Genomic DNA, 56,601 nt, shown 5'->3' with positions numbered 1-56,601 from the left:
GAACGCGTCGCTTCAGTCGTCGGTACCGTGGTTGCCGGTGCAGCGGTCGTCGGTAGTTCAGTCGTCACCTTTTCAGTCGTCACCTTTTCAGTTGCCGGTTTCTCAGTGGTCGGTGGTTCGGTCGTCGGTTTCTCTGTCGTCATGACTTCTGTCGTTACTCGTTCAGTGGCCGGCAGGTCTGTTGTGACCGGTATATTAGGCGTATCTGTAACAGAGGCTGCAGGTACCGGGGTACCTGCAGCTTCTGTTTTGACTTCTGAAGAAGTGATCTGTTTAGTTGTTTCGCCGTCGTTGACTTGAAGTTCATTGCCGATTTCGGTCACTGAATCAGGTTTCTGGAAGTCCTGACCATCTATCGGACTGACTTCTGTCATTACAGCTTTAAAGAGTGATTGTGGTAATGCCTGTTCCACATGTCCTACGAATGAGTTCTCGCCGTATTGTGCGATTTTAGTGAAGCCCATCCAGACGGTCATCGTGTACTGCGGTGAATAACCGGATATCCAGACATCTTTTGCCGCAGAGCTCGGCAGATTATATTTCTGATAAACTTCATCGCCGTAAGTCGCTGTCCCTGTTTTGCCGGCGAAGTTGACACCAGCAGGGGCCATACCAGGAGCAGTACCGTCTGCTGTAAAGACATCTTTCAGGATATCGGTGATCATGTAAGCGGTATAATCTTCCATCGCTTTTCTGGTCGTATGACTGAATGTGATGGTCTGGTCATCTTGTGTCACGACTTTGCGAATCGCATGTGCCTCGTTGTAGACGCCATTGTTACCGAAGGCAGAGAAGGCTGCAGCCATTTGTGTCGTTGAGAATTCTGAAGCGCCGCCACCGAGTGCTTCAGCAGGGCCGAGATCCGGATTGTCATAGTTTAAGTTCACTTTTTTCGCAAAGTTGGCAGGAGCATCGTAGCCGAGCTGAGACTGCGAAGTCTGGAACATTTTCAGCGCTGGAATGTTGTAACTTTTTCTCAGTGCTTCACGCATGGTCACATTACCGTGACTGAGCGTATCATAGTTACGGAATTCGCTGCCGTTGATATCCAGCACGCTTTCATCCTGTATCTGAGTGCTCGTCGGATATTTCAGACCTTCGATCACTGGGCCGTAATCAAGGATAGGCTTAATGATTGAACCTACTGCATGGGGATCAGTCGCCAGGTTACGGTCGACAACGTCCTGATAGCCGCGGCCGCCAGAGATGGCAACCAGTCCACCCGTTTTGGTATCCAGGATAGTAGCGGCAGCCTGCTGGTCTTTATTTTTGTAGACGGCCAGGTTGTCTACATTGTTCTGCAGGGTTTTCTGGACATTGGCATCCATATTGGTGTAGATGCTTAAGCCGCTGGTCAGGATATCACTGAGTGATTGACCTTTAAATTCCTTGTTGCTTTTAATTTCCTGCTTGATGATGTTGACATAGGAAGCGTAGACCGGGTCATTCTGATCGATGTTCTGACGCTCAGCCGCGGTACGGGGAACCAGATTGGCATGCAGATCCTGTGCCTGCGCCTCTTTCATCTGTTCCTGTGTGATGCGGTTATGACGGTTCATCAGATAGAGGACGGTGTCTTTCCGTTTTTCAGCTGCCTCGGGGTGATCGTAAATATTATACATATTAGGGATCTGCGGCAGTCCTGCCAGATAAGCAGACTCAGCAAGCGTCAGGTCTTTCAGGTCTTTGTTGAAGTAATATTTGGCTGCTGTTTTAACACCATAAATACCGTCTGAATAATAGATTTTATTCATGTACATCTCGAAGATCTGGTTCTTGTCGTACTCCTGCTCTAATCTGTAGGACAGATAGGCTTCCTGCGCTTTCCGTTCAATTGATTTCTTATCGGTCAGGAATGAACGTTTCACGACCTGCTGGGTTAAAGTGGAGGCACCCTGTGAGCCGAAGCCGCCTGTGATATTTTTAAGGACGGCACCTGTCAGACGTTTGAAGTCAATTGCACCGTGTTCATAGAAACGGTTATCCTCTGTCGCAAGGACAGCATTTCTCATCTGGTCCGGGATGTCGGCAAATTTAACCTCTTCTCTGCGCTGCCCCATATAGAGCACAGTGGCGAGCTGGTTGTTCTTGTCATAGATTTTGGTGGGTAACTGATCACGTAAGTTTGCCTCATTAAATGAAGGTGCTTTCCACGCGTAATAAAGGAACAGGCCGATAGCGAGTACCATTACAGCGGCGAAAGCAATGACAAGTCCTCCGAGAATCTGAAGGATTGTTTTCTTTACGTTGCGTTTCTTGGATTTAGTTGTTGCCATTATTTTTCCTCACTCTCATCTGATAAAGATAAAGCGGCGAGATAGTCAAGTCTCGGCCTGAAACCGTTTGGTACTAATATACCATCGTTTCGGATTTCTGTTAATGTCATTGATTTGCGTCCGCCCGCCATCATCCGTTGCCAGTAGTGATAGAAGGGGACGAAAGGCAGCAGGTAGACTTCATTTAAGACGGCGAAATGAATCAGCAGAAAGCAGATCCCCCCCTGTTCGATTACCGCCCGCATATGCTCGACTTGATGGGCGTGAATGTTGACGAGCGGGAAGCTGGTCTTATTCTGTGTTTCCTTTGCTTCAAAGTCCAGATACTTTCCTTTATAGATACCATTATAATCGGTAGTAGAAGGTGTCTTGAAGTAAGCTTCAGTGATCACGGCTTTACTACGTTTTGGATAATCCACTTTAACAATCTGCACAGGCGTCGGACGCTTATGAATCACTGCCAGATGTTCAGTCAGATAGTATTGATTGGAGGCATCGATGGCCTCCTCGAAAACCATGCCGCGCCTGCCATAGTTTATCTTACGCTTTTCACGTCCTGTTGTAACTAAGTCTTTAGACGGATGTTTTTTTCCGTTCGGATAATTTACCATTTTGTAACTTCCTGATTTTTTAGTATGATGGGATTACAGCTAATTTTACCATATTTCTGAAGGGACGTGCCCTGAATTGCAAGATTATATTAAACCACTGAATGAGGATTTAGTAAAGATAGAAACATTTTTCAATGCCGCTAAAAATGGCAAGGAATATAATTTCGTTCTGGATATCCAGCCGTTCACAGAGCGTGTGGACCGGCATCTAGCTCAGCTTGATGACATTAAGGAGGCTATTCTGAAGCTACCGTTAATGAATGAGCTGAAACTGCAGCTGCTCGTTCTGCATCTGAGGGAGCTGTCGGTTGACTGCTTTTTTGATAAGACAAGTAAAAAAGTCTTCCTGGATAAGTTTAAGGCCGTGCAGCATGATCTTCACTATTTAGAGCGCAAACTATGAAATCCCTGTATGTGACAGGCTATAAGCCTTTTGAGCTTCAGATATTCAAGAACAATCAGCCTGAAGTGAGATTTATTAAGCTCTATCTCCAGGAACGCATCAGACAATATGCCGAAGAGGGGCTGGAATGGGTCATTATCAGCGGCATGCTCGGCACAGAGCTCTGGGCAGGGGAAGTGGCGATCAGGCTGAAGAAGAACTATCAGCTGAAACTGGCGGTCATCACACCTTTTCTCGAGCACACAGCAAAATGGAATGAAGAGAACCAGCTCTACTATGACCGGATCATCAGTCAGGCCGATTTTGTGACGTCTGTTTATCAGCAGGCCTATGCGGGCGGCTATATGTTCAGGGAAGCGACACAGTTCATACTGGAGAATACTGAAGGAACACTGCTCTTCTATGATGAGGAGCATGAGGGCAGCCCGAAATACTTCAAACGTCAGCTGATTGATTTTAGTAATGAGAGTGACTATAATATGGATATCATTTCTATGGACGATCTATCGGTCTTTATCAACGACTACCAAAGCGAGAAATGGGGAGGATGACAGGATGGAAGATATGACGCTGAAGTACTCGGCAAAAGATATTTACGAGAAAGAATTTGAACGGGCGATGGTTCGGGGGTTCAAGCCTGAAGATGTCGACGGTTTTCTGGATGATATCATATCCGACTATCAGAAGATGGAGGACATGAATCATCAGCTGCTGAAGCTGACAGATGAAAATAAGAAGCTGAAAAAAGAGATAGAAGATTTAAGGATACGGGTCGCGACAGGCAGAGGCGATTCCGGCTCCCAGAACTACGATCTGCTGAAAAGAATCTCAAATCTTGAAAAAGCGGTCTTTGGTAAGTAGTCTTGCCGGCCTAACTGTGATATAATGCATTAAGTTAAAAGATATCTCGGATAATCGCTATAGCAATATAGAGGAAAGTCCATGCTCACACATGCCTGAGATGGCTGTAGTGATCGTGCCTGGTGAAACAATAAGCCAGGGCATTTATTTGACGGCAGTGAAACGGCCTAAGTCCTCTGGATATGGCCCGAGTAATTTGAAAGTGCCACAGTGACGTAGCTTGTCCGGAAACGGAGAAGGTGGAACGCGGTAAACCCCTCGAGTGAGCAATCCAAATTTGGTAGGAGCACTTTTCTAGCGGAAATGAACGTATAGAAGAGGTAGAGTAATCTACAGACAGATGATTATCACCGGCGTACGAGAGTAACTAGACTCGATTGCAGTACTAAGGAACAGAACATGGCTTACAGAGATATCTTTCTAGTGCAGTCCTCCTGTGAAGGAGGGCTTTTTTTATGGCTTATGGTAGAATTAAATGGAGATATTTTAATTTATAAATTTAAAATAATATGATTATGTAAACTTAAAATAAAGGAGATTGTTATGTATCAACTATTAGCTACTTCACCGATGGGGCTGGAAGCAGTCGTCGCGAAAGAGGTCAATGAGCTTGGCTATGAAACAACAACTGAAAACGGACGTGTTCTTTATGAAGGGGATGCCCGGGCAATTGTACGTTCTAACCTCTGGCTCAGAACAGCAGACCGTGTCAAGATTGTGGTTGGCAGATTTTACGCAACGACGTTTGATCAGCTCTTCGAACAGACGAAAGCACTGCCATGGGAGGATATCATCGGGCCGCAGGGATCATTCCCGGTGTCAGGCAAAAGTCTGAAGTCCAAGCTGTTCAGTGTGCCGGACTGTCAGGCCATCGTCAAGAAAGCAATCGTCGAACGTCTGAAGAAAGCATATGATATCAAAGGATGGATTGATGAGAGCGGGGCGCTCTATAAAGTGGAGGTTGCTATCCTGAAAGATGAAGTCCTGCTGACGATCGACACATCGGGTGCGGGTCTGCATAAACGAGGATATCGTCTCGCTCAAGGGGCTGCCCCGATGAAGGAGACGCTGGCTGCCGCACTGGTCAGATTATCAAACTGGACAGGGGATACGCCTTTTATTGACCCTTTCTGCGGTTCTGGTACCATAGCGATTGAAGCGGCGATGATCGCACAGAATATTGCGCCGGGCTTCAACCGTGAGTTTGCCAGTGAGGAATGGGACATCATTCCTGAAGAGATGTATGAGGAAGAACGTATCAAAGCAGACAACGAGGCGCTCTACGACAAAGAGATTGATATCACAGCGAGCGATATCGACCCTGAGATGATTCAGATCTCAAAGAACAATGCGACTGAAGTCGGCTTCGGGGAGCTGATCAAGTTCAAACAGATGAATGTCCATGACCTGACCCTGCATGCCGAGAAAGGTGCTATCGTCGGTAACCCGCCTTACGGTGAACGGATCGGTGAACGCGGTGAAGTGGAAGCGATGTACACCTATTTAGGTGATCTGATAAAAGCGAATCCTAAATGGTCGCTCTATATTATGACCAGCTACAAAGAATTTGAGGTCCTGGTCGGTAAGAAAGCGACTAAGCGACGGAAACTTTTCAATGGCTATCTGGAGTGTACGTATTATCAGTACTGGGGCGAGAGATAATGGAATTCAGCGTCCTGGATCAGGTGCCTCTATCACGTGGTGACAGTCCGGAGGAAGCACTTGTGAAATCCATAGCGCTCGTCAAATGGACAGAGCAGCTGGGCTATAAGCGCTACTTTGTGGCGGAGCATCACCATACGAGAGGTCTGATCAGCAACAGCCCGGATATTATGATGACGAGACTTCTGAGCGTCACTGAGTCAATTGTAGTGGGTTCAGGCGGCATCCTCCTGCCGCAGTATAGCCCGTATAATATCGCTGAAAGGATACAGCTAATAGAGGCGATGTTTCCGGGCCGTGTCAACTTAGGTGTCGGCAACTCGCCGGGTGGCACGGAGCTGACGCGTCTCGCCCTGACTGATGGGGCTGACAGTAAACACCGTGACTATACAAGAATGCTGACGGATTTGATCGGCTTCATGCATAACAGCTTACCTAAAGACCATCGTTTCCGCAGTGTGAAGGCCGGGCCACGGATCAGTCATCAGCCACCGGTCTATATACTGGGACTCACGGTGAACGGGGCGAGGCGGGCAGCGAAATTAGGTATCGGCTTTGTCTTCGGTGCCTTTATCAATCCGAAGCATATGGACGAGGCCCTGACCACCTATTATGATGAGTTTCAACCATCAGCTGTCCTGCAGAAGCCGCATGCAATTATCTGCCTTTTCATCATCTGCTGTGAGACGAGGGCAGAGGCAGAGCAGCATGCAAAAATACTGGACCACTGGCTGTTAAATGTCACTCTCGGACGGGATACCACCGTGCCGACCTCAGCAGAAGTAGCCGAGAAGATCTACAGCGAGAAAGAGCGGGTGATTATTCAGGCAAACCGCAGACGTTGTATAATCGGCAATACGGTTGATGTGAAGGAAGCACTCCGTCAATTGCCGAGAGCTGATGAAATCATGGTCATCTGTAATATTCATGATTTTGAGGCCAAGAAAAAAATTTATAAGCTGATCAAGGAATTGTGAGATACATCCGTATCTCATTTTTTTGTCTTTTTAATTAATATAACTATGTTATGTAAACTTTAAATAATATTTTATGGATACTTTTCATTTAAGGCAAAAGAAAAACTCCCCGCAGGGAGTTTGGGTTACCAGAGTTTACCTTCACCGAAGCCTTTAGCGCCTGGCGGTGGATCAATAAACATCTGACTGACTGGAATAGTATATGCAATTAAGATTAACGCGATTGTAACGACCAGCAGGAACTTCCAGTTCTCAACCAGTTTAGTCGTTGGTAAATGTTCATCCATCGCTGTTGAGATAGGGTAAGGTTCATGTCCTTTTGGCGCGAAGAATGCCAGTCTGATAAAGATGATGACGACTAAGATAATGGAGACGAAAAGAATGGTACCGCCGATTGCCTGAATGATCTGGTAAGGAATCCACTCAGCAGCGACTTTTGAACCGCCGTACTCTGAATAAGTTGAGCGACGTGGTGCCCCAAATAATCCGATGAAGTGCATCGCACCAGACATGATGGACATACCGAGTGCCCACATATAGCCTTGAATCAATGCAAGCTTATTCAGCTGTTTTGTTAAGACACGACCCGTACAGTGCGGAATCAGCCAGTACATCGTGCCGAAGAATGTCAGGATGACGGCAGTCGCCACTGTTAAATGGAAGTGACCGGTAATCCAGATGGTATTATGAACGACCTGGTCCATCTGTGCTGAAGCGTTGACTAAACCTCCGGCACCGCCTGGAATAAAGGCAGCCATTCCGATGAAAGGCAGGACGAAACGTGCGTCGTTCCAAGGTAATGTTTTCAGCCAGCCGAGCAGTCCTTTTGCACCGGTTCTACGGCCGTATGTCTCAAAGGTTGCGAAGAGACTGAAGGCAGTCATAAGTGACGGAATGACAACCATGAATGTTAAAACCACTTGAACATATTTCCATGTCGCTTCGATACCCGGTTCCACTAACTGGTGGTGGATACCGACCGGAATCGAGAAGAACAGGAAGAGCATGAAAGCAAAACGAGCCAGGTTATCAGAGAATGCTTTCGTGCCGATAATTTTCGGCACGACTGCATACCAGGACATGTAAGCAGGTAACAACCAGAAATAGACAAGTGCGTGACCGAAATACCAGAAGAGCGTCCGGCTCAGTGTGACGTCGATCCGTTCTACGAGACCGAGTGACCAAGGAATCATCTGCAGAAGAACAGTGAGTGCGACACCGATAGAGCAGACAATCCACATGACGTTGTTGATGGTCGCCATATAACTGATTAAAGGTGTTTTCTGACCTTTATGCTCTTTTCTGTAACGGAAGTAGCCCATCATCTGACCGGCTGCCGAAATCCAGGAGCCGACAATCACTAGTGCCATACCGACATAGAAGATCACGTGCGCTTGCAGCGGAGCATAGAATGTATAGAGAACAGTCGCTTTGTTAAGCAGGACCATCGTCGCTGCCATCGCTGTTCCGATCAGCATCACCCAGAAGCCGGTCCAGCCTAAACGGCGTGCTAGAGGCGAGAAGGTACCGGTTGTTCTTGAGATAGCTGAAATCTGAAAGCCCATGATGAAGAACGTGGTCAGAACAAGTGCCAGGATAATACCATGAACGGTCAGGATCTGATAGTAACCGATGCCTGCCGGTAATTCCAATGTACCGGAACGGACAAGCGTCTGAACAAGACCGGCAAGACCGCCGATAATCAAGCAGACGATAGCGACATACATATGCGCCATAACCAACTTGGCATCTTTTGGATCCAGACGTTTGTTATCTTCTTTTTCGTTGACCTCAAATACCTGATGCTTGCGGTAGTGATGATGCTCGCTCGCATCACTTCTATAGATTACTTCGCTCATTTTTTATCAACCACCTTAATGTTGGATTTCATATCAGCGTGGCCCATTCCGCAATATTCATTACAAAGAAGGAGATATTCACCTTTTTTATCAAATGTCTTTGTGAATGTACTGATATGGCCGGGCACCACCATGAAGTTCACGTTTGTGTGTGCAATTTCAAAACCGTGGTTAACGTCTTTGGAAGTTGCGATGATTTTCACTTTAGCCCCTTTAGGAATTTCTACATTACCCGGATTATAGTTGAATGCTGAAACGACAAAGACCAGTTCATAATCCCAGTCTTTGCCTTCCACCTTATGTAATCCTGGATTTTTGAATGTTTCGTGTTTGTCTACAAGCTCCGGATCGACATATTCGCCGCCACTTGCAGCTGGCTCGTGACCTAAATGGATGGCCTGGACTAATATAATAACGAGGAATAAAACAAGTGACCCCATCCCGAGCCCTAACCAGATTTTCTCTAACTTATGCACAATAACCCCTCCTTAAATACGTTCGATGAATAGAATAAAGATTGAAAACCATAACATTACAAAGATAGCACCTAATGTTAAAACTGAGATCATTGTCCCGCGCAGATCCAGATCATCGTGTGAATCGTATTCAGGTGCCAGTTCCTGCTGCTCCGCTTGAATCTGATCTTTATCTTTAGCCATGTCCTTCCGTCCTTTCTAATTAACTTTTCTTTCTTTATAATAATAAAGAAGGCCAATTAATAATGTGATAAATATCACACTTCGCAAAATTTGTTATATTGTTCACAAAAGGGGATTACTATGAATAAAAAAGACCAGATCGATCAGCTATATAAACTAAAGAAAGAAGTAGAGAAATCGGATCATACACTGCTTGTCGGACAGATCAATGAAGTCATCAAGAAAGTCTATGAGGACAAACGGATCATCAGTTTCATCGGACATTTCTCGTCAGGCAAGTCTTCTCTGATCAATCATCTGTTAGGGGAAGATATTCTGCCGAGCTCTCCGGTACCGACGACCAGTAACTCAGCGCAGATTACGATTGCTGAGCAGGAAGAAATCATCGTCAATCTTGAGAAGCGGGAATATGCTGTCGTAACTGATTATGACGCAGTCAAGAAAATCAATACCGAGAATCAGCGGATTGAATCAGTCGAAGTCAGGAAAACCAGTCAAGACCTGCCGCTTGGACTGACACTGCAGGACACGCCCGGTATTGATGCCACTTTCAGTAACCATGAAGCGAATACGATGAAGTATCTCCTCACGAGTGATGTCATCGTCTACACAGTTGAATATAATCATGTGGAGTCTGAGAAGAACTTTAAGGAGATGAAGCGCCTGAATAGTCTGGGAATGCCGCTTATCTTCATCATCAATCAGATCGATAAGCACGATGAGAATGAAATCAGTCTCACTGATTTTGAAGCATCCATCCGGCAGAATCTGGACACTTGGGGAATTGAAGTGGAGAACATGCTGTTCACCTCCATTTATCCGCATGAACTTAATCAAGTCAATGAGCTGAAAGGTTTGCTGTTCAGTAGTGACCTCGTAGCGAAGAGTCATGAGACCTTCTTTGACCGGATCACACACTATATCACCACTGAGCAGCTCGCTTTCCTGCAGGCTGAACAGCAGGGCATACTGGACGAGCTGGGACTGGACGCGTCCTCTATAGAATCACAGCGTGCAGCCATTCTGGAGACGCAGTCCCTGACAGAGGAACAGGCTCTTTTCGAGACAGCTGAATCCACTGAAAACTATTTTCTTGCGAGTATCCGCAGCATTCTGAAGAACGCCTACCTCATTCCTTTTGAGATCCGCGAAGAAATCAAGACACTGCTGGAAGTCTATTCACCGGACTATAAAGTGGGCGGCTTCTTCGGCAAGGACAAGAAAAGACAGGATATACGGAATCAGCAGATGACGGCTGTCCTTAGCGACTTGAATGACTCGATAGATAAGCAGGTCAATTTCCATATCCGTGCACTCTATGACCAGCTTGCGAAGTATACGGCAGGAGAGTGGCTGCATGAGGTCAGACATTATAGGTTTGCGCTGCAGGCGGAGGACCTGGTGTCACTGATGAATAATCAGGCGATGGTGACACAGGATTATGTCCTGAATTATACCGACCAGTTAAAGAAATATGTGGAGCAGGCAGTCGTACGGGAGAACAGACCTTATATCGAAATGTTCATAAAAAATCTAAATGTGTCCAAATTAAATCCAGCGGCAAATGAGTCGGCAGATCTGCTGGCACGCTACGATATGCTGAATGAGCTGATTGACTCGCTGACGACTGAAAACTATCGTCACTATTATATTCATGTCGATGAATCGATTGACCGCCTGATTGACCGGACAAAGGTGACACTTGAACTGATGGATCAGCAGCAAGTAAGAAAACAGGAAAGAAGACGTCTGGAGCGGAAGGAGAGTCATCTGGAAGAGGCCGTCAAACAGCTTGAGACATTCAGTCAGATCAGCTATTTCAGTGATATGACTGCCCGTCTGCATAAACAATTGGCGCGCATCCAGCATGACGTGACACGTATTGTGGTCTTCGGTGCTTTCAGCGCGGGGAAAAGTTCACTGATCAATGCACTCCTTGGCGACCACTATTTAATCTCCTCACCGAATCCGACGACAGCGGCCATCACTGAACTCAGCTACGGCCATACCCATCAGGTGAAATTCAAGTCGGTCGAGATGCTGCTCAATGAACTGAATAAAATCGGCCGGACAATCGGTATTGAAGCAGATGATGTAGACACCTGGCTTAGACTCTACAATAAACAGCAGCCTGAGCTGGACCATCAGTTCAAGAAGTTCATCGAGGCACTGAATACGAACTATGCCCATTACCTGCCCGTTCTGAGGGAAGGCAGCATGAAAGAGATACAGGATGATGAAATTGAGATGTATTCAGCGGTCGATTCACATTCTGCCTTCGTTGACCGGCTGTATCTGCAGTATGAGATTGACTTCCTGAAGGACAAAGTGATCATCGACTCGCCGGGCATCGGCTCAACGAATATGCGTCATACGAATGAGACGACGGAGATCATCGCGGACAGTGATCTCTTGATCTACGTCTCCTATTTCAATCATGTCTTCACGGAGAACGACAAGCAGTTCATCAAATATCTGGCGGACCTGCAGATTTTAAGTGCAGACAGTGAGACTTTCTACGTCATCAATGCGACTGACCTTGCACGCAGTGAAGCGGAACTGGAGCAGGTGAGAGATTACTTCGATTCTGAGCTCAGTCAGCTGAATGTAGATTCTGCGCTGTTCGGTGTCTCAAGTAAGCAGGCACTCGTCAGAAGAGATGAGCAGTTCAATGAGTTCGCGGCTGCCATCCAGCATTTTGCGGATGTGGACAGCCGCCAGCAGAAAATGACGCAGTTTGAGAATGGCGTTAAGCAGCTTGAGGCACAGGCGCAGTATATTGTCAGTCACGCAGAAGAAGCGAGACGGGAGGAAGCGGCCCGTCGCACATATTATGCAGAACTGAAAAAAGAACCGCCGTTCAAACCTGGTCATGTGCAGCAGGGACTTGATAAAGTGCAGCAGGAGCTGAACGAGCAGCTGACCTTTATGAAGGACCGCTTCCGCATCCAGCTGTATGACCTCATTAAGATTTATTTCAATAAGCGTCAGGTGGACGAATCCGGCTACATCGGTGAACTGGCCAATAAGCTTGAAGATGAGGGCTCCATGATTGTGCCGCGGCTTAACTATATCTTCAATCAGTCACTCATCAACCAGACAGCAGTCATCAGACAGACACTGGCTGAGCAGCAGCTGATAGTCGCCCTGGATGATATCAGGCTCCTGCCGGTCGGCCAGCAATATATGGACGCAAGACTTGAGCCTCTTAAGATCAAGGTGACGAACAGAAATCTGAGCAGAAAAGAATCTCTTGAAGCTTTGTATGAGGCCATTCATGCTGAGTCGATGGCGCGACTGGAGGAAAAACTGCAGCACTTCAGTCAGATTATCAAGACCGCACTTAGTGAGCGTGAACCTGAAGTAGCCGCAGAATGGGACACGTATAACGAGGAGCTGATGACAGATATTGCAGAGCGGGAGCAGCATATTATAGACGAGACAGTCGTCAATGAAATCAGACAGGTGATGGAGGGATCATATGCAAGTGTGGATAGATGAAGAGGAAATGGATTACAGCAAGCATCAGTTGTTTGACTGCCGGAATGTGATGGATGATCTGGAGAAGAGTCTGGCAGCCTATAATGAACAGCATATCGAACATGCCATCTTTGTGCCGGGCTATCCGGTGCTCTATGACAAGAATAAGCCGGAGGAAGGACGACACCCGCTGCCTGATATGGCACTCGTCAAGTCGTTCATCGACCAGTACAGCGCCGGCCGGATACCTGTCGCCTATGACGTGGCAAAAGGCTTTATGGCGACGCGCTTCTTTTTCCTGTGTGACCTACTGGATATCAACTGTCTGGTATTGAAGCAGTCATACGATGAATCGACCATTGCGAAGACGTCAGGAAATCTGCGAATGGAAGATATCCGGCAGCTGGAAGCACTAAGAAACAGCGAACAGCCCCGCATCAATCAGGACTTGATTGCCAGCCGTGATGAAGTGAGACATACCACTGCCACTCTCGTGGATGCACGTGCGAACAAGCGCTTCCTGGGAGAGGAGGAGCCGATTGATGTGCAGCCGGGCAGAATTCCGGGCGCCGTCAATTTCCCTTATGAGAAAGTGTTTGATGACCAGCTGCCGGCTGCTGACACTGCCATCGTCTACTGCGGCTCGGGACTGTCAGCAACACCCGTCTATGCAGCGCTGAGAGCAGCAGATCAAAAGGTGAAGTTATACCCCGGCAGTTATTCGGAGTGGATCTTCCATCATCCAGAGGACATAGAGAGAGGTTAATATGGAGAATTTACTAATAGTCGACGGGATGGCACTCTTATTCCGTCATTACTATGCGACAGCAATGCACCAGCAGTTCATGCGTAACAGTAAGGGCATTCCGACAAACGGCGTGCAGGGCTTCATCAGGCATGTGGCCACAGCAGTACGAAACACGGAGGCACATCACGTTATCATCGCCTGGGATATGGGTGCCACCACTTTCCGTAACGACATATCAGAGACCTATAAAGCACACCGCGTCGCACCGCCAGATGAGATGAGCCCGCAGTTCGCTCATGTGCAGCAAGTGTCTCAGGAGCTCGGGTTTCATAATATCGGTGTCCGCAACTATGAAGCGGATGACGTCATCGGTACGATCGCCAAGCAGCTGGAAGGTGACTATCACATTAAAATCGTCAGCGGTGATAAAGACCTGCTGCAGCTTTTAGACGACCGCATCGAAGTCTGGCTCATCAAGAAAGGCTTCACAGAATATAATGTCTATACTAAAGCCCGGTTCAGGGAAGAATACGGCCTGGAACCCGGGCAGCTGGTCGATGTCAAAGCCTTTATGGGTGACACGGCAGACGGCTATCCGGGTGTCAAAGGCATCGGTGAGAAGACAGCCATCAAGCTCATCCAGCAGTACGGCACAGTCGCTAATGCAGTAGACCATACACATGAACTGCCAAAAGGACAGCAGACTAAAATTGAGACGTATCACGATGACTTGATGATGAGCCTGAAGCTCGCAGCCATCCATACAGAAGTGCCGCTGAATTATGAGGAGATCAAAAACAGCATGCCATACGTGACAGATACAGTAAAAATGTGTGAAGTATGTGATCAGCATGAGCTGAAAGTCGCGAGGAACTATTTGATGAAGCTGTAGAGAATACGGCTTATATTTTAGCTTGCACCCGAAAAAATAAGACATATAGAAAATAGACAGCGCGAAAGGCTGTCTATTTTCGTTTCTCATTGATTGTTCACTGGTACGTCATAATGGCGCTAGTCTTTCTTCTTGATGAAATTTCTAATCAAAATAACTATGACAACGATGATAATTAAAACGATAATGGGGTTGAATGATTGAAGAAAGGCCTTACCAGCTGTGAAGTCCATCATAAAGAAGCGGATGCAGAAGAGCAGGACTGAGGCAATGATAGATGTATATATCACGTAAACTAAATCAGTATCTTTAATAATCATATAAATTAAAATGATGGATGAAATAATAGTGACAAGTCCAAGCAGGATATCTGGAATACTCATAAATCCTCCTGTTTCATTCTGGTTATTTACTAAATATTGTAACATGATTATCTTCGAATTAAAAAGTGTATATTAATTATTTGTCTTATAATAGACTCACAGTTGCTTAGTTGTACAATTACTTCAACAATGATAGATGATAAGGAGGTATACAAGGTGACTGTTAAATCTTATTCCTACGTCCGTGAACATTTTAAGGAAATCATCAATAAAGTGAATGACGATAGTGATGTAATCACAATTATGACAAAAGATCGCAATGCTGTTATCATGTCAGAGGATAGCTATAATGAAATCATGGAGACACTATATTTACAGCAAAATCCAGCAAATGCAAAACACTTACTGGAATCGATAGAAAACTTAGAACGCGGAAATGTAAAAACAAAGGAAATATTAATTTAAATGGCTAAACTGAATATTACCTTTTCGCCACAAGCATTTGAAGATTATGAATATTTTCAGTCGAAAGATAGAAAAATGGTTGAAAGGATTAATGAGCTATTAGAAAATATTTCTAAAGAAGGTGCACTGGATTGTATAGGTAAACCCGAAAAGTTAGTAGGCAATTTTTCTGGCTATTACAGCAGGCGTATTAATCAGGAACATCGTTTAGTTTATACAATAAATGATGACGCAATATTAGTGGCATCCTGCAGGTATCATTATAAGTAATTAGGCCGATAAAATGGAGACAAACTTATTTCACTCAGCGCTATAATGACATATATTAATTTCTTAGAAAAAGAGGCAGACAATTTACTTGTCTGCCTCTTTTAACTTTTTCTTTAATTCAGATTTGATTCAGCGTCCTTCTTCAATTTATAGAATTTATAATAGCTATTCGAAAAGAAGAAGATGAATATAATCAATAAAATTGGAAATGATATCCGCAGTAAAGCGAAGGGCAATTCAAACAGAAACGCTTTCCAGAACATATCTGCTGGCATCTTCCACAACCCGGGCGTTAAGAATAAACCGTTAAAATAAGGTGCGCTCAAATAATAGTAGAATAGAAAAAGAATGACCATCATACCAGTATAGTTCATCATTCTTTTATAGTATTGAACTTTAGAGAAACTATCAGAGTTTAGTACATCGTTTCCTGAACGGAGTCGTTGCCAGATGTGAATGCCTGTCAATCTGCTGCCACTGACTAATACCCATCCCATATCTTCGTGAATAATCAAATATTCTTTATAATCCTTCACTGAAAGATGATCCTGATAATCCAATCTAATCACATAATCCTCTTTTGTCTTCGCAAAGGTATATCTATCAAGAGTTGATTTCTCAACCAGATAATAACCTTGGGACAAAATATGATTCAGCCATTCTTCCTGCTTTATGGGATCAAGAAACCATTTTGTTATTTTCATTATTAATCCTCCATTTCATACAGAGATAAAATATGATTTAATCGATTTTTTTCATGTTCTAAAACGTTTAATCCTTCGTGAGTAATATGATAGATTTTACGTCTATCTATGATATCAATCTGTTTAATCCAGTGATGCTTTGATAGGTTATCCAATGCTCCATAAAGAGTGCCAGGAGCCAGTATCACGGTCATCTCGCTCATATCCTGAACTTCCTGCATAATAGCATAGCCATGTTTCGGTGTACGTAATGCGAGTAAAATATAGTGCATAGTTTCAGATAAGGGTAAAAGTTTATGTTTCATAATTTCTCCTCATTCAGTTTGACTAGTCAGTTGAACTTACTAAAAGAATAACAGATTTTGTTATACAGTTCAACTGAATAATAAAATATTTTAATTTGATAATTTATTATCGAATCTCAAAATTGAGAGCAACATTTATTTAATCTATTTTTCAAAAATTTAAAATTCTTATAATGAGTTGAAACTTTACATGTCCGCTGGAAAAATGAATAGAGGTGCTACTTGTTAAATCATAAAGTGAACAATCGATTAGCTGCAGGTTCTAGGCATGTGATAATGATAAATGATGGTTTATCTGTGAGGGCTTTTGATCGTAATAAAAACAAACAATGCAACGCGGTTATATCCATTCTTTTGGATTAACTTCAGAAGGAAGAGTGAGAGCAGCAGATGACAATAAATATAATCAATGTGATATAAGCGAGCGGGAGAATATTGTTTTCATTTCTTGTGGAAGTTATCCTTCTGTAGGTCTTACTAAAGATGGAAGTGTGGTAGCTGCAGAATTATCGAAACAATTTATTTGCATTAAAATCTAGCTAATAAAAAATATTAACAGAGTCCATAGCTAAGCTGGAACAAGGTAGTATAAAACTTAAAGATTTATAAGATAAGTGACTAATTTGAGTTCATTTTATTCTGAATAATAATGAATGAAAATACTTACATTAAAAATAGGACGCCGAGGCGTCCTATTGCTGTTTAAGATAATGTCTTGCCACGTGATCTGCATGCTTGTTCTGGTCACGGGGTATCCAGTCGATAATGAGTAAGTCGAACTGATTTTCAAGCTGCTGATAGGCTTTAAGGTAAGGCTTGAACTTAGGGTTCTTGACGAAGTTCTTATTGATGGAATCAACGACAATCCTGGAATCTGATTTCAGGATGACGGATGTGATATTCAGTGCCAGTGCTTGCTTCAACGCCTCAATCAGACTGTTCCATTCCGCTTCGTGGTTCTCCATCTCACCTAAATACTGTCCGAATTCAAGTACTGAGTCATCTGTCCTGATGACGTAACCGATACTTGATTCAAAGGGATTCTGTCTGGTCGCCGCATCGATGAAGATCTGCGCCATATCAGTCGACGTCCTTGGCGAAGGATTTCGCGATATAGCCGAACGGGACGTTCAGGAGTGTAGTCATCAGCTTGAATAAGTAGGTCGTCACAAAGATCTCAAAGACGACTGCACCCGGCATAACACCGTAAAATGCGATGATCGAGAATAATGCAGTATCGATGAGGGAGCTGATGGTGGTGCTGCCGTAAGCTCTGATGTAGAATGTCCGGTCGCTTGAAAAACGCTTCTTAATCCAGTTGAAGATGTAGACATCGATATACTGACCGATAATATAGGCGATGATAGAACCGATGGCAATTCTCGGCACCAGGCCGAAGAGCGTCTGCATGCTGTCCTGGGCGATATCTGACTCAGCCGGCGTGAAGGCCAGTGAGATAGACATCAGGACGACCATGACGATGACAGATGCAAAACCGAGCCATACTGCTTTCTTGGCAGTCGCACGGCCGTATATATCATTCAGCAGGTCAGTGGCCAGATAAATCGATGCGAATAAGACATTGCCGAGGGTTGCAGTGATGCCGAAGATTTCAACGGTTTTTGTCACCTGTATATTGGCGATGACCGTGCCGATAGCGACCCAGACGAAGAGTCCGTTCTTTCCGTATAGACGGTACATGAGCACAAGCAGGATGAAGGTGGCGAGAAAGGCGACAACCGCCCAAATTTCATTTGTCATCTGTGTACCTCCTCTCTTAAATTTCAACTTTACAATTATAGGGGATGGCGCGTCTTTAGACAAGCCTTTTATTTGTAGACGGACTGTTTGAAAGTCTAGTTGTTTGTGCCTATAATAGGAATGAGGTGAGAATATGAGGATGATTGACACCGTCCACAAAATCAATCAGCTTGAAGACCATTATTGTCACCAATGTCTGATTAAACAAACGCTGCGCCAGGAAAGCAAGACGAAGGCACATCATTACTGTATATCCAAATGCTCAGTTGGTCTGCAGATCAAGCAATGGGGCAATAATCTTCAATAAGGAGAAGACGATGAAAATCATAAAAATAGAACCGACACCGAGTCCGAATACGATGAAAATTGTTCTCGATTTCAAGCGGGACGATAATAAGAGTCAGACGTACCGCGAGATAGATCGGAAGAATCCTGCCTTCATCAATGAGCTGCTGGAGATTGAAGGGGTGAAATCCGTCTTCCATGTCATCGATTTCATCGCGGTCGATAAAGCGCCGCAAGCAGAATGGGAAACACTCATCAACCAGATCAATCAGGTCTTTGATGCTGCGGAAAATGCTGAGCCGGTCATTCAGATCGATACGGGTGAGCATCAGGTTGAACTGCTGACTTTCAAGCAGATTCCTTATCAGATCAAAGTGAAGAGTCAGGCAGGTGAGAAGCGGAAGCAGCTGGATGTCCGCTTTATTGATGCGATGCTGAGTGCACAGAAAGAGGATGACAACGTCGTCTTCCTGCGTAAATGGCTGCCGTTTGGGGTCAGATATGGTGAGGTGGAAGACATCATCAGCTCTGTGCAGGAGGAAGTAGAAGCCCTGTTTCCGCCGCAAAGACTGCAGGAGCTGGTGACTGAAGGACTGGCACTTGATTACAAAGTGCAGCCGAAAGAACTGCAGCGCTTTACACTTGATGAATACAAGGCCGCTGACTGGCAGACACGCTACCGTCTGCTCGATCATTTTCCGGAACCGACAGTGGAGGATCTGCCGCTGCTTGCCGCTGTAATGCAGGATGAGAAACCCCAGCTCAGACGACTGGGTATTGTGTTTCTCGGCATGATTGGAACAGACAAGGTTCTGCCCTTGCTGCATGAAGCCATGCAGGATAAGAATCTGACTGTCAGACGTACAGCAGGTGATACACTCAGCGATCTTGGATTCAAGGAGAGCCTGCCTGTCATGCACGAAGCACTGAGTGACTCTAAGGCGACAGTGAGATGGCGTGCAGCGATGTTCATTTATGATGAAGGCGACGAGACAAGTCTGCCTTATCTGGCTGAGCATCTGGACGATCCGGCATTTGAAGTCAGCCTGCAGGCACGCATGGCGAAAGAACGAATAGAAAAAGGTGAAGCGGCTGTAGGCTCAGTCTGGAAACAGATTGCCAACCGCAATAAGGAGGAAAAATAATGAATGCATATGAAGATTATATGAAGCAGATGGCAAGACCGATGCGCGAGCAATTGACAACTGAAGGCTTTGTCAGTCTGGAGACACCTGAAGCAGTGGAAGATTATTTTAACGGGGTCCAGGAAGACGCGACGACTTTTGTAGTCGTCAACTCTGTCTGTGGCTGTGCCGCTGGTCTTGCCCGTCCAGCAGCAGTCGCAGTGGCCACTCAGAATGACCATAAGCCGGATCATTCAGTCACGGTCTTTGCGGGACAGGAACGTGAAGCGACCGCAAAAATGCGTGAATATATCGGACAGGAACCGTCCAGCCCTTCAATGGCGCTCTTCAAAGGTAAAGAACTCGTCTATTTCATGCCGAGACTTCATATTGAAGGCCGCCATGTCGAAGAAATAGCGATGGATCTTAAAGACGCATTTGATGAACACTGCCACTAAAGTCAGAATCACATCACCTGTCAAAACAGATGATGTGATTTTTTCACATATCGAGCAGGCTGCCGGCAAGCTGCGCGCCATAGGGGTCGAAGTCGAAATCGTAACGCGCGGCAAGAAGACCATCCGGGATTTCTTCAGGGTGGACGCCACCCCTCTCATTGTCATCAGTCATCAGCTGCCGCAGCTTTATTTCGACAGCGACTCCAAAATTGTTTATCATGAGAATACAACCCGCTTCAAAATAAAGGCATTTGAAAGACGGCATGAGATGCCACCCTTGATAGACATCATGCAGGTGGAGACAAGTGACCGGCTGACTATTGTGGATTCAACGATGGGGATGGGGAATGACCTTGTCCTGATGGCCAGTGTCCTGACACAAAGTCACTTCCATGCGTTTGAACGCCATCCGCTTATTTATTTCGTCATATCGGAGGGCATCGGTCAGCATCATCCTGCACTGCAGGAAAGAATTGTCTTTCATTACGGGACCGCTGACGCAGAGTGTCTGCAAGCTGCTGATATTGTCTATGCCGATCCGATGTTTGAAGAGACGATAGACCAGCAGTCAGGGATGGCAGTCCTGCACCGCGTGCTGCCGGAGAGCCGCAATGAAGATTTCATCCGCTACCTAGTAAAGTACAGCCGCTGCCTCATCTTGAAGGCACATTTCAGAAGCCCGCTTTTTGAGCGCTTTGATTTTGACGTCAAGGTCAGAAAGAGCACCAAGAGTCATTTCGGCATCAAAAAAAGCCGCCGGAGCGACTTATTCAGTGATCATCATACTGATCATATAAGCTAAAAGTAGGAATAAACCTGAAACAATCATCATTTCTTGCATGTGAGAACCCCCGTTTCACGTCATAATAACTTTATTATAAGCCATCCCCATCAAATTTAAAAGAGGTGACGTCTATGAATTCATTTGACCAAGTATACCATGAACTGTGCGAGGAAGTGCTGAAGACCGGCCGTTCTAAGGACGACCGGACGAATACTGGGACATTATCTAAATTCGGTCATCAGATGCGTTTTGATCTGTCGGCAGGCTTTCCGCTACTGACGACAAAGAAGGTGTCATTTAAGCTCATTGCGACTGAACTCATCTGGTTCATCCGGGGCGATACGAACATCCGCTACCTGCTGCAGTATAACAATAATATCTGGAACGAGTGGGCCTTCAAGAAATGGATTGAGAGCAGCGATTATGACGGCCCTGATATGACTGACTTTGGTCACCGCAGTCTGACGGATGCTGCGTTCAACCGAGAGTATCAGGAGCAACTGGCTGTTTTCAAGGATAAGGTGCTGCACGATGACGATTTCATGCGGAAATACGGTGACCTCGGCAATGTGTACGGCAAGCAGTGGCGCCACTTTGAGTCAGGCGGCAAGGTGGTCGATCAGCTGAAGGACGTCGTTGACAACATCAAGAAAAATCCGTCATCAAGACGTCATATTGTGTCCGCGTGGAATCCCGGTGAGATTGAGACGATGGCACTGCCGCCTTGTCATACGATGTTCCAGTTCTATGTGAATGAGGGCAAGCTCAGCTGCCAGCTGTATCAGCGGAGTGCAGATATTTTTCTCGGTGTCCCTTTCAACATCGCCAGCTACAGTCTGCTGACCCATCTGGTGGCCAAGGAATGCGGCCTTGAAGTCGGGGAATTTGTCCATACGTTCGGCGACGCGCACATCTACAGCAATCATATCGCTGCGGTCACCGAGCAGCTATCGCGGGATTCATACGAGCCGCCGACACTGGAGATTCATACGGATAAATCCTTGTTCGACATCGACTATGAAGACCTTGAAATCAAAAACTATCAGGCACATCCCGCTATCAAAGCGCCGATTGCCGTCTAAGGAGTATATGATGTTATCTATAATTGTATGTCATGACCAGAACAGAGTCATCGGACTCGATAACCAGATGCCCTGGCATCTGCCGGCTGATCTGAAGCATGTCAAGGAACTGACGACAGGCAATACGATTGTGATGGGCAAGAACACGTTCAAGTCACTGGGCAAGCCGCTGCCTAACCGCAGGAACGTGGTCCTCACACGGGATGAGTCTTTTGAAGCGCCAGGTGTCACCGTCATTCATTCTCTTGAGGAGATAGAGGCTCTGGAAGGTCACGTCTTTATTTTCGGCGGCCAGAATCTCTATGAACAGATGATAGACCGTGTGGATGATATGTATGTGACGGTCATCGAGCAGAAGCATCAGGGAGATGCCTTCTTCCCGGCCTATACATTCGACGAATTTGAAGTGAAATCTATAGTAGAGGGCAAAATGGATGACAAAAACACAGTCCCTCATAAATTCATGTATTTAGTAAGGAGAAAATAATGTTCAGATTAATACGGACAGTGGGTATTATTATCGGTTATGCCGCACTGGCAACGACGAAGCTTCAGCACATGAAAAACCAGAAAGAAAGATTGCCGACTGTGCACGTGCAGGACACCTATATCACGATGATGGCCAAAAAATGGGCAGGGCGGATTCTCGATTCCGCGGATGTGACGGTTGAAGTCACTGGACATAACGTCAATGACGATAAACCAGTGCTCTTCATCAGCAATCATGAGGGGAACTTTGACATTCCCGTGCTCGTGCATGCGATTGACAAACCATTCGGCTTTGTCTCTAAAATTGAAGTGAAGGATATCCCATTTCTGGATGAGTGGATGATGCAGCTGAACTGTATTTATCTGGACCGTTCAAATCGTCGTTCCAGTCTGCAGATGATTAAAGACGGTGTCGCTTCTCTTAAAGAAGGCCATAATCTGCTGATTTTTCCGGAAGGGCATCGCAGTAAAGGTCAAGGTCTGCAGGAATTCAAGGCAGGCGGACTGAAAATAGCGAAATCTGCCGGTGTGGATATCGTACCTGTGGCTATTTCGGGGACGGCAGCCCTTATGGAGAAATATAACAGTAAACGCATGGTGCCCGGTCATGTCAAAGTTCAGCTGCTTGATCCTGTACCTGCCACGGTTTTCAATGACCATTCCCTGGACGAAGTAGGACAGCTGGTCAGAGCGAGAATAGATGAAGCACTTCGTTCTTAAGGGCTATGCTGTTGCAGTCTCTGTTCTGCTGCTCGGCGCCATGCTCTATCTGATGACAGTGCTTAACGCTGAACCGCCGGCGATCAAAGTTCAGGATACGTCAGAGGCCGGCTCCGTAGTGCTGCCACCGAAACTGGTGGCGGGCGCTATTGCAGAGAGAGGCACAGAGGACATGAAGCTGACACTTAGAGGCGATAAACTGCTGATTGACCAGCAGTCCACCTTTCTTAGTCTGAATATTGAAACAAATATTTTGACGACACCTGTAGCGATTGGCGATAATAGACTCAGACTCGATATAGAAGAGATTGAAATTGGTGGTCTCAAACTCTCTGATAAGCAGAAGCTGAATCTTGTCAGACAGTTCGGAGATCTGCCGGACGGCGTCGAGCTTGACGTGACCCATCGATGTTTCTACTATCAGCTGGAACCGGTCCAGCTGTCAGGCGTGAAACTGATGCTGACCGCCATCGATCAGTCGGGCTGGCATTTTAAAATAGAAGAGGAGTGAAGTTCATGACAAAAGCAACACTTGCAGGCGGCTGTTTCTGGTGCCTCGTTAAACCCTTTCATCAGTATGATGGTGTAGAAAGTGTGATTTCAGGCTACAGCGGTGGACACGTAGAGAATCCTACCTATAAGGAAGTTTGTTCGAATACAACCGGCCACAGAGAAGCAGTCCAGATTACGTTTGATGAGTCGGTCATTTCCTACCGCGAAGTACTGGAAGTATTCTTCAAGACCTTTGATCCGACTGATGCTAAAGGTCAGTTCTATGACCGCGGTGAAAGTTATGAACCTGCTATTTTTTACCATGATGAAGAACAGAAAGAGACGGCAGAGGCATTGATTGCTGAACTGGACGCCAAACAGATCTTCAGCGGTAAAATTGTGACGCCGGTTCTACCTTATAAAAACTTCTATCCTGCAGAAGACTACCACCAGGATTATTACCTGAAAGATCCGGCACATTATCAGAACTTCCAGGAACGTTCCGGCCGTAAAGCGTTCATCGAAAAACATTGGGGGAATTCAGATGCTGAAAAAGAAGATTGATGATTTAAATGACATGGAATATATCGTGACGCAGCAGAACGGCACAGAACCCCCTTTCCAGAATGAATACTGGAATCATTTTGAGAAAGGGATCTATGTGGACAAAATCAGTGGCAAGCCTCTTTTCACTTCTGAGGAGAAGTTTGATTCAAGCTGCGGCTGGCCAAGCTTCTCCAAAGCATTGAACGATGAGGAGATTATTGAACTTGTCGATAAATCTCACGGTATGCTGCGAACAGAAGTCCGCAGTGAAAGTGCCAACAGTCACTTAGGCCATGTCTTCAATGATGGACCGAAAGAAACAGGGGGTCTGCGCTACTGTATCAACTCAGCGGCCATTCAGTTTATCCCGTATGATAAACTCGAGGAATTAGGGTATAAGGATATGGTTAATCATTTTAAACATTAAGGAGAGGTTTTAATGTTCAAAAAACTATTCGGTAAAGAGAAAGCCACTAAAGATATCGAGATTAAAGCGCCGATTTCAGGGCAATATGTGCAGATTGAATCGATTCCTGACCCGGTATTTGCTCAGAAAATGATGGGTGATGGTTTCGGCATTGAGCCGTCAGAAGGCCTTGTTGTCTCACCTGTAGACGGCGAAATCATCAATGTCTTCCCGACGAAGCATGCAATCGGTGTCAAAGCCGCCAACGACGTTGAAATTCTGATTCACGTCGGGCTGGAGACCGTTGCCATGAACGGCGAAGGTTTTAACACAAAAGTCAGCGTCGGCGATAAAGTTCAGGCAGGAGACGAACTGCTTGAGTTTGATATCAGTCTGATCAAGGAAAAGGCGTCTTCTACGATTTCGCCGATTATCATCACGAATGGCGATGTAGTCGAGCAGTTTGATATTGTGGCGCAAGGTTCATTGGTCAGAGGAGAGACAACGGTCGCAAAAGTGGTTGCGCAGTAATGAAAGACCATTCCTTCTATCAGTATGTCCTGACGCTTAGAGGCTCGAATGATGCGGAAGGGCTGTTTGCTGAGGCTGTTTTTGCTGACCTGATGTTTCCTAAACAGGCGCAGTCTTATCACGAATTATCCGACTATATTGAAAACTATGGTACGATGGCTATGAATCTATCCGTATTTGATGACCTCTTTCATGCCTATGAAGAATGGCGTCATTTTTAAGCATCTTCCTCCGGAAGATGCTCTTTTAATGTGGAAATCTTTTATTTTACCTTTTAACCTGTTAAAATGACTTATAAATATAGATGGATGTGAATAACTTGACAAACGAAATTGAGGAAAAAGAAAAGCAGGAGAAGAAAGTCACCATCAGCCTGTTCAAGTATATTATGACAGTGATCGGCGCAATTATTCTGACGGCAGCAATCACCACTTTTGCGCTTATCGGCGGTAATCAGACCACCGTTGAAAATGAGGCCCCTAAACGGTCGGAATTCCTGAAGTTATATGAGGTCTATAATACACTGGACGATCATTATTATAAAAATGTGGATAAATCAAAGCTGATTGACAGTGCGATCAAAGGCATGGTAAGCGGACTTGATGATCCCTACAGTGAATATATGACAAAAGAAGAGCAGCAGGCATTCACCGATACGATGAGCGGTGATTTTCAGGGAATAGGCGCAGAAGTCAGTGAGGAAGGCGACAAAATCATCATCACGAGCCCGTTGAAAGATTCACCGGCCTATAAAGCGGGCGTTAAGCCTGGCGATGAAATTATCGCGGTCAACGGCAAATCAGCTGTCGGCATGAAGACGGTCGATGTCATTGAGCAGATCCGTGGTGAGTCAGGCACGACAGTGCATCTGACGCTTAGACGCGGCAACGGCGAACCTTTCAAACTGGCCATCAAACGTGGAAAAATCCATCTGGAAAGTGTCGAAAGCAAGATGCTGAAAAACAAGACGGCGCTCATCACAGTCTCTAAATTTCAGGAAGGCACAGCCCGGGAGTTCCACCAGGCACTGTCTGATATGAATAAAAAAGGGATGAAGAAACTGATTCTCGACTTCAGAAACAATCCAGGCGGCTATCTGGAAGAAGCGCAGAAAATGGCCGGGGAATTCATTCCAAAGGATGATGTCCTCTTCTATACGGAACCGAAAGATGGCAAGCTGACCCCTTATAAGAGTGACAATCCAGCAAATCCGATTACGCGTGACCTGCCGACGGTGATTGTGCTGAATGAAGGTTCAGCTAGTGCGTCTGAGGTCTTTGCGGCCGCTCTCCATGATCATGATAAGGCGCGCATAGCAGGGACGAAGTCATTCGGTAAAGGGATTGTCCAGACAGCAACCCCTTTCAAGGACGATTCACTGCTTAAATTCACCGAGATGAAATGGCTGACGCCGGACAAGACCTGGATCCATAAGAAGGGTATCCAGCCGGATAAAAAAATTGAGCTGCCTGCCTATGCCAACAGTCATGTGCTGAATCCATCTGATACCTTCGCTTCAGGCACTAAGAACAGCCAGGTGAAGTCACTTGAGACAGGTCTTTCAGCACTGGGATACGATGTCGGTAAAGTCGATACGCAGTTTGACGATGACACGGCCGCTGCCATGCAGGCCTTCCAGACCGATCATCACCTGGAAGTGACAGGCACGATGCAGGGCAAGACGACTGAAAAATTCACTGAATTATTACGACTGAAACTGGAAAAGAATGATCCACAGCTTAAAGGTGCTGAAAACCTGGTCAATACGATGAAATAGAGGTGTAGACAGTGAAAATCGCATTTACAGGCGGGGGGACGATCGGCCACGTTGCTGTGAACATGGCGCTCATCCCGGAAGCAGAAGCCAGAAACTTTGAGACCATTTATATCGGCTCAAAACAAGGAATTGAGAGAGAGATGATGACTTCTCAGTTTCCGCACACGCAATATTACGCAATATCAAGCGGCAAGTTACGTCGTTATTTATCTGCCGAAAATGCCAAGGATTTAATCAGGGTGCAAAAGGGTGTGCTGGACGCCCTGGTCATTCTCCGCCGTGAAAAACCCGATGTGGTCTTTTCTAAAGGCGGCTTCGTCTCGGTACCTGTTGTGATTGCGGCGAAAATCCTGAACATCAGGACCATCATCCATGAATCAGATGTGACACCGGGCCTCGCCAATAAGATTGCCCTGAAATTTGCTACGAAGCTCTATACGACGTTTCAGGAGACGCTTCGTTATGTGCCGGCTGCCAAAGCTGACTATATCGGCAGTATCATCAGACCTGATCTGTTGACTGGTGAAGAAGCGGAAGGCTATAAGCTGACCGGCTTTAACCGAGAGCGTAAAGTCATTCTTGTGATGGGCGGTAGTCTGGGTTCCAAGCTGATCAATGATGCCGTCAGAAAAAATCTGAAAAGATTACTCCGCGACTATCAGATCATCCATATAACGGGTAAAGGTCTTACAGACACTTCACTCAATGAGGAGGGGTACCAGCAGTTTGAATTTGTTAAAGAAGAGCTGCCCCACCTCTATGCGATAACCGATCTGATTGTGTCACGAGCGGGCGCCAATGCTATTTTTGAGTTTCTTGCGCTGAAGAAGCCGATGCTGCTGATTCCTCTTGGACTTGATCAGAGTCGCGGCGATCAGATTGATAATGCCAAGCTCTTCCAGCAGGCAGGCTATGCTGCTGTGCTTGACGAGAGTCACATCGAAGCGTTACCTGAGAAGATTGAAGCGCTTGATGCTTCTCAGAGTGACTATATCACGGCGATGAGCAGGGCAGGCGTGAGTTATACAGCTGCAACGCTGCTCGACAAAATATTACAAGATATCAGTTAAAGGAGTACACGTATGTCTCAGAAACAGCGCATCTCTCTTATTCTCATCTTTTCATTTATCTTCGGCATGATTGCTTTTTTCCATGAATCACGTCTCGGCAAATGGATTGATAACGAAGTATATGAATTTATTTATTCTTCTGAAAGCTTTATTACAACTTCTATAATGCTGGGCTATACGACGATAGGTGAAGTCTGGAGTATGATTCTTCTGTCATTGCTGGTCGTCTGCTATTTAATGCTGAAGCGCATGAAGATAGAAGCCCTGTTCTTTGCCCTTGCCATGATGCTATCTGGCGCACTCAATCCGATTCTGAAGAACATCTTCGACCGTGAGCGTCCGACCTTACTGCGACTCATCGATATAACCGGTTTCAGTTTTCCGAGTGGCCATGCCATGGGTTCTGCCACATTCTTTGGCAGTATCGCCTTTCTGGTCAGCCGCAGTGAGTCTCAGTATAAGCCTTACATCATAGGGCTCGCTGTCTTCACTGTCCTGATGATCTCCAGTTCACGCGTCTATCTGGGTGTCCATTATCCTACTGATGTCATCGCCGGCATGCTGGGCGGCGTCATCTGTATTCTGCTGGCGCAAGTTTTTTTGAATAAACTAATTGACAATCGTTCTCAATAAGTTATAATAGTAATTGAAAGTGATTCTCAATTAAGAGTTCCCCCTCTATACCGGAATCAATTTCACAGTAACCCCCTTTATGCCCATTAAAGAACCTGACAGCCCTGTCAGGTTCTTTGTTTTATTTCAGGGGTTTTGCTATGATTTGATTAGATAAATGAGGTGAAGGTTATGCGTAAAATACTTATTATTGAAGATGAACAGAACTTAGCACGTTTCTTGGAGCTTGAGCTGACTTATGCAGAATATGAAGTGGAGATTGCCAACGACGGCGAACACGGTCTGAAACTCGCACTTGCCGGCCACTATGACTGTATTCTGCTCGACTTGATGCTGCCTAAGATGAACGGACTGGAGGTCTGCAGGAAAGTGAGGAATGTCAAGGAGACGCCGATTATCATGATTACGGCTAAAGGGGACACCCATGATAAAGTGGTCGGTCTGGATCACGGTGCTGATGATTATATCGTCAAACCGTTTGACATAGAAGAGCTGTTAGCGAGACTCCGTGTCATCATGCGCCGCAGTGAAGAGACGGACGCATTACGTATCGGTGAACTGTCGATCGATGGCGATGCCTTCAAAGCATTTGTCGGTGCAACCAATCTGGAGTTGACCAAGACAGAATTTGAACTGCTGAAACTGCTGGCCGAAAATCGGAACCGTGTGCTGACACGGGAGCAGATCCTCACGCATGTCTGGGGGTATGACAGTGAGGTGGAGACGAATGTGGTCGATGTCTATATCCGCTATCTCAGAAATAAATTAAAGCCGTTCAAGCTGCAGACGATGATAGAGACAGTCAGAGGGGTAGGCTACGTTATTCGATGACTCAATCAACCTCACTCAAGACACAGTGGATCATCACGACGACGACTGTCACTTTTGTCATCTTTATGCTTTTCAGTCTGATCATCATTTTTATTGTCGGTCTTATCTTCAAGGATCAGGAGGGCCAGATTGCACGTGACAGCAGTGTCAAATCGGCTAATATTCTGAAGAAGCTCGGCACGGATGTGCAGCCCGATGATTTCGGCAACTCCATGTCAGAAGGTGAGCGGCTGATGATCTATGGCCCTGACGGCAAGAAGATTGCCGCCTTCAACAATGACAGTGAAATTACCTATCAGCCTGACCTGATTCCCGTTCATAATCGACCGGTCGAGGTGAATGTCGGTGAGGACAGTTATATCACTTATACGACAGAAATCAATTCCAGCCGGTTCAATGGTTTTGTGACGATCATTCATCCCTTGGATAGCTATCACAGACATATACAGGTCGTCGTGATTTTTGCATCGATATTCGGCATTATCGCGCTCTTTGTCTCAGCCGTCATCAGTTACTTCTTTTCCAATCAGATCACGAAACCGATCAGGCGGATCTCCGATCAGATGCTGCAGATTCAGCGGGATGGTTTCCAGAACCGGCTTGTGATGCCGAAAGGGTATTATGAGACGGATGATATGATTGAGACCTTCAACAATATGATGACCCAGCTTGAGACATCCTTTAACCAGCAGAAACAGTTTGTGGAGGATGCATCTCATGAGCTGCGCACGCCCCTGCAGATTATTCAGGGCCATCTCAATCTGATTAAGCGGTGGGGTAAACATAAGCCGGAAGTACTGGAGGAGTCGCTCGATATCTCACTCAGCGAGATGAACAGGATCACGACGTTAGTGGAAGAACTTCTGCTGCTCACGAAAGAGACAGGTGCCAATCTGCGGCAGGAGACAGAAGCGGTCGATATCAACGAGGAGATCGCCGCCAGACTGAAATCACTGGCAAACCTTCATCCGGATTACCAGTTTGAATATCACTCACCCCATAAAGGGCTCAAGCTGCACATCAACCGCTATCAGTTCGAACAGCTGCTGCTGATCTTCCTGGATAACGCCATCAAGTATGATCAGAAGAATAAACATATCATCATACGGACCACCAAAAAGAATAAAGTGGTCCAGATTGAAATAGTGGATCACGGCACCGGTATACCGCCTGCTGACATACCGTATATTTTTGACCGCTTCTACCGGGTGGATAAGTCGAGATCGCGTGAGATGGGCGGCAATGGGCTGGGTCTGTCGATTGCGAAGAAGATGATCGAAGGCTATAACGGCACGGTCAAGATTGAGAGTGAATGGGAACAGTACACGAAAGTCATCATTCAGTTTCCGGAGACATCATTCTGATTTCTAAAAATTTGTCTATTCACTCTTCAAAATAAATATTCACAGTGCTAGAATAGGAGTTGTAAACGTTTTATTACTTTAAATTAAGGGGGAACCAGCATGAATAAAGGCAATCTTGAAGAAGCACCTGTCCGCTTCGGTGCCAATCTAGGTTATCTGCTGGAAATGGCGGATCAGTATAATCACGATCCCGCATCAGTGACAGAAGAACTGCAGACACTTTTTGGTGCACTTGCTTCTGGCAATGCGAGTGTAGAGGATGCAGGCAAACTGAAATCTGTCATTCAGTTAGTTGATAATATCAGAAAGTATGGCCACTTAAAAGGCGATATTTATCCATTATATAAACGTGAATATGAGCATCTGCCGAAACTGACATTGGAAGAGTTCGGCCTGACAAAGGAGGATCTGAGCGCACTGCCGGCTGCGATCGTCTCAGAGAAGCTTGCAGCCCAGTTCAGTAATGCTTACGAGGCAATCTGCCACTTAAGTGAAGTCTATATGGGGACGGCCGGTTATGAGATGTCTCATATCAACAATGCAGATGAACGGGACTGGCTGATCAACGAGATAGAAGTGGTGGGCCGTCAGACAGCCTCTAAGGAAGATAAGATCAAATTACTTAAAAGCGTGGCACATGTTGAGGGATTTGAAAAATATATCCATAAGAACTTCGTCGGCGCCAAACGTTTCTCTATTGAAGGTGTAGATGCGCTGGTACCGATGCTTGAAGCAGTTCTTTCTGAGGCGAGTAAAAGTGACATCGGCAACATTCAGATCGGGATGGCACACCGCGGCCGCTTAAACGTGCTGACACATATTCTTGAGAAACCATACGAAATGATGCTGGCTGAATTCATGCATGTCGATCCGTTCAAGTTTCTGCCGGAAGATGGCAGCCTGGAGATTTCAAGAGGCTGGACGGGTGATGTGAAATATCACCTCGGCGGCACGAAGACAACGACGCGTTACGGTCGTGAGCAGGTGATTGAACTTGCCAAAAATCCTAGTCATCTCGAAATCGTCGCACCTGTTGTCCTCGGCAAGACACGCGCTGTGCAGGATGCGACTGACGGCAATGCACCAGTGCAGGATATCAATCGATCTTTAGCTGTACTGGTCCACGGTGACGCCGCATTCCCGGGTCAGGGCATCAACTTCGAAAGCATGAACCTGAGCAACCTGGATGGCTACAAAACAGGCGGTTCTCTTCATATCATCACGAATAACCGTGTCGGCTTCACCACTGAATGCTGGGACTCACGTTCTACTAACTATGCAACAGATATCGCAAAAGGTTATGATATGCCGATTGTTCATGTCAACGCAGATGATATTGAAGCATGTATTGATGTCATCATTCTGGCGATGAAGTTCCGTCAGACGTTCCACCACGACTTTGTGATTGACCTGGTAGGTTACCGCCGCTATGGCCATAATGAAATGGATGAGCCATCAGTGACGAACCCGTTGATGTATAAGGAGATCAAAACACATCCGTCGATCGAAATTCTATATGGCAAGAAGCTGGTAGCTGAAGGGGTCATTTCAGAAGATGAGATGAACCAGATCTTCCGGAATGTCGAACAGGAGCTGCGTACGGCTCACGATTCTATTGATAAAAATGAAAAAGAGACTGACATAGAGATGGCGATGCCGGAGGCGGTTGCGGCTGGGCAGCCGGACGTTGAGACGGGTGTAGATATTGCTGTCCTCGAACAGCTGAATCAGGATATGCTGACTTATCCTGAAGGGTTCACGCCTTTCAGCAAGTTGACGAAGATTCTGGAGCGTCGTCAGGACCCGTTCACGAAGGACGGACTGGTCGACTGGGGTCATGCAGAGCTACTCGCATTCGGTACGATCATTCAGGACGGTAAACCGGTGCGTCTGACCGGTCAGGACTCAGAGCGCGGCACTTTTGCCCAGCGTCATGCTGTCCTCAGTGACGAGAAGACAGGCGAGAAATATACACCGCTGAAACATATTAAAGGTGCACAGGCATCATTTGACATTCATAACTCGCCGCTATCAGAAGCGGCTGTCGTCGGCTTTGACTATGGTTATAATGTACAGAACAAAAATGCGATGACCGTATGGGAGGCGCAATACGGGGACTTCTCTAACATGGCACAGATGATGTTTGATAATTTTATCTCAAGTGCCCATGCGAAGTGGGGCGAGACATCAGGTATGACCTTACTTCTGCCGCATGCATATGAAGGACAGGGACCTGAGCATTCATCAGCAAGATTGGAACGTTACCTGCAGCTCGCAGCTGAAAATAACTGGACAGTGGCAAATCTGACAAGTACCGCCAACTATTTCCACCTGCTTCGGAAACAGGCGCATTATCTGAATACAGAGCAGATGCGGCCACTGGTGCTGATGACACCGAAGAGCCTGCTTAGAAATCCATATGTATCCAGACCGATCAGTGAATTTACAGAGGGTCATTTCAGACCGGTCATCACAGCGGGCTACAAGAAGACAAAAGTGAAGAAGATCCTGATTGCGAGCGGCAAGATGGCAATCGACCTCTATACAGAACTGGAGAAAAATCCGAATGAGGAAATAGCGCTTGTCCGTCTGGAACAGCTCTATCCGTTGCCGGAGGAAGCGCTCCAGACGATCTTCACCGAGCTGAAGAATGCAGCTGAAATCGGATTTGTGCAGGAGGAACCGGAGAATCAGGGTGCATGGCATTACATTTATCCGGAACTGGAACGTCTTGCAAAAGGCAGATCCATCAAATACTATGGCCGCGTGAAACGCTCAAGTACGTCAGAAGGCGACAATGAAGTGCATAAATTAGTCCAGAACGCTATCATACAGGATGCTTTAACAATTTAAGGGGGAAAATAGAGTGGCAGAGATCAGAGTACCAGAATTAGCAGAATCAATAACAGAAGGAACGATTTCCACATGGTTCAAGCAAGTAGGCGACCGCGTTGAAAAAGGCGAGAACATCGTTGAGCTGGAAACCGATAAGGTCAATATTGAGGTCATTTCTGAAGAAGCAGGTGTGGTCACTGAGCTTAAGGCAGCAGAAGGCGATACAGTTGAAGTGGGATCAGTCATTGCGATAGTCGATGCAAACGGTTCAGCTGCACCTAAAGCTGAAGAAGCGCAGACTGAACAACCGCAGACTGAACAGCCACAGGCAACGGAGACAGTTGAAGAGGCTGTAGAAGCATCTAAAGCGGAACGTATTGTTGCGACGCCGTCAGCTCGTAAACGTGCCCGTGAGCAGGGGATCGATTTAAGTGAGATCAATGCGAAGGATCCACGCGGTCTGATCAGAAGTCATGATGTTGACCATGCAGCAAAAACACCCGCTCCGGCAGCGCCACCTGCTCCGGCACCTGCAGCTAAAAACGACAATCCTGCTAAACCGGTTATTCGTGAGAAGATGTCACGTCGCCGTAAGACAATCGCGAATAAACTGCTGGAAGTATCGCAGAACACTGCGATGCTCACGACCTTCAATGAAGTGGATATGACCAATGTCATGGATCTCCGTAAACGTAAGAAAGACAAGTTCCAGGAAGACCATGACGGCACTCGTCTCGGCTTCATGTCCTTCTTCACGAAAGCCGTGGTCGCTGCCTTGAAGAAATATCCGGCTGTCAACGCCGAAATAGATGGCGATGACCTGGTGCTGAAGCAGTTCTATGATATCGGTATCGCGGTATCCACGGAAGAAGGGCTGGTTGTACCGGTCGTACGTGATTGTGACAAGAAGAACTTTGCTGAAATTGAGGGCAGTATCTATGACCTTGCAGTGAAAGCACGTGATAAAAAGCTCGGACTTGATGATATGATGAATGGTTCTTTCACCATCACAAATGGCGGGGTCTTCGGCTCTCTTATGTCGACACCGATCATCAACGGTACACAGGCGGCTATCCTGGGCATGCATTCTATCGTGACACGACCGATCGCTATTGATAAGGAGCGTATGGAAAATCGTCCGATGATGTATATCGCACTGAGCTATGACCACCGTATCATTGATGGTAAAGAAGCGGTAGGCTTCCTGAAAACAGTCAAGGAATTAATTGAAAATCCAGAAGATTTATTACTGGAAAGCTAATCTGGAGCCGGCAATCGCCGGCTTTATCTCATGGAGGAAAAGAAATGGAACTATTAGGGATTCATCATATCACAGCATTTACAAAAGATATCCAGCAGTGCTATGACTTTTATCATCATATTTTAGGGATGAGGCTGGTCAAACAGACTGTTGACCATCAGAACCCTGCTGTCCCTCATCTCTACTTCGGGGATAGGACAGGGCAGCCTGGTACAGTGCTGTCTTTTGTCGAGGGCACGTTCAATGACGGCAACGATGCGATCTATGCCTATTGTCTCCGCGTACCGACCGACCGCAGCCTTTATGCGTATAAACTGCGCTTTGATGATTTCAATGTCAAGCATGATGCAGTCATCCAGCTGAACGGCAGACATGCACTGCCTTTCTATGACTGTGATGACCGTCTTGTCTATCTGATTTCGGATGAGACCAATACCGGTGTGCAGGCAGGTACGCCTGACGATGAGTCCCCGGTTGCGTCCATCCATCAGATCTACGGGGTCGGGCCGGTGCTGTTAACGGTGAGGCACTCCCTGATCACAGCTTCTGTCCTTCATCAGATCTTGCAGCTGGAACGGACCGGTGAATACATGCATCGCGCTTCTCAGGAACCGGTACAGGTCTTTTCAATGGCGACAGGCGGCAATGGCGGGGAGATCCATCTGCTGCAGCAGCATACAGAGCAGGCAGTGCAGACAGGTATTCATCACGCGGCTTTCAGAGTGCGCGACCTGGAATCGGCCCGGCAATTACTCGACAAAGCTGAGATACAGCATTCAGGCATTGTGGACAGTCATTATTTCAAATCACTTTATTTCAGAGACTTAAGTGGTGTATTATTTGAATTAGGAACAGATGAACCTGGGTTGACAGTCGATGAAGAGATCGATACGCTGGGCCAGTCCCTGAGTCTGCCTGACCATCTGGAAAACAGACGGCAGGCACTCACAGACCAGCTGAAACCTATCAGAAAGGATGCGTTATAATGTTACATGAAGAATGGCACGATCAAGCACCGATTGCAAAAGTGAAAGTCATTCATACGGATGCGAAGAAGTATAAGGTCAGTGATATGCTGACAGTCGGCCAAGTCTATGATGTTGTCAACGAGACAGAAGAGTATTATCATATAAGAGATAACAGCGGCAAAGTAGGCGGCTATTACAAAGAATATTTTGAGCAAGTATAAAAAGGGCGTAAGCCCTTTTTTATTGTGGATAGGAGATTACGATGAATTTATATCAGAATGAAGATACAGCAATCAAGACAGATGCCCTCAATATGCTGAAGCTGAGAAAGAATATCTTACTGAAAGGTCCGACTGGCTCCGGCAAGACAAAGCTCGCTGAAACACTGAGACATGAGCTTGACCGTCCGATGCACAGCATCAACTGTTCAGTGGATCTGGACGCTGAGAGTCTGCTCGGCTTCAAGACCATTGAAATAGTGGACGGCGAGTCTGTCATCACATTCGTGGAAGGTCCTGTCATCCAGGCGATGAAAGAAGGGCACCTGCTCTATATCGATGAGATCAATATGGCAAAGCCGGAGACACTGCCGATATTAAACGGCGTGCTTGATTTCCGCCGCACTATCACCAATCCATTCACAGGTGAAGTCATTACCGCGGCAGAAGACTTCGCTGTGATTGCGGCCATCAATGTCGGCTATGTCGGCACCTTACCGATGAATGAAGCACTCAAGAACCGTTTTGTCGTGATAGACATGGACTATATTTCCGGTGATACACTGAAAGAAGTCATCAAGTCACAGACCCTGCTTCAGGATGATGCGCTGATCGACCTGCTTGTCCGCTTCAATCATGACCTGGTGACGATGGCGGAACAGGGGCAGATCAGTGAAGAAGCGAGTTCGATACGGGCCCTGCTCGACCTGTCTGACCTGACAACCATCATGCCGGTTGAACGTGCAGTGAAACGTGCCATTATCGATAAACTGGAAGATGAGCGGGAACAGCAGGCCATTATTAATGCGATGGAACTGACTTTCTGATGAGTGATAAATTTATTCTGTTCAACGATGAGAAAATAGATGCCTCTCAGCTGATGATGCTGACAGACCTCGCACAGCTCATCATGGAGGATAACGAAGTGAAGGTCAAGTTCCAGAAGTTCGGCTATTACGATCCGCTTGAGAAAAGCCTGAATGTCAGCTTCAAATGGAAGCACCGCTCGGACCTGGATGAACTCTATGCACTAAAAAGCGACTGTCTGCTATACGGTCTCGGTTACCGGGCAATGGACCAGCAGGCTATTCATGAGCTGCTGGCGGAAGAACTGACGTTCACCAAGTTCCGTAACCAGCTCTTCATGCTGCTTGAGGAATATCGTCTGCAGAAAGTTGTCCTAGACAGCAGACCTGCAGCAGCCAAGTATTTCAGGACACGGATGCGCCTGAAGCGTCAGCAGAACAGCAGTCAGATCAAAGTTTATGAGACGAAGAAGATGCCGACCGACCTGTTGTTTCTGAGGCTGGAGCGTGCCGTCCTGACGGATAACATACTGGATTTTGAGACAGACTTCAGTGAGGAATTTGATGCGCTGATCAGACAGCGTCTCAGCGCACTCTTCGAACTTAAGACAACGGCGGATACAGTCGACCTGACCCTCAGTCTGCTGTACCTCATCGAGCCTCTCCTCACGCAGGATATGCTGAATGACTATTACTATCTGCCGGTCAAACTGCTGGAAGATATCGAGCGCTTCAAGGAAGAGAAGGCAACAGCACTCTCCGGTCATGATAGTGCGTCAGGCTCCGATGAGACAGAGGACGTCAGGGCGAAGACCAGTCAGTCATCGACGCAGTCGGCTTATATGCAGACTGAAATCTCTGAAGGCCAGAACAGCCGTGCTGAAAGTGATCATGCACGGGAAGGGCATGCATCTGATGAACCTGATGAGATCATAGCGGGGAGAGGACAGAGCACCTCTCAGAAAGATGGAGAAGGTGTCGATATCGCTGAAGAACTGGGGACTGAGAATGAAAGGGTGTCCATCGAATGGCGGACCCCTAAAATAACGGAACGTGCACGCATGGATTATAGCCTCAGCCAGCAGGCAGTCATGTCAGAAGTGAAGAAGCTGACGAACATCATACAGAAGACGATCGCGCATCAGAATGAGAATGCACGCAGACAGCTTGCAATGGGACGGCTGGACCGTAAACTTGTCAACTGGTTCATAGATGACCAGAAGCGTGTATTTTACAAGGAGGACCAGCAGTCAAAAGAACTGGATGCGACATTCACGCTGCTTGTCGATGCTTCGTACAGCATGGAAGATAAGCTGGAAGAGACGAAGAAAGGAATTGTCCTCTTTCATGAGACGCTGAAGAAGCTGCTGATCCGTCACGAGGTCATCGCCTTTAATGAGGACACCTTCAGTTCTGACCAGCATGCCCAGCTGAATATCTTTGATTATCTGATCAGCTATCAGCAATCCTTAAGTCCCGCGGCCGGTCCCGGCATCGAGACCATTGCGGCACAGGATGATAACCGTGACGGCCTGGCCATCAGAGTGGCAGGGGAGATGCTGAAGAGACGGAGCGAGAAGCAGAAGTTTCTGATCGTATTCTCAGACGGTGAACCCTCGGCGTTTGAATATGAATCTAATGGTATCATCGATACGCATGAAGCAGTGATGAAGCTGAGACGTGAAGGCATATTCGTCATCAATGTCTTCCTCAGTCAGACACCCATCTCAGAAGCAGTGGAAAACACCATCAAAAACATCTACAATGACTACTGTGTCTTTGTCGAAGGTGTAGAAAATCTGCCCTACATTATCTCACCGCTGCTGAAAAAACTGCTGCTGCAATCTTTACACTAATTAAATAATTTTAATTTTCAGAAAAATATAGACTTCATTCCTTTAAAGTGTTATGATTTCAATTAATCATTTCTGTTAGGAGGAAGTTTATGAACAAAAAAATAGTTGTGGTCGGGTTTATGTTATTTGCTATCTTTTTCGGCGCAGGTAACTTGATCTTCCCACCTAAGTTAGGCTTTATCAGCGGGACGTATTTCTGGCCTGCTATCATCGGATTTATCGTGACAGGGGTAGGGATACCGCTGATCACCATCATTGCCGGTGCATTTGACGAAGGCGGTTATAAGGCGGCATTACGCAATGTCCATCCTGTCTTCGGCGTCATCTTCCTGATCGCCATCTATTTGACGATCGGCCCGTTATTCGCAATTCCACGTACAGGTGCTACATCTTATGAAATGGCGCTCGTGCCGTTTATTGGTGGACCTTCAAAACTGTCTTTATTCTTATTTACATTAATTTATTTCGGCATTTCTCTCTGGCTTGCCATCAATCCTTCAAAAATGGTTGACCGGGTCGGCGCTATTCTGACACCCGTCCTGCTCGTTTCAATTGTCTTACTCGTTATTCGAGGGATCTTTATGTTCGCAGGTCACGACACGACACCGACTGATACTGAGACATTTAAATCAGGTGCGGGCAGTTTCTTCACTGGATTCACAGAAGGCTATCTGACGATGGATGCCATCGCAGCCATCGCTTTCTCGGTCATCGTATTGAATGCGATTAAAGATAAAGGATTTACGAGAGAGACAGGGATCCTGAAACCGACCATTCTTGCCGCTCTTATTGCGGCAGCAGCACTCGGCTTTATCTATCTGACGCTCGGCTGGATGGGCAACCATTATCCGCTATCAGCAGAGCAGCTGGCGTTTATTGATCAAAACGGTCTGGACATCAGAACCTATTTGCTGACGCACATGGCAAATGACGCCTTTGGTGGTTTCGGTAAAGTGTTGATTGGTGTTATTGTAACGCTGGCCTGTCTGACAACATCTATCGGCTTAATTGTTGCCGTCAGTGAATACTTCTATGAGATCTTCCCGAAGATTTCTTATAAAGTCTACGTGGTGATCTTTACGTTATTCAGTCTGTTGTTAGCGAATCAGGGTCTGCAGCAGGTCATTGCCACTTCAGTACCTGTTCTGCTGGTTCTTTATCCGATCGGTATGACACTTGTCCTGCTCATTGTTCTCTCAAGATTCATACCGACACCTAGATTGTCTTATCAGATTGCGATGGCCTTTGTAACTGTTATCGCTATTCTATCAGTGTTATCCAGTAAAGATATCGGACTGCTGAGTCTGCCGGTTATGGACCATCTGCCATTAAAGGCACAGTCGATGGAATGGCTGCTCTTCGCTTTAGCAGGCTATGTGCTGGGACTCATCTTTGGTGCTAAGCAGCCTAAAATCAAATACAACTAAAAAACCAGACGAACTAGAAGTTCGTCTGGTTTTTCTCTTGCTGTAGCTGCAGCAGCTGGTTTTTCAGTTCCTGTTCCATCTTGGTTAATTCAGCCTCAGCTGCACGACGCTTGGAAGCGCCTTCTGCCTGGATGCTCAATGTCTCACGGATGGTTTCAACGATATTGTTCTGAGTGGCTTTCAGTGTCTCAATCTCAACGATACCGCGCTCGTTCTCCTGAGCAGTCATAATGGTATTGGTCTTCAGCATTTCCGAGTTTTTCAAGAGCAGCTCATTCGTCGTATTCGTGACTTGCTGCTGCGCTTTCGATGCTTTCTGCTGATGCATCAGTGACAAGGCAATCGCCATCTGGTTTTTCCATAACGGGATGCTTGTTAGGATGGAGCTCTGGATTTTTTCTGCCAGTGTAGAGTTCACATCCTGAATCATGCGGATCTGCGGGGCAGACTGCAGGGTGATCTGACGTGAGAGCTTGAGGTCATAGACGCGTTTATCGAGACGGTTGATATACTGGCGCATATCATTCAGCTCCTGTAAGGCCAGCTGGTCATTCGAGATGCTGGCCTTCTGCTGGAGCTCAGGAAGAGTGGCATTCAGTTCGTCGCGTTTTTCTTCTGCGGCCAGGATGAACATGTCAAGTGCCTCGAAATAAGCCCGGTTCTCCTCGTATAATCGGTCTAACAGAGCCACATCTTTCATCAGGACATCTTTGGACTGGTTCAGTTCCACCGAGATGCGGTCAATCTGGCCGGAGACTGACTGATATTTAGACATCAGTTCATTGACAGTCGCACCTACGCGCTTAAACAGACGCTTAAGAGTCGATTTTTCTGTCTGGCTCAGTTCATCCGGATCGATTTCGCGCAGTTTTTTCATCAACTTATCTAAATTATCACCGATCGGTGCCACGTCTTTACGTTGTACTTCATCCAGAATCTGCTGGGAGAACTGCGAAAGCTTGGCCTGGGCACCTGCACCGTACATCAGCAGGTTTTCATTATCGAGCGGTTTAATCTGCTGTTTGATCTGATTGATTTTTTCCCGTTTCTCAGGCGAAATAGTATCAACCTGCTGAAGAGGGGCGGCTTGAGGACTGAGGGTCTCTGCAAATGGATTAGCTGTTAAATCATTGATTAAGTCGTTGTTCATTATCTAATATCCTTTCTTCTTGACGTTTTTTGATAACAGGGACTCTGACGAGTTCCTCGCTCTCTAGCTGTGGTACTCTAGCCTGATTGTCCTTTGGCCGGTTGATTTGAGCGAGGTCGACTTCAACAGACATCGCCTGGAAGTCTTCAGAGTTCAGCGCCCGTAGATCAGCCTGTAAGGTGCGTTTCAGTTCTTCAAGCGTTAAGCGGGCAGTCTGCAGTTGAGCCATTTCCTCCTGATTCTTATGCGGCATTCTCACCAGTCTCATGTAACGGTCAACCAGATTGACTGTATTATCAAGATGGGAAAAGAAGAAGCTGTCGACCTTGAAAAACTTATTAGGCTGTTTCTGTACTGTCTTATAGATGATGCGAGCAATGCGGTTGATTTCATTGACAGACTTCAGATCTTTTATACTCCGAACTTTCGTATACTGGGACATCAGAGTCTTGATTTTAGGGCGCGCCTCATTGAGGTGCTTGCGAATATATTTGAACTCTCTTCGCGACAGACCCGCTTCGTTTAAATACTGCTTAGACGTCGTCAGCTGAATAGGGATGTAGGCACCGATGTAACCGCCGAGCATGATCAGCCAGTCCAGCCACTGATCGAATGCAAAGTAGGTCGTGCTGATAAAACCGACAATTAAAGTAATAGGCACCGCAAAAATGGCACCTAGATAATAGGAAATATTATATTTCATATGCTTCATTCCTTTTATGAAATTGCTAAACTTGTTTGAACTGCTTGAAATCCTGATAAGGTACTTGTTCATGGGTATGGGAAGAGATTTTGGCAAACATGTTGGGTCCTTTTAATATACGTTCCATAAATGCATGCACACTCTTCTCATCACCGGATACGAAGATCTCTACATAGTCTTCCACATTAGCGACAGTGCCTGTGACAGGAAACTTTTTAGCATGGGTGACTGTCGCATTTCTAAATCCAACGCCTTGAACACGGCCGAAAATTTTATAATGCTCAGTAATCAGAGTGATTCACCTCTTCCATTCTCTTTATTTCAATTATATGTATTTCAAGCTGAAATTCCTAATAAATCGCATTGCCAAGTCAATTGCTTGAAAAACTTGCTGAATACTCACATAATAGTGAGGAACTAATGAAAGAAGGGATTCACATGTGGGAAGTCATCATCATGCGGGCAGATTATGAAGGCTGGTGGCTCTTTGAAGACTGGCGGGACCATATCATTCATCAGGAGAAGATGGATAATAAAGAGATGTTCGAAAACGTCTATAAGCAGCACCTTGAAGTCATGCGTGACAAGTTTAAAAATGAAGTGGTGGGTAAGTACAATATACACGCATTCTACAATAACTGCGAACTACATTATTGTGAGGATTGTGAAGAGGATCTTCAAATCTTCTATAGTTTGATCGCATTAAAAAATGGAGAAATTTATTACGATAAAGTAAAATTGTAAACGCTAAATTTTACAAAAAACTGTATTGCATAACGATTTGTGTTATTTTATAATAATAACAACCAGTAGGCGTTATCTGCATATTACAAAGTAAGTAAGCGTTATTTATTTTGTAATATGCAAATAATGCATATTGAATTTTCAGTGTTGGAGGTTTCAAGATGAAACAAGGTACAGTTAAATGGTTTAATGCAGAAAAAGGATTTGGCTTCATCGAGATCGAAGGAGAAAACGACGTATTCGTACATTTCTCAGCAATCAATCAAGAAGGCTACAAATCATTAGAAGAAGGCCAAGCAGTGGAATTCGAAGTCGTTGAAGGCGACCGCGGACCACAAGCAGCTAACGTTGTAAAATTATAATTTATAATTATAGATGAACGTTAATAGAGCACCCTGGATAATCTGGGGTGCTCTATTTTTTAAAGATTTATTAATTAATATAATTATATTATGTAAACTTAAATTAAGTATATAAAATTTAAAAACTCATTAAGAAAATAAGACGGGATAGTGGATATGAATAGTTTCTCTGTTAATTATCGCTTTACTTCAAATTTTAATAGATTAAGTTTCAGTGAAAGAATGGATGTTGCCAATTTATATTTAATTGAAGGTATTTTAGTTATCAAAATAGGTGATAAAGTATACTTCGAGGAAGATGTAGCCTTATTAGAATTTTGGATACTATTAGATAGATGGTTAAAAAACATTGAGTCAGAGAATATACGGGCATTTAGATATTACACCTTAGAGATGGATGACAATATACCATTATTTTCACTAATTCCGTATCAAGATAAGTTCTTGATTGAAGTGATTGAAGTAAAAGAAATGGCGGCAAACTTGTTACCCCAAGATAAAGTAATTGAGGCGTTCAAGAAAGTTCACAGCCATTTATATAATGATATTCAAAATCATTATGGCATCTATATTGACGATTATTTAGATAAAGTGCCATTTTAGAATACATAAAACTAGCAGGATAGGGGAGGCAGACAAAATTTAGATCAGATATTCATTACCTTTAAAGGAGCATTCTTTACTAGAATTGATAGAGAAAATGACGGATGAAGTACCTCAGCTTTCTCAAATTATTGATGTATATAAAGGCGGCAATAAACCCAAACTTGGTAAATGGAGTTTCTATCCTATCAAGGACAAGGAATTTATGAAAGAGACTGCACTTGATTTGTTAGAGATTAATAAAAGAAATGACTATAAAGATTACTTTATCATTGCCCATGATAAAGAAGAAAGTTATCTAGGTATTTCTAAAAAAGACGGAAAATTATATTGCTGGTGTGACTGGCCTGAGGTTGAACCTCAACTTATGTTTGAGAATATAAGTGAACTGATTGCTGTATATAAAAGGCTACCAGACTATTCCAGTAGTAATGAGCAGCAATCATATCTTACTGAGAAGTTATTGCAATATGAGGGATTGTATTATTTATTTAATCCAGATATTGAATATATTGCAGGGAATTACTCAATTGAATACTTTCCGCAGATCACATTTTTATACTGGGATTCTGAAGATAAAGCCAAGAATTATAGAAAAGGTAACTGGGATAGTTTTGAGATAAGATATGTTGAACGAAAAGAATTTATTGAAATGCACCTTGCAGACTTTCTTGATAACGATGATTATATAGGATTTAATTGGAAGATGGACTACGAAATAGATATCAGTCCAGAAAACTTTTTGAATGACTTTTAATATGGATCTTAAGGGGCCATCACATCTTCAGGAAAAATCATTTTTTAAAGAAATCAAATCGGATGATTCTATCAAACACAAGAACTATTATGAAAGCACCAAGGGGGATGATAGCTGGCAACCAACTTGGTTCAAAATGTACCGCTTCGCCAGGTGAAGTTCTTGTTATAAGAAAAAAACTGATAAAACAATAAATGATAGCTAACACAACACCGGTCATATTTCTTTCATTATTTCGGACTTTTCTCATCATATCTCCTTAATTATCGAAGTAATTTTGTGTTTATTTCCAATTAATAGTATAAAACTAAATGATATATGAGTAAATAACTTACAGTTAGAAGCGATTACCTAGCTTGATAAAGAGAGCTGTTTATAATGGAATATAGGTGCGTTAATTAAGAATGGAGTGAGTATCATAAAGATAAACAAATACGAGAAATTCCTGTTGTTACAAATTAATGGATGTTTGAGTCAAATTTTAAATGGAGATATGACTTTTGATGATGCCGAATATTTTCTGTTAAAACCAAGAATTTTTGAAGAGATCAAAAAACTTAATATAAGAAAAGAGTTTCTCGACCTTTATGAGGATGTAATGTTGTTTGATGCCTTTATTTTATTCGGAAAGTTTGAAGAGCAAGCGCTAAAAAAGAGGAAGGAAAAATTATATAGAGCATGTCAAAGTTTCATTAACGAGGACACCAACTATCGTTACACCAAGCTTCTTTTCTGGTAAGACAGAAAATGGGTTTTTAAGTAAGTTAAGCCAAGTGCTTGTTCTGCGAATCATTCACCTACTTTGGTTTGTCCATCTACAAGTTCATAGGTTGATAATAATGATTTTACATGTTAGAATACCTTTAACGAAGGTTTCAAGCATAGATTCACCAAAACCCATTTCTGGTCGGACAGAAATGGGTTTTTTAGTGGGCTTTGTCACCTACTTATTGTGCTTATCCTTACTATTTAGCCAGTAAGTAAAGTAAGCAACTGTGCAACTACTGATAATTGTACAGATGGTTCCAACGAAGATTTCGAGCATCAGATTCACCTCTCTCCGTTAAATATCGCATCTAACGGGAAGTAGATGACTCATAGATTATATCATAAAAAATTTTTTAATATTTAGTTTACATAAGATGTGATCAAAAAAGGGTTTTATAAGGGAACTGATCCTTGAATAAGCGATTTTCAATATAATCAACTGAAGTGTAGGAGGATAGGTGGTTGAATAGTGTCATTTACAGCAAAATAAAACCCTGCATAAATGCAGGGTTGATCAGTCATTATTTCAGAACACCTTGTTCTTTCAGGTATTCTTCATATGTGATTTCTTTAGAGAGGGCACCTGGGACATTTAAATCGATGACCCGGTTAGCGATTGTATTGATGAATTCAAAGTCATAAGAAGTAAAGATCAGTGATCCTTTGAAGGCTTTTAAGCCATCATTGACCGCTGTGATACTTTCCAAGTCAAGGTGGTTAGTCGGCTCGTCAAGTAACAGAACATTCGCTGATGACAGCATCATCTTAGAGAGCATGCAGCGTACTTTTTCGCCCCCTGAGAGGACAGTGGCTTTCTTACGCACTTCTTCTCCTGAGAAGAGCATACGGCCGAGGAAACCACGCAGGAATGTCTCTGTCTGCTCCTCAGGTGGCGCATACTGACGTAACCATTCGACAAGGTCGATATTCTTTCCTTCAAAGAACTCTGAGTTGTCTTTCGGCAGATAGCTCTGAGTGGTTGTGATTCCCCATTTGTAAGTACCTTCATCCGCTTCCAGCTCACCTGCAAGGATTTTCAGAAGAGTAGTCTTCGCAATCTCTGAATCACCGACTAAAACCGCTTTATCATTCGGATTCATCGTGAATGACACATTATCCAGTACTTTGACACCGTCAATCGTTTTAGTCAGACCTTGTACAGAGAGGAGGTCGTTGCCGATCTCACGTTCCGGCTTGAAGTTGACGAACGGGTATTTACGTGAAGAAGGCTGGATATCATCAAGCTCAATCTTCTCAAGCATTTTCTTACGGCTGGTGGCCTGCTTGGATTTAGAGGCATTGGCACTGAAACGCGCAACGAAGTCCTGTAACTCCTTGATCTTCTCTTCCTTCTTCTTGTTTGAATCCTGCAGCATCTGCTGGGCAAGCTGACTGGACTGATACCAGAAGTCGTAGTTACCGACATAGATCTTGATCTTGCCGTAGTCCAGGTCGGCGATATGTGTACATACGTTGTTCAGGAAGTGACGGTCGTGGGAGACAACAATGACCGTGTTCTCAAAGTTGATTAAGAAATCCTCTAACCAGCTGATGGCAGGGATGTCGAGTCCGTTTGTCGGCTCATCGAGTAAGAGAACATCCGGTTCGCCGAAAAGCGCCTGTGCGAGAAGCACCTTGATCTTCTGGTTGTTCTCAAGTTCAGACATCTGCTTGTCATGGAACTCTTCTTTGATGCCGAGTCCTGACAGGAGGACCTGTGCATCAGATTCAGCCGTCCAGCCGCCCATCTCACCGAACTCACCTTCAAGTTCAGCCGCACGCATACCATCTTCATCGCTGAAGTCAGGCTTCATGTAGATTTCATTTTTCTCCGTCATGACATTCCAGAGTTTCTCATTACCGCGAAGAACGACGTCAAGTACACGCTCGTTTTCGTACGCAAAGTGATCCTGCTTTAAGACTGAGAGACGTTCATCTTTACCTAAAGAGACATTTCCTGTCTGAGAGTCGAGTTCACCTGATAAGATTTTCAGGAAAGTCGATTTGCCGGCACCATTCGCACCGATAAGACCGTAGCAGTTGCCCGGCGTGAACTTGATATTGACGTCTTCAAATAATTTACGGTCACCGAAACGAAGACTGACATTAGATACTTGTAACATAACATTCTCCTTCATATTTATTTCCGTTCAAAATTATAACATATTTTCACCCGCTTCTTATACTTTATTCTATCTGGATGTTATAATAAACAAAAAGCACTGAAGGAGTTTTTATGGAGAACAATGAACAGCGTTTATCAGGAAGTATCGACTTTCTGAAAGTAGCGGGACTGGAAGGATCGACCTATCGATTACTGGGACCGAATAATGAAGAAGTAAAACTGAATGCCTCTGAGATAGAAGAGGGCGATGAACTCGAGATAGGTGAGGATTACAGCTTTTTCGTCTACCCCGGCCGTACAGGCGACTTATTTGCCACACAGAACATGCCGGTCATCACGACGAACAAGTATGACTGGGTGAAAGTGATCAAAAAGGACAGAGACGGTGTGACAGTCGACATCGGCCTGCCGCGTGAAATCATCATCCCGTGGGAAGATCTGCCTAAGCTGAAGGAAGTATGGCCGGAGAACGGCGATGAGCTCTTCTGTACGCTGCGGGTCGACCGTAATGATCAGATCTATGCACGTCTCGCTTCTGAGACGACAGTGACCTCTCTCTATACACCAGCCAAGGAAGAATTACTGCACACGACCATAGAGGCTTATCCATACCGGCTGCTGAAGGTCGGTACGTTCCTGCTGTCCAAAGAAGGCTATAAGATCTTTGTGCACGAAAGTGAGCGTCGCACAGAGCCAAGACTGGGAGAAAAGGTAGAAGTCCGTATTATCGGTCACAAGGAAAACGGTGAACTCAACGGCTCCTTCCTGCCACTGGCACATGAGCGCATGGATGATGACAGTGAGATGATTCTGTCGATGCTGGAGGAGTATAACGGCGAATTACCGTTCTCTGATAAATCTGATCCGGAAGCCATTCGGGAAGTCTTCAAGATGAGTAAAGGAAGCTTCAAACGTGCAATCGGCAAACTTTATAAAGAGAAAAGAATTACAATCGAAGCCGACAAAATCAAGAAAATATAAAAGAGTCCCTCGCTATTCAGATAGCGAGGGAGTTCTTATGTATTCTGATAATTATCCTGTTTTTATAAGTACTTATATAATATAAATTTATATAAAAAGACGACTAAAAGGCTTACCCATTATGGGTAAGCCTTTTATATTATGCGTCGATTTCTTCTGTCAGCTTCTCAAGTTCATCAACCAGAGAACCGATATAGGCGATGGTCTCCTTCAAAGGTGCATCAGTCGTCAGATCAATGCCAGCCATTTTTGCGAGTTCAACAGGTGGCTTAGAACCGCCCGCTTTCAAGACTTCAATCCAGTCATTGACAGCACTTTGACCTTCTTCATTGATACGTTTAGCCATCAAAGTAGCAATTGTCAGCCCGGCTGAGTAGGTGTATGGATAGAGACCCATGTAGTAGTGAGGCTGACGCATCCAGGTCAGTTCTGCACCTTCCGTGATCTCTACAGCATCTCCCCAGAAGTCTGAAATCACCTGTTTCTTGATGCGGTTCAGAAGCGGAGCGGAGAGCTGTTCGCCTGCATCGACCTGATTGTAGACCTCGCGCTGATAGGCCGCTTCCAGCAGATGAGTGACAAAGTTATGGTAGTACGTCCGCGAGATGATCGTTGCGATGACCCAGCGTCTGAATTTTGGGTCATCTGATTCTTTGAGCAGGTAGTTCGCCATCAGCATCTCGTTCATCGTGCTCGGCGCCTCGACGAAGTAAAGCGAGCTTTCAGCATCAAAGATATTCTGATGGTGGTTCGCCAGATGGAAGTGGCCTGCATGTCCCAGTTCATGAGCCAGAACAAAGACCTCTGTCATCTTGGACGTCCATGAAATGAGGATGAACGGATTCGTTGAATAGGGGCTCGCGCAGAAGGCACCAGTTGATTTGCCTTTATTCTGCACAAAGTCGATGTAACGCTTGCTGTAGGCATCATCAACCAGCTGCATGTAGTCGTCACCCATAATAGATAAGGCTTTAGTGATATAGTCCTGTGACTCTGCGACAGTGATTTCCGGCTCGTACGTTTCATCAAGTGAAATCTTCAGGTCCTCGAACTTCATGTCATCCAGATGATTCGTCTTCTGCAGGAGCTTGGCATAACGGCGCATATGCGGCGCCAGCTCAGTCGTGATCAGATCAATCTGACGGTTGTAGAGTTCACGTGAAACTTCCTGTCTCTCAAGCAGGAAATCAATGACAGAGTCATAGCCGCGAAGCCTTGATTCTGTTTTTTCCTGCTGGACCGTCATATTATAAGTCTTGGCAGTGGTATTTTCATATTTTTTCAGCGTATCCGAGAACTTGCGGAAAGCATTTCGTCTGATCTCTGTATCACCGTCCACCTCCAGCTCGCCTTCAAAAGACACATAGTTCATCGGAATCTCCTTGCCATGTGCCTCAAAAGTACCGAAATCGATGTCGAGCATCTTTGTCGTGTCATAGAGGCCATACGGGGCACTGAAGGTTGATGAGAAGGCGGCCAGCGCTTTCTCTACTTCCGGATGCAGCTGATGGGGCTTTCTTCTGACAAGCTTCTCTAAATAGCGCTGGTAGTGCTGTGAGTGATTCTTGATGTCCTCGAGTTGATCCGCTTCCAGTGCAAGCAGTTCTGAGTCTATGAATGACAGGGCACTTGCCATCTCATCATAGGCTGTGCCGAACTGACCGATCAGCTTCTGTGCTTCTGCATCAGTCTGGTCGACACTCAAGTTAAGACTCGCGTAATTTCCAAGGCGGTCAATCGCCTCTGTGATCGCTGCGTAGTCGTCCAGCATCGCTTCAACAGTCTCTGAGTTATTCAGAGTCTCTTTGTACTGCTCGCTGAATGCGTGGACCTTTGATACTGTTTCCTTCAGATAGCTGTAGAAAGCAGTGTCATTCTCAAACAGGGGACTGAGGTCCCAGGTTTCTTCGATGTTTACTTCACTTCTTAATGTTGTCAATATTTCCATCTCCTCTCTGTCTGATTCCCATTATACCGTTCCAAGCGACCCGGCGACAATGTTTAGACAGCGGATTAAGGGTATAGATAGATATCAACCTGAGAAGGAGGTGTTCACATGCTTACACTTGCTGACATCAGCTATACAGCCATTCCGAATTTTCTTCTGATTTCAATAGTCGGAATGCTGATACTCTCCATGATCTTCGGCCTGTTGACGAACCGTTTTATTCTTGCGCCCGTGCTGACATTTGTACTGCTCGGCATCGCAGCTTTCATTCTGCCGAATTTCTTTGATATTACGTATCAGCCGCTGCTCGGCTACGCCACATTCCTGGCAGTCCTCTCGCTTCTCCTGAGCCTGCTCTTCTGGTATCTGACCAGAGACCGCCGCAGACAGAGAAAGCTTAAAAGAGAGCGCGACCAGGAACGCGAGGAATTTGAGAACAAATACAATCGTCGTGAGAAAGAGAACGGCCTTTAAGACATGCTTGCATGTCTTTTTTTAATGGAGAATTTACATATGAGTCATGGAATCTTTACATGACTGCCCTAAACTGGAGGAAACATATAGTTGGAGGATGAAAAATGAATGAACTGTTCAAAGTTCTTTCCACCGGTACACTTGCAGCATTGATGTTAAGTCCTTATGCGGATGCCGCTTCTGTGTCTAGCTACAGCGAGAAGAGTACACTGAAAATAAACCAGCTGGCACGTTATGACTCTCAGACATCATTCGGCGAAAGCGGCACTGAGATCGTTGCCTACGACAAGAAATACAAGCGTGCTTACTCCATCAACGGCGCACTGAACGCACTCGATATCCTGGATGCTGCCAAGCTGACAAAAGGTAAGCTTCCACTGATCAAACGCGTCTCACTGAAGGACTTCAATGCACAGGGTTCGGATATCACAAGTGTCGCTGTCCATCCGCAGCACAAATACATCGCAGTCAGCGTTCCGGCAGCGGATAAGACCGATAACGGCCATGTGGTCTTCCTGTCCATGAACGGTCACTTCAAGGGCCAGGTGGAAGTAGGGGCACTGCCAGACATGCTGACCTTTACACCCAACGGCAGACATCTCGTGGTTGCCAATGAAGGGGAGCCTAATGACGACTATACCGTCAATCCGGAAGGGTCTGTCTCTGTTATCCGGACGAAACCGAATGGTCGCATTAAGCAGTCTGATGTGACGACGACATACTTTGACCGGTCGATGATCGGCAGTGACGTCCGTGACTTAGGCCGCACTCAAGAAGAAAGCTTCCGTAACCTTGAGCCGGAATACATCACGATTGACAACAACAATAACGTTGCCTACATCACGATTCAGGAGCGTAACGCAGTCGCGACCTACAATATCAAGAAGAAGAAGTTCATCTCTGTCAAAGGACTCGGCTACAAGGACTATCATCAGACCACAATCGATGTCTCCGATAAAGACGACAAGATCAATATGAAGAACTATCCGTTATTCGGCATGTATCAGCCGGACGGTATCAGCCATCTGAACTACAGAGGCCATGTCTACCTCTTGACAGCAAACGAAGGGGATACACAGGATTATAAAGGCTTCAGTGAAGAGACACGTGTCGCGGATATCGCTGATAAGTTTAAGACGACCAGTGACTACTTCAGTGGGTTCGATTCAGCCATCTTGAAGGACAAGAAAGCACTGGGACGACTGAAGACATCGACGAGTAATCCATTCACAAATGCAGACGGTACTTATGACGCAGTCGTGACATTCGGCGGCCGTTCATTCTCAGTGGTAGAAGCGGATTCGATGAAACAGGTCTATGACAGCGGGGATGACTTCGAGAAGATCACCGCTAAAGCATTCCCTGCTGCGTTCAACAGCCAGCAGGAAGAACCGGGCAAGATTGAATTCGACAGTCGGAGTGATGATAAAGGACCGGAAGCGGAGTCAGTGACAGTCGGTAAGGTCGGCAGACATCAGTATGCATTCATCGGCCTGGAACGGACAGGGGGCATCATGGTCTACAATATGGATAACCCGTCAAAACCGGTCTTTGACACTTACTTCAAGTCACAGGACAATAAGGACATTTCACCTGAAGGTCTGACATTCATTCCAAAAGAACAATCACCGACAAAGAAGCCACTCTTGATGGCAAGTCATGAGATGTCCGGCACCATCGCAGTCTATGAATTTACAGGCAAGTAATCATATCTTATCAGAAGCCTCCTTGCTACAATAAGTAGCAGGGAGGCTTTAATGTATATGAGACATAAGAAGATAAGGGGCAAGAAGCGGAAAATCAATCATCATTTACGACATATAAGCCAACAACTCAGTCTGATATCTGAAGGGACACAATATATCTATGTCCCGCAGATCGCAGCTGTGACTGACGAGCACTTAGATGGCTCTCTCAAATATCGACTGCTTGATGAGACTTTCCGCCTTGTGGAGAGTATAAGTGACGCACATCGATTATATATCATTGATGAGAGAAGACTGATGAACAGCCATATCATGCTACCGGTGACAGAAGAACTCATGATACCTGATTTTCTCAAGAAGACAGACGGCACAAAACCACTATATATCAAACAGCTTGAAGATAAATATGAATTGAAATTCAGTCTCTATAGAGACGTTCAGTCTATAAGCAAAGAAAATCTGGCCCGCCTTGACTTGGAAGAACATAAGAACTATCAGGTGATGCCATCCGAGAGTGACATCATCAGGCTGGAAGAGAAGAAGCCGACATTATGGCTAAGCCTTAAAAGGATTAATACTTAGAATTGTATGAAAAACGGATAGGTCAAATACCATTCTTTATTTTCTGAATATTTAGTATAATAGGCGTAATTGTTCTATTATGGTTTCCTAGGAAGAGGGTGAGCATCTGAAAGACGTCATTAAAATAATGATTAATGTCTTGGTACTATTTCTTGTCGCATGTCTTCCGTCATTATTTCATTCTCAACATTTCAATTTTAATGATTTCTTGACTGCTATACAGGAGACTATAAGAAATCTGTCACGGCCTCAGCAGATTGTATTCATCAATCAAAAATCTGGTGTTGAACATAGCCTTTTTCCGTTTATTATCGGCCCATGGGTGAATACACTTTCTATTTTGTTTTCTGCTATTATCATTTCCTTTATTCTTTCGCTTTTCTTAGTCTCTTTGATGTATAAATATCAGCACTTCGAGAAAATAATCGTTGTCATGAACCATATGCTCAGTATTATACCTGATGTCTTTTATGTACCGATTTCTATCACGGCTGTGATAGTTATTTATCAGCAGACGGGTACACTGCTATTCGCTGTTGCTTCCAGTCAGAGTTCGAAGGCCTTTATTTTCCCGGTATTGGTATTATTGATTATTCCGTTAGTCAACAGCATCACCTTGCTGAAAAAGCTGTTAGATGAGGAGAGAGTAAGTGCTTATGTAGAGTTAGCCAGATCAAAGGGTTTGAATGAATTTGAAGTATTTTCCTGTCATATCTTGCGCAATCTCATGATCCGCTACCTGATTAATATGAAACAGATTGTCTGGATTACCTTGTCCAGTCTGCTGTTCCTGGAAAGAGTGATGAATATAATGGGGGTATCCGTCTTTATATTTGAATACAATTCACCGGTTGTACTTTTTATCACCTTTTTACTGCTTTATATTCCAATAGCGCTGTTATTCAGGTTGAGTCAATTTGCTGTACATCAAGTAACCGGCAGGGGAATGGTATGATGAAAAAGATCTATATTTATCTGACTCTGCTCATCTTACCAGCTATTGTAGGTATCATATATTTTGATATTTTCAACGGCAAAGTGAAACGAACGGATTTCTTATATGATAGTAGGGGGAGTATTATATCAAGTTCGCCATTTCCTCCGAGTCGGCATGCTGTATTCGGTGTGGATTCAAGTTCAAATCATATGGCTTATGAGGTGTTATCGGGTTACAGGCTTACACTTTTAATATTGATCATTATTGCGCTCGTCTCACTGACTCTAGCGATCATAATAGGTACATATCTAGCTTTCAGTAAGAGAAGCGGTACTTTCCTGCAAGCAGTAACTAATCCCTTCTTCTATATTCCTCAGTCGATATTAGCCTATATTTTTTTACGGCCAGTTCTCTATGAACCACTCAATGGATTTGAAAACTCGGCTGACTGTAGAATACTTTTCAATATCATGATCCTTATTTTACTGATGATCCCGACAACGGTGGTTCTGATTAAGGAATCCACTGAAATAATCCTCGGGAAAGAGTTTATTGTGAGTGCCTATACCTTCAGCCCTAGTAAAACACATATCTACTTCAAGCATGTATGGCCGAATATGACGACCCAGTATTTTATTATATTTCTCCGTCTATTGTTCCAGACATTAATCATCATCTCACATCTCGCATTCTTCAAGATTTTCTTCGGTGGGACAGATGTATGTTATGGATCTGCCTGTGAGATTATTGAGAAGCCCGTATTCCCGGAGCTCAGCAGTCTGATGGGCTATCATTTTAATGACTTAACAATCGCATGGTGGACGTTCTATGCGCCTTTAATGGCTATTATCTATATGATGCTGCTTATGCAGATGATGGTCAGAGAACTAGAAAAACGGAAGAAAATACAGAAATAGATGCCTGTCTCTACAAATATGCAGCAAAATTGGAGAGGAAATCTAATATACGAGGAAACAGATTTCAATGTTAAATAAATACGAGTATTTAGACGAGGAACAATATATTAGAATCTTTTTATTATCAGCTAAGAGAAATAGTTTAGTTTGGCAGATAGGGGCTTATGAGTTGAACGATTTCTCTCCACACATAACTTCCTATAATATATATTATGTAAACTAGAATATCGAAAAAAATAGAGGGGTCTTGTTGTCACTTATATACACTAAAACCGTCATGATCATCATGACGGTTTTTATCAGTTCTTTTTAATGATATTCTTGATACGTCGTGCGCCGCCGCCAGCTTTCATCACTGTCTGATGTAACATGGCTTTAGGTTTGTTGATTGTCTTATTGAAATCTCCGACAAGTTCCTCAATCTGTGCATTGAAGCCGCGTTTAAATCGATAGACACCGTAATCTTCGCCGGATTCCGTGAAATCACCGGATACACCGTAGAAATTGTAACGGCTGAACTGGTGCTCAAAACAATAATTGATCATATACCAGTGCATGGCATATGGGCCCATGAACTGACTGTATTTATGGCTGGATCCTCCTGAGAAATAATTGATTTCATAATTATTCTCAAAGAACATGCCTGCTGCCAGATTCAGGATCTGGCCATCTGTTTTCTTCAGTTCATTCATATCCAGTAAGTTCTGCTGCAGTTTCTTCAGCTGGTCATCTAAATCAGCCAGTTTCTTCAGCTGCTTGTCTGATTTGTTGTCTGCCAGCAGCAGCTGGTCATGTTTGGTCTCCAGTTCCAGCTGTTCTGCGTTTAAATCCGCTATATGTTCATCTAAGTCGATATATGCAAGCGGCATGATGGCCTTTGAGCCGTAGTGTTTCTTGAATCGCTTGAAGTAGTCATCATCACGGGCGATAAAGCCTGTCCGTTCCTCGGTTTCTCTGTACAGATCCAGGAAGATATCAATCTCATTTTCTTCCAGCAGACGGATTTTGACACCGTATTTCTGTGCCTTCTTGACATTGCGCTTACGCTGGCTGTCAAACTGCTTCATGATGGATGCCGGTGTTTCCCCTTCCAGGTACAGTACACTCATCCAGCGCACTTGTGTGTGACTGTATCCTCTGGTGAAGCCGCCATGCGTATAACCTAATGACTCAAGAAGTTTGATCAGCTCATCGTTGCCCGCTGTCTTCGGATTGACGTCTTTGTCATAGGTGCGATATAGCCAGTACGGATCGAGCTTGACGTACAGACACTGATGCTGTTTCAGATATGTATCCAGCGACTGGAAGTAAAAACGAATCAGCTCTGTATTTGATGTATCGAGTACAGGTCCGCGGTTTGAATAATACATATAGCTGCCGAATGTCGGTATTTTAGAGAACAGACTGGCCGCCATCACTCTGCCGTTCTCTTTGACGCCGAGGAGGACAACCGGACTCTTCTCTTCTTCCCTGTTCGCGATATTTTCAGCCATCTGGAAATAGTGGCTCATATAGGGTGTCTCAGCCATAAATGTCTTGAATTCTTTTGTAGTCAGTTCTGTGAACTCCATCACTTACCCCCTGATCTTCTTCATCGCCTGATAAGCCTGATAGACCGGCTTATT

General features: G+C 45.0%; 64 protein-coding genes and 1 other RNA gene (2 of these 65 cut by a window edge). 46 read left to right on the top strand and 19 right to left on the bottom strand.

Features of this window, described 5'->3' with window-relative positions:
• Together ERX55_RS00635 and recU are read right to left on the bottom strand one after the other, a co-directional pair.
• Positions 1–2,276: the 5' portion of a transglycosylase domain-containing protein gene (locus tag ERX55_RS00635; RefSeq protein WP_133450652.1), read on the bottom strand. The gene continues 43 nt to the left of window position 1, outside the view; only the first 2,276 of its 2,319 coding nucleotides appear in the window; the start codon lies at positions 2,274–2,276; its stop codon lies beyond the left edge, outside the window.
• Entirely contained in the window at positions 2,276–2,887 is a 612-nt protein-coding gene (recU, locus tag ERX55_RS00630) for a Holliday junction resolvase RecU (RefSeq protein WP_133450651.1), read from the bottom strand. Before recU ends, ERX55_RS00635 begins: the two co-directional genes overlap by 1 nt.
• A 76-nt stretch (positions 2,888–2,963) precedes the next feature.
• Between recU and ERX55_RS00625 the strand changes: the two genes are divergently transcribed.
• The 6 genes from ERX55_RS00625 (at position 2,964) to ERX55_RS00600 (ending at position 6,790) form a co-directional block, all read left to right on the top strand.
• Entirely contained in the window at positions 2,964–3,290 is a 327-nt protein-coding gene (locus ERX55_RS00625; protein ID WP_165983664.1) for a DUF1798 family protein, read from the top strand.
• Positions 3,287–3,841 (top strand): SLOG family protein, encoded by a 555-nt coding sequence (locus tag ERX55_RS00620; RefSeq protein WP_133450649.1) that lies wholly within the window; start codon positions 3,287–3,289, stop codon positions 3,839–3,841. Before ERX55_RS00625 ends, ERX55_RS00620 begins: the two co-directional genes overlap by 4 nt.
• A gap of 4 nt (positions 3,842–3,845) precedes the next feature.
• Positions 3,846–4,151 (top strand): DivIVA domain-containing protein, encoded by a 306-nt coding sequence (locus ERX55_RS00615; protein ID WP_133450648.1) that lies wholly within the window; start codon positions 3,846–3,848, stop codon positions 4,149–4,151.
• A 42-nt stretch (positions 4,152–4,193) separates the two neighbouring features.
• Positions 4,194–4,563: RNase P RNA component class B (gene rnpB / locus ERX55_RS00610), an RNA gene on the top strand.
• A gap of 131 nt (positions 4,564–4,694) precedes the next feature.
• Positions 4,695–5,813 (top strand): THUMP domain-containing class I SAM-dependent RNA methyltransferase, encoded by a 1,119-nt coding sequence (locus ERX55_RS00605; protein ID WP_133450647.1) that lies wholly within the window; start codon positions 4,695–4,697, stop codon positions 5,811–5,813.
• Positions 5,813–6,790 (top strand): LLM class flavin-dependent oxidoreductase, encoded by a 978-nt coding sequence (locus ERX55_RS00600; RefSeq protein ID WP_208001490.1) that lies wholly within the window; start codon positions 5,813–5,815, stop codon positions 6,788–6,790. Before ERX55_RS00605 ends, ERX55_RS00600 begins: the two co-directional genes overlap by 1 nt.
• 125 nt (positions 6,791–6,915) lie before the next feature.
• On the opposite strand, the gene ERX55_RS00595 is transcribed toward ERX55_RS00600, so the two are convergent.
• The 3 genes from ERX55_RS00595 to ERX55_RS00585 all read right to left on the bottom strand — a co-directional run bounded on the left by ERX55_RS00595 (position 6,916) and on the right by ERX55_RS00585 (position 9,308).
• Positions 6,916–8,526, bottom strand: a complete 1,611-nt coding sequence (locus tag ERX55_RS00595; protein ID WP_243721434.1) for a b(o/a)3-type cytochrome-c oxidase subunit 1 — start codon at positions 8,524–8,526, stop codon at positions 6,916–6,918.
• A gap of 119 nt (positions 8,527–8,645) precedes the next feature.
• Positions 8,646–9,125, bottom strand: a complete 480-nt coding sequence (locus ERX55_RS00590) for a cupredoxin domain-containing protein (RefSeq protein WP_208001489.1) — start codon at positions 9,123–9,125, stop codon at positions 8,646–8,648.
• A 12-nt stretch (positions 9,126–9,137) separates the two neighbouring features.
• Positions 9,138–9,308 carry a cytochrome c oxidase subunit 2A gene (locus ERX55_RS00585; protein WP_133450645.1) on the bottom strand — a complete coding sequence of 57 codons (171 nt, stop codon included), beginning with the start codon at positions 9,306–9,308 and terminating at the stop codon, positions 9,138–9,140.
• 120 nt (positions 9,309–9,428) lie between these two features.
• On the opposite strand from ERX55_RS00585, the gene ERX55_RS00580 reads away from it, so the two are divergent.
• Genes ERX55_RS00580 through ERX55_RS00570 form a run of 3 tightly spaced genes read left to right on the top strand, consistent with a single transcriptional unit; the run spans position 9,429 to position 14,428 of the window.
• Positions 9,429–12,809 carry a dynamin family protein gene (locus ERX55_RS00580; protein ID WP_133450644.1) on the top strand — a complete coding sequence of 1,127 codons (3,381 nt, stop codon included), beginning with the start codon at positions 9,429–9,431 and terminating at the stop codon, positions 12,807–12,809.
• Positions 12,790–13,554 (top strand): sulfurtransferase, encoded by a 765-nt coding sequence (locus ERX55_RS00575; protein WP_133450643.1) that lies wholly within the window; start codon positions 12,790–12,792, stop codon positions 13,552–13,554. The genes ERX55_RS00580 and ERX55_RS00575 overlap by 20 nt, the downstream gene beginning before the upstream one ends.
• Before the next feature lies 1 nt (position 13,555).
• Positions 13,556–14,428, top strand: coding sequence for a 5'-3' exonuclease (locus ERX55_RS00570; RefSeq protein ID WP_133450642.1), 873 nt, complete (start codon positions 13,556–13,558; stop codon positions 14,426–14,428).
• Positions 14,429–14,547: 119 nt separating this feature from the next.
• Here the strand turns inward: ERX55_RS00570 and ERX55_RS00565 are convergent, their stop codons facing one another.
• Positions 14,548–14,811, bottom strand: coding sequence for a hypothetical protein (locus ERX55_RS00565; RefSeq protein WP_243721417.1), 264 nt, complete (start codon positions 14,809–14,811; stop codon positions 14,548–14,550).
• 156 nt (positions 14,812–14,967) lie between these two features.
• On the opposite strand from ERX55_RS00565, the gene ERX55_RS00560 reads away from it, so the two are divergent.
• Complete coding sequence (locus tag ERX55_RS00560; protein ID WP_133450641.1) at positions 14,968–15,216, top strand: type II toxin-antitoxin system Phd/YefM family antitoxin; 249 nt, start codon at positions 14,968–14,970, stop codon at positions 15,214–15,216.
• Positions 15,217–15,486 carry a Txe/YoeB family addiction module toxin gene (locus tag ERX55_RS00555; RefSeq protein ID WP_133450640.1) on the top strand — a complete coding sequence of 90 codons (270 nt, stop codon included), beginning with the start codon at positions 15,217–15,219 and terminating at the stop codon, positions 15,484–15,486.
• Positions 15,487–15,599: 113 nt separating this feature from the next.
• Here the strand turns inward: ERX55_RS00555 and ERX55_RS00550 are convergent, their stop codons facing one another.
• From ERX55_RS00550 to ERX55_RS00530, 4 genes are all read right to left on the bottom strand, one after another.
• The gene (locus ERX55_RS00550) at positions 15,600–16,190 is read right to left on the bottom strand and encodes a DUF2812 domain-containing protein (protein ID WP_133450639.1); all 591 of its coding nucleotides are present in this window, start codon (positions 16,188–16,190) and stop codon (positions 15,600–15,602) included.
• A gap of 2 nt (positions 16,191–16,192) precedes the next feature.
• On the bottom strand, positions 16,193–16,495 hold the full coding sequence (locus ERX55_RS00545; protein ID WP_133450638.1) for a PadR family transcriptional regulator: 303 nt from the start codon (positions 16,493–16,495) through the stop codon (positions 16,193–16,195).
• Between the two features lie 692 nt (positions 16,496–17,187).
• Complete coding sequence (locus ERX55_RS00535; protein ID WP_133450636.1) at positions 17,188–17,574, bottom strand: ribonuclease HI family protein; 387 nt, start codon at positions 17,572–17,574, stop codon at positions 17,188–17,190.
• Between the two features lies 1 nt (position 17,575).
• On the bottom strand, positions 17,576–18,256 hold the full coding sequence (locus ERX55_RS00530; protein WP_133450635.1) for a queuosine precursor transporter: 681 nt from the start codon (positions 18,254–18,256) through the stop codon (positions 17,576–17,578).
• Positions 18,257–18,389: 133 nt separating this feature from the next.
• Here ERX55_RS00530 and ERX55_RS00525 point away from each other — a divergent pair, with 133 nt between their 5' ends.
• The 24 genes from ERX55_RS00525 to brnQ all read left to right on the top strand — a co-directional run bounded on the left by ERX55_RS00525 (position 18,390) and on the right by brnQ (position 40,219).
• The gene (locus ERX55_RS00525; RefSeq protein ID WP_133450634.1) at positions 18,390–18,563 is read left to right on the top strand and encodes a zinc-finger domain-containing protein; all 174 of its coding nucleotides are present in this window, start codon (positions 18,390–18,392) and stop codon (positions 18,561–18,563) included.
• Between the two features lie 10 nt (positions 18,564–18,573).
• On the top strand, positions 18,574–19,686 hold the full coding sequence (locus tag ERX55_RS00520; protein ID WP_133450633.1) for a virulence factor: 1,113 nt from the start codon (positions 18,574–18,576) through the stop codon (positions 19,684–19,686).
• Positions 19,686–20,123: a bacilliredoxin BrxA gene (brxA, locus tag ERX55_RS00515; RefSeq protein WP_133450632.1), complete on the top strand. Its 438-nt coding sequence runs from the start codon at positions 19,686–19,688 to the stop codon at positions 20,121–20,123. Before ERX55_RS00520 ends, brxA begins: the two co-directional genes overlap by 1 nt.
• Positions 20,107–20,925, top strand: coding sequence for a class I SAM-dependent methyltransferase (locus ERX55_RS00510; protein WP_133450631.1), 819 nt, complete (start codon positions 20,107–20,109; stop codon positions 20,923–20,925). Before brxA ends, ERX55_RS00510 begins: the two co-directional genes overlap by 17 nt.
• 113 nt (positions 20,926–21,038) lie before the next feature.
• Positions 21,039–21,989, top strand: coding sequence for a thymidylate synthase (locus tag ERX55_RS00505; protein WP_133450630.1), 951 nt, complete (start codon positions 21,039–21,041; stop codon positions 21,987–21,989).
• Positions 21,990–21,996: 7 nt separating this feature from the next.
• A complete protein-coding gene (locus ERX55_RS00500) occupies positions 21,997–22,476 on the top strand; it encodes a dihydrofolate reductase (RefSeq protein WP_133450629.1) in 480 nt (159 codons plus the stop codon).
• Positions 22,476–23,198, top strand: a complete 723-nt coding sequence (locus ERX55_RS00495; RefSeq protein WP_133450628.1) for a lysophospholipid acyltransferase family protein — start codon at positions 22,476–22,478, stop codon at positions 23,196–23,198. Before ERX55_RS00500 ends, ERX55_RS00495 begins: the two co-directional genes overlap by 1 nt.
• Positions 23,179–23,709 (top strand): hypothetical protein, encoded by a 531-nt coding sequence (locus ERX55_RS00490; RefSeq protein ID WP_133450627.1) that lies wholly within the window; start codon positions 23,179–23,181, stop codon positions 23,707–23,709. The genes ERX55_RS00495 and ERX55_RS00490 overlap by 20 nt, the downstream gene beginning before the upstream one ends.
• A 5-nt stretch (positions 23,710–23,714) precedes the next feature.
• Positions 23,715–24,254 (top strand): peptide-methionine (S)-S-oxide reductase MsrA, encoded by a 540-nt coding sequence (gene msrA / locus ERX55_RS00485; RefSeq protein WP_133450626.1) that lies wholly within the window; start codon positions 23,715–23,717, stop codon positions 24,252–24,254.
• Entirely contained in the window at positions 24,235–24,663 is a 429-nt protein-coding gene (gene msrB / locus ERX55_RS00480) for a peptide-methionine (R)-S-oxide reductase MsrB (RefSeq protein ID WP_133450625.1), read from the top strand. Before msrA ends, msrB begins: the two co-directional genes overlap by 20 nt.
• Before the next feature lie 12 nt (positions 24,664–24,675).
• Positions 24,676–25,173 carry a PTS sugar transporter subunit IIA gene (locus tag ERX55_RS00475; protein WP_133450624.1) on the top strand — a complete coding sequence of 166 codons (498 nt, stop codon included), beginning with the start codon at positions 24,676–24,678 and terminating at the stop codon, positions 25,171–25,173.
• Positions 25,173–25,394: a YozE family protein gene (locus ERX55_RS00470; protein ID WP_133450623.1), complete on the top strand. Its 222-nt coding sequence runs from the start codon at positions 25,173–25,175 to the stop codon at positions 25,392–25,394. Before ERX55_RS00475 ends, ERX55_RS00470 begins: the two co-directional genes overlap by 1 nt.
• Before the next feature lie 98 nt (positions 25,395–25,492).
• Positions 25,493–26,950: a S41 family peptidase gene (locus tag ERX55_RS00465; protein ID WP_165983663.1), complete on the top strand. Its 1,458-nt coding sequence runs from the start codon at positions 25,493–25,495 to the stop codon at positions 26,948–26,950.
• A gap of 62 nt (positions 26,951–27,012) precedes the next feature.
• Positions 27,013–28,020, top strand: coding sequence for an undecaprenyldiphospho-muramoylpentapeptide beta-N-acetylglucosaminyltransferase (locus tag ERX55_RS00460; RefSeq protein WP_243721433.1), 1,008 nt, complete (start codon positions 27,013–27,015; stop codon positions 28,018–28,020).
• A gap of 12 nt (positions 28,021–28,032) precedes the next feature.
• Positions 28,033–28,653 (top strand): phosphatase PAP2 family protein, encoded by a 621-nt coding sequence (locus ERX55_RS00455; RefSeq protein ID WP_133450620.1) that lies wholly within the window; start codon positions 28,033–28,035, stop codon positions 28,651–28,653.
• A gap of 171 nt (positions 28,654–28,824) precedes the next feature.
• Complete coding sequence (locus tag ERX55_RS00450) at positions 28,825–29,484, top strand: response regulator transcription factor (RefSeq protein WP_133450619.1); 660 nt, start codon at positions 28,825–28,827, stop codon at positions 29,482–29,484.
• A complete protein-coding gene (locus ERX55_RS00445; protein ID WP_133450618.1) occupies positions 29,481–30,848 on the top strand; it encodes a sensor histidine kinase in 1,368 nt (455 codons plus the stop codon). The genes ERX55_RS00450 and ERX55_RS00445 overlap by 4 nt, the downstream gene beginning before the upstream one ends.
• A 99-nt stretch (positions 30,849–30,947) precedes the next feature.
• Positions 30,948–33,701: a 2-oxoglutarate dehydrogenase E1 component gene (locus tag ERX55_RS00440; protein ID WP_133450617.1), complete on the top strand. Its 2,754-nt coding sequence runs from the start codon at positions 30,948–30,950 to the stop codon at positions 33,699–33,701.
• Between the two features lie 13 nt (positions 33,702–33,714).
• Positions 33,715–34,944 (top strand): 2-oxoglutarate dehydrogenase complex dihydrolipoyllysine-residue succinyltransferase, encoded by a 1,230-nt coding sequence (gene odhB / locus ERX55_RS00435; RefSeq protein ID WP_133450616.1) that lies wholly within the window; start codon positions 33,715–33,717, stop codon positions 34,942–34,944.
• Positions 34,945–34,988: 44 nt separating this feature from the next.
• The gene (locus tag ERX55_RS00430; protein WP_133450615.1) at positions 34,989–35,930 is read left to right on the top strand and encodes a VOC family protein; all 942 of its coding nucleotides are present in this window, start codon (positions 34,989–34,991) and stop codon (positions 35,928–35,930) included.
• Positions 35,930–36,133, top strand: coding sequence for a DUF6501 family protein (locus ERX55_RS00425; protein ID WP_133450614.1), 204 nt, complete (start codon positions 35,930–35,932; stop codon positions 36,131–36,133). Before ERX55_RS00430 ends, ERX55_RS00425 begins: the two co-directional genes overlap by 1 nt.
• A gap of 41 nt (positions 36,134–36,174) precedes the next feature.
• Positions 36,175–36,957, top strand: coding sequence for an ATP-binding protein (locus tag ERX55_RS00420; protein ID WP_424960672.1), 783 nt, complete (start codon positions 36,175–36,177; stop codon positions 36,955–36,957).
• The gene (locus tag ERX55_RS00415) at positions 36,957–38,792 is read left to right on the top strand and encodes a nitric oxide reductase activation protein NorD (RefSeq protein WP_133450612.1); all 1,836 of its coding nucleotides are present in this window, start codon (positions 36,957–36,959) and stop codon (positions 38,790–38,792) included. Before ERX55_RS00420 ends, ERX55_RS00415 begins: the two co-directional genes overlap by 1 nt.
• 89 nt (positions 38,793–38,881) lie before the next feature.
• Positions 38,882–40,219: a branched-chain amino acid transport system II carrier protein gene (gene brnQ / locus ERX55_RS00410; protein WP_133450611.1), complete on the top strand. Its 1,338-nt coding sequence runs from the start codon at positions 38,882–38,884 to the stop codon at positions 40,217–40,219.
• A gap of 13 nt (positions 40,220–40,232) precedes the next feature.
• Here brnQ and ERX55_RS00405 read toward each other — a convergent pair whose 3' ends face one another.
• The 3 genes from ERX55_RS00405 to ERX55_RS11675 are packed head-to-tail and all read right to left on the bottom strand — an operon-like array spanning position 40,233 to position 42,343.
• Positions 40,233–41,369 carry a toxic anion resistance protein gene (locus ERX55_RS00405; RefSeq protein ID WP_133450610.1) on the bottom strand — a complete coding sequence of 379 codons (1,137 nt, stop codon included), beginning with the start codon at positions 41,367–41,369 and terminating at the stop codon, positions 40,233–40,235.
• Positions 41,347–42,072 carry a 5-bromo-4-chloroindolyl phosphate hydrolysis family protein gene (locus tag ERX55_RS00400; RefSeq protein ID WP_165983662.1) on the bottom strand — a complete coding sequence of 242 codons (726 nt, stop codon included), beginning with the start codon at positions 42,070–42,072 and terminating at the stop codon, positions 41,347–41,349. Before ERX55_RS00400 ends, ERX55_RS00405 begins: the two co-directional genes overlap by 23 nt.
• 25 nt (positions 42,073–42,097) lie before the next feature.
• Complete coding sequence (locus ERX55_RS11675; protein WP_424960673.1) at positions 42,098–42,343, bottom strand: acylphosphatase; 246 nt, start codon at positions 42,341–42,343, stop codon at positions 42,098–42,100.
• A 167-nt stretch (positions 42,344–42,510) separates the two neighbouring features.
• Between ERX55_RS11675 and ERX55_RS00390 the strand changes: the two genes are divergently transcribed.
• From ERX55_RS00390 to ERX55_RS00375, 4 genes are all read left to right on the top strand, one after another.
• Complete coding sequence (locus ERX55_RS00390) at positions 42,511–42,816, top strand: DUF1033 family protein (protein ID WP_133450608.1); 306 nt, start codon at positions 42,511–42,513, stop codon at positions 42,814–42,816.
• A 161-nt stretch (positions 42,817–42,977) separates the two neighbouring features.
• Positions 42,978–43,178, top strand: coding sequence for a cold shock protein CspA (cspA, locus tag ERX55_RS00385; protein WP_016912585.1), 201 nt, complete (start codon positions 42,978–42,980; stop codon positions 43,176–43,178).
• A 156-nt stretch (positions 43,179–43,334) separates the two neighbouring features.
• A complete protein-coding gene (locus ERX55_RS00380; RefSeq protein ID WP_133450607.1) occupies positions 43,335–43,781 on the top strand; it encodes a DUF7878 domain-containing protein in 447 nt (148 codons plus the stop codon).
• 85 nt (positions 43,782–43,866) lie between these two features.
• Positions 43,867–44,538: a DUF2750 domain-containing protein gene (locus tag ERX55_RS00375; RefSeq protein ID WP_165983660.1), complete on the top strand. Its 672-nt coding sequence runs from the start codon at positions 43,867–43,869 to the stop codon at positions 44,536–44,538.
• A 37-nt stretch (positions 44,539–44,575) separates the two neighbouring features.
• Here the strand turns inward: ERX55_RS00375 and ERX55_RS00370 are convergent, their stop codons facing one another.
• Entirely contained in the window at positions 44,576–44,788 is a 213-nt protein-coding gene (locus ERX55_RS00370) for a hypothetical protein (RefSeq protein WP_133450605.1), read from the bottom strand.
• A gap of 159 nt (positions 44,789–44,947) precedes the next feature.
• On the opposite strand from ERX55_RS00370, the gene ERX55_RS00365 reads away from it, so the two are divergent.
• Entirely contained in the window at positions 44,948–45,277 is a 330-nt protein-coding gene (locus ERX55_RS00365) for a DUF3969 family protein (protein WP_279512543.1), read from the top strand.
• Between the two features lie 204 nt (positions 45,278–45,481).
• Here ERX55_RS00365 and ERX55_RS00360 read toward each other — a convergent pair whose 3' ends face one another.
• Together ERX55_RS00360 and ERX55_RS00355 are read right to left on the bottom strand one after the other, a co-directional pair.
• Complete coding sequence (locus ERX55_RS00360) at positions 45,482–45,583, bottom strand: type I toxin-antitoxin system Fst family toxin (protein WP_133450603.1); 102 nt, start codon at positions 45,581–45,583, stop codon at positions 45,482–45,484.
• A 244-nt stretch (positions 45,584–45,827) separates the two neighbouring features.
• Positions 45,828–47,429 (bottom strand): ABC-F family ATP-binding cassette domain-containing protein, encoded by a 1,602-nt coding sequence (locus tag ERX55_RS00355; RefSeq protein WP_133450602.1) that lies wholly within the window; start codon positions 47,427–47,429, stop codon positions 45,828–45,830.
• A gap of 113 nt (positions 47,430–47,542) precedes the next feature.
• On the opposite strand from ERX55_RS00355, the gene ERX55_RS00350 reads away from it, so the two are divergent.
• On the top strand, positions 47,543–48,412 hold the full coding sequence (locus ERX55_RS00350) for a CvfB family protein (RefSeq protein ID WP_133450601.1): 870 nt from the start codon (positions 47,543–47,545) through the stop codon (positions 48,410–48,412).
• 139 nt (positions 48,413–48,551) lie between these two features.
• On the opposite strand, the gene pepF is transcribed toward ERX55_RS00350, so the two are convergent.
• On the bottom strand, positions 48,552–50,351 hold the full coding sequence (gene pepF, locus ERX55_RS00345; RefSeq protein WP_424960671.1) for an oligoendopeptidase F: 1,800 nt from the start codon (positions 50,349–50,351) through the stop codon (positions 48,552–48,554).
• 117 nt (positions 50,352–50,468) lie between these two features.
• Between pepF and ERX55_RS00340 the strand changes: the two genes are divergently transcribed.
• The 5 genes from ERX55_RS00340 to ERX55_RS11365 all read left to right on the top strand — a co-directional run bounded on the left by ERX55_RS00340 (position 50,469) and on the right by ERX55_RS11365 (position 54,976).
• Positions 50,469–50,834: a hypothetical protein gene (locus ERX55_RS00340; protein WP_133450600.1), complete on the top strand. Its 366-nt coding sequence runs from the start codon at positions 50,469–50,471 to the stop codon at positions 50,832–50,834.
• A gap of 104 nt (positions 50,835–50,938) precedes the next feature.
• Positions 50,939–52,540, top strand: coding sequence for a choice-of-anchor I family protein (locus ERX55_RS00335; protein WP_133450599.1), 1,602 nt, complete (start codon positions 50,939–50,941; stop codon positions 52,538–52,540).
• 51 nt (positions 52,541–52,591) lie between these two features.
• On the top strand, positions 52,592–53,122 hold the full coding sequence (locus ERX55_RS00330) for a hypothetical protein (RefSeq protein WP_133450598.1): 531 nt from the start codon (positions 52,592–52,594) through the stop codon (positions 53,120–53,122).
• Between the two features lie 394 nt (positions 53,123–53,516).
• Complete coding sequence (locus ERX55_RS00325; RefSeq protein WP_133450597.1) at positions 53,517–54,077, top strand: ABC transporter permease subunit; 561 nt, start codon at positions 53,517–53,519, stop codon at positions 54,075–54,077.
• On the top strand, positions 54,077–54,976 hold the full coding sequence (locus ERX55_RS11365) for a hypothetical protein (protein ID WP_165983659.1): 900 nt from the start codon (positions 54,077–54,079) through the stop codon (positions 54,974–54,976). Before ERX55_RS00325 ends, ERX55_RS11365 begins: the two co-directional genes overlap by 1 nt.
• Positions 54,977–55,275: 299 nt before the next feature.
• On the opposite strand, the gene ERX55_RS00315 is transcribed toward ERX55_RS11365, so the two are convergent.
• Complete coding sequence (locus tag ERX55_RS00315; protein WP_133450595.1) at positions 55,276–56,547, bottom strand: aminoacyltransferase; 1,272 nt, start codon at positions 56,545–56,547, stop codon at positions 55,276–55,278.
• A gap of 3 nt (positions 56,548–56,550) precedes the next feature.
• Positions 56,551–56,601, bottom strand: the 3' portion of a protein-coding gene (locus ERX55_RS00310) for an aminoacyltransferase (protein WP_133450594.1). 1,173 nt of this gene lie beyond the right edge of the window; 51 of the gene's 1,224 nt are visible here — the last part of the coding sequence; its start codon lies beyond the right edge, outside the window — the gene reads right to left on this strand; it ends in the stop codon at positions 56,551–56,553.

It is taken from the genome of Macrococcus bovicus (genome assembly GCF_004359575.1).
Taxonomy (GTDB): domain Bacteria; phylum Bacillota; class Bacilli; order Staphylococcales; family Staphylococcaceae; genus Macrococcus; species Macrococcus bovicus.
The sequence above is the reverse complement of the archived record's forward strand: the minus strand, read 5'-3'. Positions and strand labels throughout refer to the sequence as shown.

Coding starts and splice junctions, on each gene's coding strand:
- recU (WP_133450651.1), bottom strand. CDS start 2,887: ATGGTAAATTATCCGAACGGAAAAAAACATCCGTCTAAAGACTTAGTT.
- ERX55_RS00620 (WP_133450649.1), top strand. CDS start 3,287: ATGAAATCCCTGTATGTGACAGGCTATAAGCCTTTTGAGCTTCAGATA.
- ERX55_RS00615 (WP_133450648.1), top strand. CDS start 3,846: ATGGAAGATATGACGCTGAAGTACTCGGCAAAAGATATTTACGAGAAA.
- ERX55_RS00605 (WP_133450647.1), top strand. CDS start 4,695: ATGTATCAACTATTAGCTACTTCACCGATGGGGCTGGAAGCAGTCGTC.
- ERX55_RS00600 (WP_208001490.1), top strand. CDS start 5,813: ATGGAATTCAGCGTCCTGGATCAGGTGCCTCTATCACGTGGTGACAGT.
- ERX55_RS00595 (WP_243721434.1), bottom strand. CDS start 8,526: ATGGCGCATATGTATGTCGCTATCGTCTGCTTGATTATCGGCGGTCTT.
- ERX55_RS00585 (WP_133450645.1), bottom strand. CDS start 9,308: ATGGCTAAAGATAAAGATCAGATTCAAGCGGAGCAGCAGGAACTGGCA.
- ERX55_RS00580 (WP_133450644.1), top strand. CDS start 9,429: ATGAATAAAAAAGACCAGATCGATCAGCTATATAAACTAAAGAAAGAA.
- ERX55_RS00575 (WP_133450643.1), top strand. CDS start 12,790: ATGCAAGTGTGGATAGATGAAGAGGAAATGGATTACAGCAAGCATCAG.
- ERX55_RS00570 (WP_133450642.1), top strand. CDS start 13,556: ATGGAGAATTTACTAATAGTCGACGGGATGGCACTCTTATTCCGTCAT.
- ERX55_RS00565 (WP_243721417.1), bottom strand. CDS start 14,811: ATGAGTATTCCAGATATCCTGCTTGGACTTGTCACTATTATTTCATCC.
- ERX55_RS00555 (WP_133450640.1), top strand. CDS start 15,217: ATGGCTAAACTGAATATTACCTTTTCGCCACAAGCATTTGAAGATTAT.
- ERX55_RS00550 (WP_133450639.1), bottom strand. CDS start 16,190: ATGAAAATAACAAAATGGTTTCTTGATCCCATAAAGCAGGAAGAATGG.
- ERX55_RS00545 (WP_133450638.1), bottom strand. CDS start 16,495: ATGAAACATAAACTTTTACCCTTATCTGAAACTATGCACTATATTTTA.
- ERX55_RS00535 (WP_133450636.1), bottom strand. CDS start 17,574: ATGGCGCAGATCTTCATCGATGCGGCGACCAGACAGAATCCCTTTGAA.
- ERX55_RS00530 (WP_133450635.1), bottom strand. CDS start 18,256: ATGACAAATGAAATTTGGGCGGTTGTCGCCTTTCTCGCCACCTTCATC.
- ERX55_RS00525 (WP_133450634.1), top strand. CDS start 18,390: ATGAGGATGATTGACACCGTCCACAAAATCAATCAGCTTGAAGACCAT.
- ERX55_RS00520 (WP_133450633.1), top strand. CDS start 18,574: ATGAAAATCATAAAAATAGAACCGACACCGAGTCCGAATACGATGAAA.
- brxA (WP_133450632.1), top strand. CDS start 19,686: ATGAATGCATATGAAGATTATATGAAGCAGATGGCAAGACCGATGCGC.
- ERX55_RS00510 (WP_133450631.1), top strand. CDS start 20,107: ATGAACACTGCCACTAAAGTCAGAATCACATCACCTGTCAAAACAGAT.
- ERX55_RS00505 (WP_133450630.1), top strand. CDS start 21,039: ATGAATTCATTTGACCAAGTATACCATGAACTGTGCGAGGAAGTGCTG.
- ERX55_RS00500 (WP_133450629.1), top strand. CDS start 21,997: ATGATGTTATCTATAATTGTATGTCATGACCAGAACAGAGTCATCGGA.
- ERX55_RS00495 (WP_133450628.1), top strand. CDS start 22,476: ATGTTCAGATTAATACGGACAGTGGGTATTATTATCGGTTATGCCGCA.
- ERX55_RS00490 (WP_133450627.1), top strand. CDS start 23,179: ATGAAGCACTTCGTTCTTAAGGGCTATGCTGTTGCAGTCTCTGTTCTG.
- msrA (WP_133450626.1), top strand. CDS start 23,715: ATGACAAAAGCAACACTTGCAGGCGGCTGTTTCTGGTGCCTCGTTAAA.
- msrB (WP_133450625.1), top strand. CDS start 24,235: ATGCTGAAAAAGAAGATTGATGATTTAAATGACATGGAATATATCGTG.
- ERX55_RS00475 (WP_133450624.1), top strand. CDS start 24,676: ATGTTCAAAAAACTATTCGGTAAAGAGAAAGCCACTAAAGATATCGAG.
- ERX55_RS00470 (WP_133450623.1), top strand. CDS start 25,173: ATGAAAGACCATTCCTTCTATCAGTATGTCCTGACGCTTAGAGGCTCG.
- ERX55_RS00460 (WP_243721433.1), top strand. CDS start 27,013: ATGGCGCTCATCCCGGAAGCAGAAGCCAGAAACTTTGAGACCATTTAT.
- ERX55_RS00455 (WP_133450620.1), top strand. CDS start 28,033: ATGTCTCAGAAACAGCGCATCTCTCTTATTCTCATCTTTTCATTTATC.
- ERX55_RS00450 (WP_133450619.1), top strand. CDS start 28,825: ATGCGTAAAATACTTATTATTGAAGATGAACAGAACTTAGCACGTTTC.
- ERX55_RS00445 (WP_133450618.1), top strand. CDS start 29,481: ATGACTCAATCAACCTCACTCAAGACACAGTGGATCATCACGACGACG.
- ERX55_RS00440 (WP_133450617.1), top strand. CDS start 30,948: ATGAATAAAGGCAATCTTGAAGAAGCACCTGTCCGCTTCGGTGCCAAT.
- ERX55_RS00430 (WP_133450615.1), top strand. CDS start 34,989: ATGGAACTATTAGGGATTCATCATATCACAGCATTTACAAAAGATATC.
- ERX55_RS00425 (WP_133450614.1), top strand. CDS start 35,930: ATGTTACATGAAGAATGGCACGATCAAGCACCGATTGCAAAAGTGAAA.
- ERX55_RS00420 (WP_424960672.1), top strand. CDS start 36,175: ATGAATTTATATCAGAATGAAGATACAGCAATCAAGACAGATGCCCTC.
- ERX55_RS00415 (WP_133450612.1), top strand. CDS start 36,957: ATGAGTGATAAATTTATTCTGTTCAACGATGAGAAAATAGATGCCTCT.
- brnQ (WP_133450611.1), top strand. CDS start 38,882: ATGAACAAAAAAATAGTTGTGGTCGGGTTTATGTTATTTGCTATCTTT.
- ERX55_RS00405 (WP_133450610.1), bottom strand. CDS start 41,369: ATGAACAACGACTTAATCAATGATTTAACAGCTAATCCATTTGCAGAG.
- ERX55_RS00400 (WP_165983662.1), bottom strand. CDS start 42,072: ATGAAATATAATATTTCCTATTATCTAGGTGCCATTTTTGCGGTGCCT.
- ERX55_RS00390 (WP_133450608.1), top strand. CDS start 42,511: ATGTGGGAAGTCATCATCATGCGGGCAGATTATGAAGGCTGGTGGCTC.
- cspA (WP_016912585.1), top strand. CDS start 42,978: ATGAAACAAGGTACAGTTAAATGGTTTAATGCAGAAAAAGGATTTGGC.
- ERX55_RS00380 (WP_133450607.1), top strand. CDS start 43,335: ATGAATAGTTTCTCTGTTAATTATCGCTTTACTTCAAATTTTAATAGA.
- ERX55_RS00370 (WP_133450605.1), bottom strand. CDS start 44,788: ATGAGAAAAGTCCGAAATAATGAAAGAAATATGACCGGTGTTGTGTTA.
- ERX55_RS00360 (WP_133450603.1), bottom strand. CDS start 45,583: ATGCTCGAAATCTTCGTTGGAACCATCTGTACAATTATCAGTAGTTGC.
- ERX55_RS00355 (WP_133450602.1), bottom strand. CDS start 47,429: ATGTTACAAGTATCTAATGTCAGTCTTCGTTTCGGTGACCGTAAATTA.
- ERX55_RS00350 (WP_133450601.1), top strand. CDS start 47,543: ATGGAGAACAATGAACAGCGTTTATCAGGAAGTATCGACTTTCTGAAA.
- ERX55_RS00340 (WP_133450600.1), top strand. CDS start 50,469: ATGCTTACACTTGCTGACATCAGCTATACAGCCATTCCGAATTTTCTT.
- ERX55_RS00335 (WP_133450599.1), top strand. CDS start 50,939: ATGAATGAACTGTTCAAAGTTCTTTCCACCGGTACACTTGCAGCATTG.
- ERX55_RS00330 (WP_133450598.1), top strand. CDS start 52,592: ATGTATATGAGACATAAGAAGATAAGGGGCAAGAAGCGGAAAATCAAT.
- ERX55_RS00325 (WP_133450597.1), top strand. CDS start 53,517: ATGTATAAATATCAGCACTTCGAGAAAATAATCGTTGTCATGAACCAT.
- ERX55_RS11365 (WP_165983659.1), top strand. CDS start 54,077: ATGAAAAAGATCTATATTTATCTGACTCTGCTCATCTTACCAGCTATT.
- ERX55_RS00315 (WP_133450595.1), bottom strand. CDS start 56,547: ATGGAGTTCACAGAACTGACTACAAAAGAATTCAAGACATTTATGGCT.